The 57,505-nt window shown below is 57.2% G+C and carries 52 protein-coding genes and 5 tRNA genes (1 of these 57 running past the window's edge); 16 read left to right on the top strand and 41 right to left on the bottom strand.

Annotated features, from left to right (window positions below; all coding sequences use genetic code 11):
• Positions 1-89: 89 nt before the first annotated feature.
• The 3 genes from H2O65_RS05550 to H2O65_RS05540 all read right to left on the bottom strand — a co-directional run bounded on the left by H2O65_RS05550 (position 90) and on the right by H2O65_RS05540 (position 358).
• Positions 90-161, bottom strand: a tRNA-Val gene (locus tag H2O65_RS05550).
• Between the two features lies 1 nt (position 162).
• A tRNA-Cys gene (locus H2O65_RS05545) sits at positions 163-233 on the bottom strand.
• A 52-nt stretch (positions 234-285) separates the two neighbouring features.
• Positions 286-358: transfer RNA gene (locus tag H2O65_RS05540), tRNA-Gly, on the bottom strand.
• A 193-nt stretch (positions 359-551) separates the two neighbouring features.
• Here H2O65_RS05540 and H2O65_RS05535 point away from each other — a divergent pair.
• Complete coding sequence (locus tag H2O65_RS05535; RefSeq protein WP_182140762.1) at positions 552-1,799, top strand: carboxylate--amine ligase; 1,248 nt, start codon at positions 552-554, stop codon at positions 1,797-1,799.
• 24 nt (positions 1,800-1,823) lie between these two features.
• Here H2O65_RS05535 and H2O65_RS05530 read toward each other — a convergent pair whose 3' ends face one another.
• From H2O65_RS05530 to H2O65_RS05515, 4 genes are all read right to left on the bottom strand, one after another.
• Entirely contained in the window at positions 1,824-3,020 is a 1,197-nt protein-coding gene (locus H2O65_RS05530; RefSeq protein ID WP_182140761.1) for a cell wall-binding repeat-containing protein, read from the bottom strand.
• Positions 3,021-3,319: 299 nt separating this feature from the next.
• Positions 3,320-3,391, bottom strand: a tRNA-Val gene (locus H2O65_RS05525).
• Position 3,392: 1 nt separating this feature from the next.
• Positions 3,393-3,465: transfer RNA gene (locus H2O65_RS05520), tRNA-Gly, on the bottom strand.
• Positions 3,466-3,539: 74 nt separating this feature from the next.
• The gene (locus H2O65_RS05515) at positions 3,540-4,589 is read right to left on the bottom strand and encodes a GNAT family N-acetyltransferase (RefSeq protein WP_182140760.1); all 1,050 of its coding nucleotides are present in this window, start codon (positions 4,587-4,589) and stop codon (positions 3,540-3,542) included.
• Positions 4,590-4,682: 93 nt separating this feature from the next.
• On the opposite strand from H2O65_RS05515, the gene H2O65_RS05510 reads away from it, so the two are divergent.
• Both H2O65_RS05510 and H2O65_RS05505 read left to right on the top strand, forming a co-directional pair.
• Positions 4,683-5,246 carry a DUF3000 family protein gene (locus H2O65_RS05510; protein ID WP_182140759.1) on the top strand — a complete coding sequence of 188 codons (564 nt, stop codon included), beginning with the start codon at positions 4,683-4,685 and terminating at the stop codon, positions 5,244-5,246.
• Positions 5,239-6,552 (top strand): HRDC domain-containing protein, encoded by a 1,314-nt coding sequence (locus H2O65_RS05505; RefSeq protein ID WP_182140758.1) that lies wholly within the window; start codon positions 5,239-5,241, stop codon positions 6,550-6,552. The genes H2O65_RS05510 and H2O65_RS05505 overlap by 8 nt, the downstream gene beginning before the upstream one ends.
• A 9-nt stretch (positions 6,553-6,561) precedes the next feature.
• Here the strand turns inward: H2O65_RS05505 and pflA are convergent, their stop codons facing one another.
• From pflA to dxs, 3 genes are all read right to left on the bottom strand, one after another.
• Complete coding sequence (pflA, locus tag H2O65_RS05500) at positions 6,562-7,446, bottom strand: pyruvate formate-lyase-activating protein (RefSeq protein WP_182140757.1); 885 nt, start codon at positions 7,444-7,446, stop codon at positions 6,562-6,564.
• A 68-nt stretch (positions 7,447-7,514) separates the two neighbouring features.
• The gene (gene pflB, locus H2O65_RS05495) at positions 7,515-9,776 is read right to left on the bottom strand and encodes a formate C-acetyltransferase (protein ID WP_182140756.1); all 2,262 of its coding nucleotides are present in this window, start codon (positions 9,774-9,776) and stop codon (positions 7,515-7,517) included.
• Positions 9,777-9,902: 126 nt separating this feature from the next.
• A complete protein-coding gene (gene dxs, locus H2O65_RS05490) occupies positions 9,903-11,888 on the bottom strand; it encodes a 1-deoxy-D-xylulose-5-phosphate synthase (protein ID WP_182142680.1) in 1,986 nt (661 codons plus the stop codon).
• A 106-nt stretch (positions 11,889-11,994) separates the two neighbouring features.
• Here dxs and H2O65_RS05485 point away from each other — a divergent pair, with 106 nt between their 5' ends.
• Entirely contained in the window at positions 11,995-14,001 is a 2,007-nt protein-coding gene (locus tag H2O65_RS05485; protein WP_182140755.1) for a S9 family peptidase, read from the top strand.
• Between the two features lie 95 nt (positions 14,002-14,096).
• On the opposite strand, the gene acnA is transcribed toward H2O65_RS05485, so the two are convergent.
• Both acnA and H2O65_RS05475 read right to left on the bottom strand, forming a co-directional pair.
• Positions 14,097-16,925, bottom strand: a complete 2,829-nt coding sequence (gene acnA / locus H2O65_RS05480; protein WP_182140754.1) for an aconitate hydratase AcnA — start codon at positions 16,923-16,925, stop codon at positions 14,097-14,099.
• Between the two features lie 51 nt (positions 16,926-16,976).
• Positions 16,977-18,296 carry a class I SAM-dependent RNA methyltransferase gene (locus tag H2O65_RS05475; protein WP_182140753.1) on the bottom strand — a complete coding sequence of 440 codons (1,320 nt, stop codon included), beginning with the start codon at positions 18,294-18,296 and terminating at the stop codon, positions 16,977-16,979.
• A gap of 119 nt (positions 18,297-18,415) precedes the next feature.
• Between H2O65_RS05475 and H2O65_RS05470 the strand changes: the two genes are divergently transcribed.
• A complete protein-coding gene (locus tag H2O65_RS05470; RefSeq protein WP_182142679.1) occupies positions 18,416-19,087 on the top strand; it encodes a TrkA family potassium uptake protein in 672 nt (223 codons plus the stop codon).
• Complete coding sequence (locus H2O65_RS05465) at positions 19,084-19,746, top strand: TrkA family potassium uptake protein (RefSeq protein WP_182140752.1); 663 nt, start codon at positions 19,084-19,086, stop codon at positions 19,744-19,746. The genes H2O65_RS05470 and H2O65_RS05465 overlap by 4 nt, the downstream gene beginning before the upstream one ends.
• On the opposite strand, the gene H2O65_RS05460 is transcribed toward H2O65_RS05465, so the two are convergent.
• Genes H2O65_RS05460 through H2O65_RS05445 form a run of 4 tightly spaced genes read right to left on the bottom strand, consistent with a single transcriptional unit; the run spans position 19,743 to position 21,869 of the window.
• Positions 19,743-20,498: a DUF3159 domain-containing protein gene (locus tag H2O65_RS05460; RefSeq protein WP_182140751.1), complete on the bottom strand. Its 756-nt coding sequence runs from the start codon at positions 20,496-20,498 to the stop codon at positions 19,743-19,745. The two genes, H2O65_RS05465 and H2O65_RS05460, sit on opposite strands and share 4 nt — an antisense overlap.
• A 30-nt stretch (positions 20,499-20,528) precedes the next feature.
• Positions 20,529-20,915, bottom strand: coding sequence for an OB-fold nucleic acid binding domain-containing protein (locus tag H2O65_RS05455; RefSeq protein WP_182140750.1), 387 nt, complete (start codon positions 20,913-20,915; stop codon positions 20,529-20,531).
• On the bottom strand, positions 20,902-21,555 hold the full coding sequence (locus H2O65_RS05450) for a DUF3710 domain-containing protein (RefSeq protein WP_182140749.1): 654 nt from the start codon (positions 21,553-21,555) through the stop codon (positions 20,902-20,904). The genes H2O65_RS05455 and H2O65_RS05450 overlap by 14 nt, the downstream gene beginning before the upstream one ends.
• A gap of 11 nt (positions 21,556-21,566) precedes the next feature.
• Positions 21,567-21,869, bottom strand: coding sequence for a DUF4193 domain-containing protein (locus tag H2O65_RS05445; protein ID WP_182140748.1), 303 nt, complete (start codon positions 21,867-21,869; stop codon positions 21,567-21,569).
• 165 nt (positions 21,870-22,034) lie between these two features.
• On the opposite strand from H2O65_RS05445, the gene sepH reads away from it, so the two are divergent.
• Entirely contained in the window at positions 22,035-23,057 is a 1,023-nt protein-coding gene (gene sepH / locus H2O65_RS05440; RefSeq protein ID WP_182140747.1) for a septation protein SepH, read from the top strand.
• A gap of 6 nt (positions 23,058-23,063) precedes the next feature.
• On the opposite strand, the gene H2O65_RS05435 is transcribed toward sepH, so the two are convergent.
• Together H2O65_RS05435 and H2O65_RS05430 are read right to left on the bottom strand one after the other, a co-directional pair.
• Positions 23,064-24,239: an alkaline phosphatase family protein gene (locus H2O65_RS05435; RefSeq protein WP_182140746.1), complete on the bottom strand. Its 1,176-nt coding sequence runs from the start codon at positions 24,237-24,239 to the stop codon at positions 23,064-23,066.
• The gene (locus tag H2O65_RS05430) at positions 24,236-24,802 is read right to left on the bottom strand and encodes a DUF5998 family protein (protein WP_182140745.1); all 567 of its coding nucleotides are present in this window, start codon (positions 24,800-24,802) and stop codon (positions 24,236-24,238) included. Before H2O65_RS05430 ends, H2O65_RS05435 begins: the two co-directional genes overlap by 4 nt.
• Before the next feature lie 66 nt (positions 24,803-24,868).
• Between H2O65_RS05430 and H2O65_RS05425 the strand changes: the two genes are divergently transcribed.
• Positions 24,869-27,298, top strand: a complete 2,430-nt coding sequence (locus tag H2O65_RS05425; protein ID WP_310649220.1) for a DNA topoisomerase IV subunit A — start codon at positions 24,869-24,871, stop codon at positions 27,296-27,298.
• Between the two features lie 14 nt (positions 27,299-27,312).
• Here the strand turns inward: H2O65_RS05425 and H2O65_RS05420 are convergent, their stop codons facing one another.
• Both H2O65_RS05420 and H2O65_RS05415 read right to left on the bottom strand, forming a co-directional pair.
• Positions 27,313-28,332, bottom strand: coding sequence for a hypothetical protein (locus H2O65_RS05420; protein ID WP_182140743.1), 1,020 nt, complete (start codon positions 28,330-28,332; stop codon positions 27,313-27,315).
• A 97-nt stretch (positions 28,333-28,429) separates the two neighbouring features.
• Positions 28,430-30,547 carry a type IIA DNA topoisomerase subunit B gene (locus H2O65_RS05415; RefSeq protein ID WP_182140742.1) on the bottom strand — a complete coding sequence of 706 codons (2,118 nt, stop codon included), beginning with the start codon at positions 30,545-30,547 and terminating at the stop codon, positions 28,430-28,432.
• A 143-nt stretch (positions 30,548-30,690) separates the two neighbouring features.
• On the opposite strand from H2O65_RS05415, the gene H2O65_RS05410 reads away from it, so the two are divergent.
• Positions 30,691-30,906 (top strand): hypothetical protein, encoded by a 216-nt coding sequence (locus H2O65_RS05410; protein WP_182140741.1) that lies wholly within the window; start codon positions 30,691-30,693, stop codon positions 30,904-30,906.
• A 91-nt stretch (positions 30,907-30,997) separates the two neighbouring features.
• Here the strand turns inward: H2O65_RS05410 and H2O65_RS05405 are convergent, their stop codons facing one another.
• Complete coding sequence (locus H2O65_RS05405) at positions 30,998-32,392, bottom strand: RNA polymerase sigma factor (protein WP_398395710.1); 1,395 nt, start codon at positions 32,390-32,392, stop codon at positions 30,998-31,000.
• A 146-nt stretch (positions 32,393-32,538) separates the two neighbouring features.
• On the opposite strand from H2O65_RS05405, the gene H2O65_RS05400 reads away from it, so the two are divergent.
• Positions 32,539-33,693: a polyprenyl synthetase family protein gene (locus H2O65_RS05400; protein ID WP_182140740.1), complete on the top strand. Its 1,155-nt coding sequence runs from the start codon at positions 32,539-32,541 to the stop codon at positions 33,691-33,693.
• 17 nt (positions 33,694-33,710) lie between these two features.
• On the opposite strand, the gene H2O65_RS05395 is transcribed toward H2O65_RS05400, so the two are convergent.
• A complete protein-coding gene (locus H2O65_RS05395; protein WP_182140739.1) occupies positions 33,711-34,142 on the bottom strand; it encodes an Rv2175c family DNA-binding protein in 432 nt (143 codons plus the stop codon).
• Positions 34,143-34,221: 79 nt separating this feature from the next.
• On the opposite strand from H2O65_RS05395, the gene pknB reads away from it, so the two are divergent.
• Entirely contained in the window at positions 34,222-36,159 is a 1,938-nt protein-coding gene (gene pknB / locus H2O65_RS05390; protein ID WP_182140738.1) for a Stk1 family PASTA domain-containing Ser/Thr kinase, read from the top strand.
• Positions 36,160-36,217: 58 nt separating this feature from the next.
• Here pknB and H2O65_RS05385 read toward each other — a convergent pair whose 3' ends face one another.
• From H2O65_RS05385 to H2O65_RS05375, 3 genes are all read right to left on the bottom strand, one after another.
• Positions 36,218-37,624, bottom strand: coding sequence for a class II 3-deoxy-7-phosphoheptulonate synthase (locus H2O65_RS05385; protein ID WP_223175106.1), 1,407 nt, complete (start codon positions 37,622-37,624; stop codon positions 36,218-36,220).
• Positions 37,625-37,629: 5 nt separating this feature from the next.
• The gene (locus H2O65_RS05380) at positions 37,630-38,853 is read right to left on the bottom strand and encodes a pyrophosphate--fructose-6-phosphate 1-phosphotransferase (protein ID WP_182140736.1); all 1,224 of its coding nucleotides are present in this window, start codon (positions 38,851-38,853) and stop codon (positions 37,630-37,632) included.
• Between the two features lie 65 nt (positions 38,854-38,918).
• A complete protein-coding gene (locus tag H2O65_RS05375) occupies positions 38,919-39,668 on the bottom strand; it encodes a 1-acyl-sn-glycerol-3-phosphate acyltransferase (protein ID WP_182140735.1) in 750 nt (249 codons plus the stop codon).
• A gap of 122 nt (positions 39,669-39,790) precedes the next feature.
• Here H2O65_RS05375 and H2O65_RS05370 point away from each other — a divergent pair, with 122 nt between their 5' ends.
• Positions 39,791-40,069, top strand: coding sequence for an Lrp/AsnC family transcriptional regulator (locus H2O65_RS05370; RefSeq protein WP_182140734.1), 279 nt, complete (start codon positions 39,791-39,793; stop codon positions 40,067-40,069).
• Positions 40,070-40,085: 16 nt separating this feature from the next.
• Here the strand turns inward: H2O65_RS05370 and trpD are convergent, their stop codons facing one another.
• From trpD to H2O65_RS05345, 5 genes are all read right to left on the bottom strand, one after another.
• On the bottom strand, positions 40,086-41,168 hold the full coding sequence (gene trpD / locus H2O65_RS05365) for an anthranilate phosphoribosyltransferase (RefSeq protein WP_259349460.1): 1,083 nt from the start codon (positions 41,166-41,168) through the stop codon (positions 40,086-40,088).
• A gap of 6 nt (positions 41,169-41,174) precedes the next feature.
• Positions 41,175-41,573 (bottom strand): hypothetical protein, encoded by a 399-nt coding sequence (locus H2O65_RS05360; RefSeq protein WP_182140733.1) that lies wholly within the window; start codon positions 41,571-41,573, stop codon positions 41,175-41,177.
• Between the two features lie 119 nt (positions 41,574-41,692).
• On the bottom strand, positions 41,693-42,640 hold the full coding sequence (locus H2O65_RS05355; RefSeq protein WP_182140732.1) for an FKBP-type peptidyl-prolyl cis-trans isomerase: 948 nt from the start codon (positions 42,638-42,640) through the stop codon (positions 41,693-41,695).
• Between the two features lie 75 nt (positions 42,641-42,715).
• Positions 42,716-43,069, bottom strand: coding sequence for an iron-sulfur cluster insertion protein ErpA (erpA, locus tag H2O65_RS05350; protein WP_182140731.1), 354 nt, complete (start codon positions 43,067-43,069; stop codon positions 42,716-42,718).
• Positions 43,070-43,182: 113 nt separating this feature from the next.
• Positions 43,183-44,544 (bottom strand): M20/M25/M40 family metallo-hydrolase, encoded by a 1,362-nt coding sequence (locus H2O65_RS05345; RefSeq protein ID WP_182140730.1) that lies wholly within the window; start codon positions 44,542-44,544, stop codon positions 43,183-43,185.
• A gap of 62 nt (positions 44,545-44,606) precedes the next feature.
• Between H2O65_RS05345 and H2O65_RS05340 the strand changes: the two genes are divergently transcribed.
• On the top strand, positions 44,607-45,188 hold the full coding sequence (locus H2O65_RS05340; RefSeq protein ID WP_182140729.1) for a DUF3043 domain-containing protein: 582 nt from the start codon (positions 44,607-44,609) through the stop codon (positions 45,186-45,188).
• A gap of 4 nt (positions 45,189-45,192) precedes the next feature.
• Here H2O65_RS05340 and H2O65_RS05335 read toward each other — a convergent pair whose 3' ends face one another.
• Positions 45,193-45,990, bottom strand: coding sequence for an HAD-IIB family hydrolase (locus H2O65_RS05335; RefSeq protein ID WP_182140728.1), 798 nt, complete (start codon positions 45,988-45,990; stop codon positions 45,193-45,195).
• Between the two features lie 121 nt (positions 45,991-46,111).
• On the opposite strand from H2O65_RS05335, the gene deoD reads away from it, so the two are divergent.
• Positions 46,112-46,819, top strand: coding sequence for a purine-nucleoside phosphorylase (deoD, locus tag H2O65_RS05330; protein WP_182140727.1), 708 nt, complete (start codon positions 46,112-46,114; stop codon positions 46,817-46,819).
• Between the two features lie 51 nt (positions 46,820-46,870).
• Here the strand turns inward: deoD and H2O65_RS05325 are convergent, their stop codons facing one another.
• From H2O65_RS05325 to H2O65_RS05310, 4 genes are all read right to left on the bottom strand, one after another.
• Positions 46,871-47,611, bottom strand: a complete 741-nt coding sequence (locus H2O65_RS05325) for a tyrosine-protein phosphatase (RefSeq protein WP_182140726.1) — start codon at positions 47,609-47,611, stop codon at positions 46,871-46,873.
• A gap of 47 nt (positions 47,612-47,658) precedes the next feature.
• Positions 47,659-47,862 (bottom strand): hypothetical protein, encoded by a 204-nt coding sequence (locus H2O65_RS05320; protein WP_182140725.1) that lies wholly within the window; start codon positions 47,860-47,862, stop codon positions 47,659-47,661.
• 54 nt (positions 47,863-47,916) lie between these two features.
• Complete coding sequence (locus H2O65_RS05315; RefSeq protein ID WP_182140724.1) at positions 47,917-48,366, bottom strand: MarR family winged helix-turn-helix transcriptional regulator; 450 nt, start codon at positions 48,364-48,366, stop codon at positions 47,917-47,919.
• A 103-nt stretch (positions 48,367-48,469) separates the two neighbouring features.
• A complete protein-coding gene (locus tag H2O65_RS05310; protein WP_182140723.1) occupies positions 48,470-49,009 on the bottom strand; it encodes an NADPH-dependent FMN reductase in 540 nt (179 codons plus the stop codon).
• 213 nt (positions 49,010-49,222) lie between these two features.
• On the opposite strand from H2O65_RS05310, the gene dapA reads away from it, so the two are divergent.
• Positions 49,223-50,092 carry a 4-hydroxy-tetrahydrodipicolinate synthase gene (dapA, locus tag H2O65_RS05305; RefSeq protein WP_182140722.1) on the top strand — a complete coding sequence of 290 codons (870 nt, stop codon included), beginning with the start codon at positions 49,223-49,225 and terminating at the stop codon, positions 50,090-50,092.
• A gap of 77 nt (positions 50,093-50,169) precedes the next feature.
• The gene (locus H2O65_RS05300) at positions 50,170-51,537 is read left to right on the top strand and encodes a DUF2252 domain-containing protein (RefSeq protein ID WP_182140721.1); all 1,368 of its coding nucleotides are present in this window, start codon (positions 50,170-50,172) and stop codon (positions 51,535-51,537) included.
• A 21-nt stretch (positions 51,538-51,558) separates the two neighbouring features.
• On the opposite strand, the gene H2O65_RS05295 is transcribed toward H2O65_RS05300, so the two are convergent.
• The 6 genes from H2O65_RS05295 to H2O65_RS05270 form a co-directional block, all read right to left on the bottom strand.
• Positions 51,559-52,797: a multidrug effflux MFS transporter gene (locus H2O65_RS05295; RefSeq protein WP_182140720.1), complete on the bottom strand. Its 1,239-nt coding sequence runs from the start codon at positions 52,795-52,797 to the stop codon at positions 51,559-51,561.
• 70 nt (positions 52,798-52,867) lie between these two features.
• On the bottom strand, positions 52,868-53,893 hold the full coding sequence (locus H2O65_RS05290; protein ID WP_182140719.1) for a serine hydrolase: 1,026 nt from the start codon (positions 53,891-53,893) through the stop codon (positions 52,868-52,870).
• A gap of 32 nt (positions 53,894-53,925) precedes the next feature.
• The gene (locus H2O65_RS05285) at positions 53,926-55,569 is read right to left on the bottom strand and encodes a CYTH and CHAD domain-containing protein (RefSeq protein WP_182140718.1); all 1,644 of its coding nucleotides are present in this window, start codon (positions 55,567-55,569) and stop codon (positions 53,926-53,928) included.
• Positions 55,541-55,921, bottom strand: a complete 381-nt coding sequence (locus tag H2O65_RS05280; protein ID WP_182140717.1) for a hypothetical protein — start codon at positions 55,919-55,921, stop codon at positions 55,541-55,543. Before H2O65_RS05280 ends, H2O65_RS05285 begins: the two co-directional genes overlap by 29 nt.
• A 58-nt stretch (positions 55,922-55,979) precedes the next feature.
• Positions 55,980-56,771, bottom strand: coding sequence for an ABC transporter ATP-binding protein (locus H2O65_RS05275; RefSeq protein ID WP_182142676.1), 792 nt, complete (start codon positions 56,769-56,771; stop codon positions 55,980-55,982).
• 10 nt (positions 56,772-56,781) lie between these two features.
• Positions 56,782-57,505 carry the 3' portion of an ABC transporter permease gene (locus H2O65_RS05270; RefSeq protein WP_182140716.1) on the bottom strand. Its footprint extends 221 nt past the window's final position, so the window shows 724 of its 945 coding nt (coding positions 222-945); its start codon lies off the right edge, out of view; the stop codon is at positions 56,782-56,784.

Raw genomic sequence — 57,505 nt, 5'->3', positions numbered from 1 at the left:
AAAATGATATCCCCAAAACATCCCCATTGGCACCATTTTCACGTCTGTGTGTAAGGACTTTTCGTTGGTATCATGCAGATCCTGCTGTGTGGGCCATACTGGGATCGAACCAGTGACCTCTTCCGTGTGAAGGAAGCGCGCTACCCCTGCGCCAATGGCCCGAGGTGGGTACGGGATTCGAACCCGTGTTGACGGCTTTGCAGGCCGCTACCTATCCTCTCGGTCAACCCACCATAACACTCATCAATTTACCCGACATACCACCATACGGAGAAACCGTGAGAGAGCGGATGACGGGATTCGGACCCGCGACCCTCACCTTGGCAAGGTGATGCTCTACCAACTGAGCTACATCCGCGTTTGGCACCCGAGGCGGGCGCCAATCACGAGGCAAAACTCTACCCGCGGCTTTGACACTCTAGCAAGTCGAGGGAGGTAGACGACATTGGCGAAGGAGGCTGCGCAGCTAGAATTGAAAGCTATCCTAGGGCTGGCGGCAAATGGGACTTCTGCTTGTCGCTGCATGCACGCGAAGATTAGGCAGGCTGAAAATGGTAAGCAACTCGCACTCGACTCCTACCAAACCCATTCTCCCTGTTGTGTTTGGTGGAGATGCAGGAGCCTACGCCCTTGGGCTTGAGTGCTATGAAGCCTTTGGCGTCAGGTGCCTGTGCGTTGCCAACGAGCCTGTCGCACTTATTAAAGAGTCGGTGTTCTTTGACATTCAGCACATTGAACCGGGTGCAAGCGATGAGCAGAGGCTCGCATCCCTTACTGAGGTGGCTGAAGCAAACGGGGACAAACACCTGATTTTGCTAGCAAACTCTGACGGAGCTATCGGATTTTTCGCACGCCATCGTCATGTACTTGAAGAGCACTACCTGATACCGTCACCAACGGACGCTACAATTGCCAAGCTCTGTGACAAGGATTCCTTCGCCGAAGTATGCACAGACCTTGGGGTTGCCACACCCCAAACCATCGTCGTGAACTGCGCCGGCGCGGACGATGATTGGGAAGCACCTCTCATCGACATCCCGTTCCCAGTGGTCGCCAAAGCGTCTTCAGGCAGCGCTTACGAGAAGGTCTCCTTTCCAGGAAAAAGGAAGATCTGGTTCATATCGACTGCCACCGAGCTCAACGAGCTGTGGAGTCGCCTGCGCGAAGCGGGTTTTCGTGACAAGTTCCTGGTCCAGCAGCTCATCCCAGGTGGCGATGATCAGATGCGCTCACTGACGTTCTACGTGGACTCGTCCGGCGAAGTGAAGCTGCGGAGCTCAGCCCAGGTATTATTGCAGGATCCGTCTCCAACCATGATTGGGAACCCCGTGGCAATGATTACGGAGGCTCTTCCTGAGCTTTGGGAGTCTGCCGAGAGGATTCTGAAAGCTGGCCAGTACACGGGCTTCGCTAACTTTGATATCAAAGTCGACCCGCGGGATGACAAGCCGTACTTCCTAGAGGTCAACCCCCGCATTGGACGCAACTCCTACTACGTCGTGGCCGCGGGAGCGAACCCAATGGAAATCATGGCAAACGACCTCATCGACAAGCGCGCCCAACCTCGTGTAGATGCCGTTAGTCCGGCCCTTTACACTCTGGTTCCGGTCTCCCTTATCAAGAAGTACACCACCGATCCCATCCTGCTCCAGAAGGTGCGTTTCCTGGTGCGGGAGCACCGAGTCGTCAACCCGTTGCGCCGCCCGGTTGAGAAGAACCTGAAGAGGAAGGCAATCGCACTGGGGCAGACCTACAACTATTTCCGAAAGTTCCACCGCTATTTCGAGACAGGTATCTAGGAGCGGGATTTGCGCGCTCCAAACTTAGGGCACTTTGGCAAAGGACCAGATCACTGCACCTGAGTCATCCAGGGACGGGATTGCCAGAATCCTCCCGTTGACATACGGAATTGATATTCCTGGGGCGTCTCCAATGTTGCTGATACCGAGCCCTTCGGCGTCCCACATGAACATGGAACCGTCACCACCGTAAGTCCCGTTACCCCACACGAGGACGTCGCCACTTATCGATGTCTGCGCCCAGGCTGAAAGCGCATTAACTGCAGCTGCTAGACGCTGTTCACGCATGCTCCAGACTAGAATCCAAGCGCCCTCCCCGTTCTCATTTGTTGCCGTGACAGCAACTTGATCTCCATCGGTCGAGATTGCGCCAATCCCCCACCCTGGTGTTGAAACTTCGAGAACCGGCGCGGCCTCACCAACGAGTGTCCTTTGATTGTCGATCCACAGTGGTCCAGTCCCGGTAACAACAGGACTCGTGCCGTTAGCCACCAAAGTGACTTCGCCGGGGTTGGTATTCGCGACCCTCGCAATCACCTGAGTCCACACCCCCAGCTTTGGGGTTGCGCTTGCGGCGACGAGCGCATCCGGGAAATCTGTACCCGTAGATATCGCAACCGGTGATCCGGCTGGGAACTCCCCTGCGATTGCGCGTGCGGTGCCATATCTGTCCGTCCCAGCAAGCCTGACAATCTCGGTGGAAAGAAGCGAGAGCTGCCGCTCAACATTGGCGCCTACTGCACCCGTTCCTCCGCCGATATAGATGGTCTTTGGGGTGAGCCGCTGTATTTCATCGTGAACGACTGGTGGTAGTGACTGGGCCGATGTGAGCAACAGCGGTCCCCCGGCGTAGGCAGCAAGTGCGCCCAGGGCCAATCCGTCTGAGTACGACGTTCCAGAAGCAATGAATACCGAGTCAGCATTTCCGTTCGGAAAGAGTCGCTTAGAGATCGCCACTGCGGTTGCATACCTGTCGCCTCCGGACGCCCTCTGTGTCCCGCGAATCAGCGGCGTGGCATCTGCAAATGAGCCCTGAGGAAGGACCTGTGCGGTCAGAGCATCTTCGGCTCCGGTAGGTTGAACACCTTCTTCTGGGCCGTAACTTAGGTGCTCCAAGTCTCCGGACATGCTTTGGTCGGTGTCAACCATGGTGGCATCAGGATCCGTTAGAGTCTCTGCTTCTTCCCTGTTCTCTACTGGGTTATCGTCGGGGCCTACCACGGGTAACTCCCCCGTTTCGGAGCCACTCGTAGGAGTTTCCCCTTCTGGCTGCAATTCCACAGGACTCGGTACGGGGGACATGCCGGAAGAAAGTGCGACAGTCTAGATGCAGGCGAGCAACAAGTGGTCGCTTCGCACGTAGATCACCATCCTATGCAACTGTGTTCAATACCACCACAGCCTACAATGTGGCGAGGTTACTGACATAGGTGAAAGCTCGATGCCGCCGCGTATGGCATTGCAAAACAAATACGGGGAGTCGCTATGACTCCCCGCTTGCGTGTACCACCATTTCTGAGTGGGCCGTACTGGGATCGAACCAGTGACCTCTTCCGTGTCAGGGAAGCGCGCTACCGCTGCGCCAACGGCCCGAGCGGACAACGGGATTCGAACCCGCGACCCTCACCTTGGCAAGGTGATGCTCTACCAGCTGAGCTATGTCCGCAGTGCTTTTCCGACGTTATGCCGGACGAGCAGATGTAACTCTATCAGCGCTGGACGCACCATCCAAACTGGCACCTAGTCAGCTTTTTCACGTTGGGAAATCCGACTCTTCAGCGTGTTGAGCTTGGTCTTTCCATCTTTCAATACTTCAAGCGTCCGGTAGGCGGTTCGGTTCACTGGGATGTCATAGGCGGGAGCTACTTCGCTGATTTCCTGTGCGAAGCCCGATTTGAATGCAGTCAGAGCATTCAGTGAAGGGGCGAGGTCGGAACCCACGCCCATCAGGTCCATTGTCTTGTAACCTTCCGCCCCGAGATCGACGAGTGCCGCATAGAGCACTTGGATGGAAGCCTCGTGTTCACGACCCTCAGCGTTGGCGGCGGCATAGTAGTAGACGGCCTCGGTGCCCGACAGGGTGAAGATTGCGAACCCCACGACTCTCCCGTCCACGCGACCCGCGTACAGCCGCCCATGGTCGCGCTTGAGCGTGCGCAGCATGTTCTGGTAAACAGACTTGGACCAAGGCGTGAATCCCTGCCTCGCCGCTGTCTCCGCCATAATCTCGTAGTACTGCGTAAAGTCTTCGAGCGCCAGCTCCGTCTCATCAGCGCAGTCCACAGGAGTCTTCTTTATTGCGCCGCGAACCTTTGTCCTGGCTCGCTTCTTGAATCCCAACATCAAATCATCTGCATTGTCCTTCAAACTCACAAAGACGGTACGGTCATATGTTGTGATTTGCATGGGGGGATGCGCGCTAGGTCCGGGAAAGCGTAGATGCAGCCGTAAGAAGGCAGTGCCCTTAGCGGCCTTCTTGATCCACTTGATCATCGCCTCGACAGTCGCATTCTCCAGCTCTTCTGACTGGTCTACCAGCCAGACTGGACCGTGCTTACACCAGAGGAAGTCAAAGCCGTGATAGCGGTAGCGGGTCAGGCTGAAGATTGCGGCGGGGATCCCATCGACCTCGACCGAAAAGAAGCCAACTAGGTGTCGATCAGGAAATGTCTCTTCGAACTCCGCCCAGACCCATGTCTGCTCAATTGGCACGTTGACGTGCGCAGTAACCGCGCGTGTCCTCATTTCTTGGGCAGCAATGGGACTTATAGCAACCTGTGAAAGTGTCATTTGTCCTCCTCTTCTACAACGCTACAGCAGTTGACCTTACTCAATACGGCGTGGTTCCGTACATTTTCGACCGCGCTCCGTAGAGTTATCTGCGTGACTCGATCCGCTCCTCCGCAGGATTTCATTTCTGCACTTGGCAGCCTACGTGATGCCTGGATTGACCCGAGTCTGGTTGTTCACGAAGTCCCCGCTCCCACGAGGCTCGCCGCATGGTCTGCTGCAATTGAGATTGAGACACAAGAGAGAAACGGCGAGCAGCCAGTTGCGAAAGCAACCCTAGTCATCCTCTGTGATCCTGAACAAGAGGAAGTTTGGGGTGGACAGATTCGCCTTGTAGGTCAAGCGAGGATGAGCGTTGACGACGATCAGAGTACAGACCCGCTCCTAGGCGAAGTAATTTGGGCGACGCTTCTTCAGTCCTTGACTGATGCGGGTTCCACGCCTCTGGCCTGCGTCGGCACAGTGACCAGAGAAATCTCTCAAACCTTTGGGGGCCTTGAACTTCAAGGTTCGACTTTGAATGCAGACCTGCGCTGCTCATGGACACCGACATCAAATGACCTAAGCGCAGACCTGTCCGGTTGGGCTGAAGCACTGCGCTCAAACTCAGGGGTGCTCCCACACGGAGTGACCCGCTTAGGACACCGCATTGGCTGAAGCACCACTCTTTCGCGAACCCATAAGCCCAACGTCACCTGTGAGGGGGCCACGACCGCAGGGGGTACCTCTCACAGTCGAGTCTAAGGAAAATACTCCTTCCACAGCTGCTGACCCTGATCTTCGACTTCTTCGCTCACCCGCTGAAGGTGTTCCCGACCTAATTGACTCACCCACAGCGCTTGAAGATGCTGCGCACCGCCTTGGGAGGGACAATCAGCCGGTTGCCGTCGACACAGAACGTGCACAGGGTTACCGCTATGGAGGTGGGGCATACCTGGTTCAGCTGCGTAAGGACGAGGTCGGATCTTTCCTGATTGACTCGCGTGTGCTACCCGATTTGTCTATGTTGGCGCCCACTATGACCGGCCCATGGATTCTTCACGCAGCAGATCAAGATTTGGCATGCATGCAGATGCTGGGACTAGCCCCAGCATCGATTTTTGACACAGAAATCGCAGCACGTCTGCTCGGTTTCGAACGTTTCTCCTTAGGTGCGGTAACCGAGCACGTCCTCGGCATCACCTTGGAGAAGAGTCACCAAAATGAAGACTGGTCGCTTCGCCCACTTCCCATTGACTGGCTCCGCTATGCGGCACTCGATGTGGAACTGCTGGCCCAACTTCGGACACAGATGTCCCTACGGCTTGAGGATGCCGGGCGTATGGAGTGGGCGGAGCAGGAGTTTGTCCACGAGTTGACCCATCCGCTGATACCCCGGGATCCGTCGTGGCGGGACCTGAGGGGACTTGGGAAAGTCCGCACACCACTTGGCTTGGCTGTCGCGCGCGAACTGTGGACCGTGCGCGAAGAGCTTGGGCGGGAACTCGATGTCGCGCCCGGTCGCCTTCTAGCAACCAACGGGATAATTGCGGCAGCGCTCGCTGATCCACGTTCCAAAGGCGCGCTGACATCAATCCCAGAATTCCGCCGGACGAGGGCGCGCAAGCACACCGATACATGGTGGAGTGCCGTGGCACGGGCCCACGCACTTCCTGAGGGCGCGCTACCGGATCCGAAGACACCCCATGACCCGAAACATGTACCTGCAGCGTCCATGTGGAAGAGACTGGATCCTGTTGCGTGGGAAAGACTGCAAACCATGCGAGCACTTGCTAGTCGTGCGGCTGCTCCACTGGGAATCCAGCCGGAGGTCGTCCTCGAACCACGCGTCCAACGAGAGGTGGCATGGCGACCCCTTGCCGGTGATTTGGATGAGGCACTTCAGAGTGCAGGCGCACGCGCGTGGCAGATAGATAATCTTTCCCGAGCAATTACCGCAGACACTATCGCGTCCCTCCGTTAGCAGCACGTGTCAGTATGTGGCTATCCCTCGTCGCCTGAAAATGTCCCGGGCCTGCTCGGTCGCCTCAGCCGTGGGAGGTTTTGTCTCTTCCAGCTTGTAGTCAAACCCCAGAGCCTCCCACTTGTCGCGCCCCATCTGGTGGAACGGGAGTACCTCAACGCGCTCAAGTGAGGGAATCGATGACGCGATTTCCGCGACTCTCTCGATGTTGTCACGGTCATCGGTAAGTCCGGGAACGAGGACGAACCGCACCCACACCGGCACCTGTGCAACACCGAGGCGCTGTGCAAACTCCAGGGTTGGCCCAAGTTCCTGATTCGTTGTCCTCTTGTAGACCTCAGGGACACCCGACTTGATATCGAGTAAGACCAGGTTGAGGTTTCGCATCATCGCATCGCTGCAACGCACTCCAAGGAAACCCGAAGTGTCGATGGCTGTATGGATGTCGTTGTCGCGGGCAAACTGGAGGATCTCAGAGACCCCGCGAGGTTGCATAAGAGGTTCCCCACCAGAGATCGTGATGCCACCTCCTGTGCGGGCAAATATCCGCCGATACCTGTAGATGCGCTGGCACAACTCGTCAGTTGGAACCAGTGTCCCCCTGCGCATGTCCATAGTGTCCGGATTATGGCAGTACAGGCATGAAAGCGGACAACCTGACAGGAACGTAGTCATCCTTGTTCCCGGGCCATCTACCGCGGTGACCAACTCCCAGGAGTGAACAGACAGGAGTCGACCGGCGTGGATCATCGCCGCTTGCTCGCGGCGTTCCACATCACCTAGTGGGTCGAGGCCGTCCAGCCCACCCCCGGAGCGGCGTAAGAACGGGTGATCAGCGGGCGCGGGCGCGTACTCTCCAGACACACCATCAGACGCACGCTGCACGGCAGACATTTCTCAAGCCTTTCGGAAAGTGGAGAAAGCTTGGGCCCGACAGATCATGCCGGGCCCAAGAAGTCACATCACATGTGATCGTGGAATGTTCGGCTGATAATGTCCAGCTGTTGTTCACGTGTGAGGCGAACAAAGTTGACCGCATAGCCCGAGACACGCACGGTTAGCTGCGGGTAGTTCTCCGGGTGTTCCATGGCATCTTCCAAAGTGTCACGGTTGAGCACGTTGACATTCATGTGGTAGCCGCCCTCGCCCATGTAGGAGTCCAGCAGACCCACCAGGTTTTGCACCTGTTCGCCCTCAGTGCGGCCCAATCCTGCAGGAACGACCGTGTTGGTAAGCGAAATACCATCCTGGGACGCGTCGTAGGGAAGTTTCGCGACGGAAAGCGCTGAAGCCAACATGCCGTGGGTATCGCGGCCATTCATTGGGTTTGCACCTGGAGCAAACGGCTCGCCAGCGCGGCGGCCATCAGGTGTGTTGCCCGTGTTCTTGCCGTAGACAACATTCGATGTGATGGTCAGGACCGACTGGGTGTGTGTTGCTCCACGGTAGGTTGGGAATTGACGAATCTTGTTCATGAACGACTCAACCAGGTGAACGGCAATCTCATCGACCCGGTCATCATCATTGCCGAAATGGGGGTAGTCACCCTCAATCACGTAGTCAACAACGATGCCGTTGTCATCGCGTACTGGTGAAACCTTGGCGTACTTGATGGCGGACAGTGAGTCGGCAGCCACAGAAAGTCCGGCGATACCGCAGGCCATGGTGCGAAGGATCTCAGTGTCGTGCAGCGCCATCTCGATACGCTCGTAAGCGTACTTGTCATGCATGTAGTGGATGCAGTTGAGGGCGTCCACGTAGGTGCGGGCAAGCCAGTTCATGAGTCCGTCAAACTTCTCCAAGACGTCCTCGTACACCAGCACGTCCCCGGAAACAGCGTCCGAGGGCGGGGCAACCTGAACACCCGTGATCTCATCCTTGCCACCATTGATGGCGTAGAGGAGGGCCTTCGCCAAGTTGACGCGCGCGCCAAAGAACTGCATTTGCTTGCCGATCTCCATGGCAGAAACACAGCAGGCAATCCCAGCGTCATCGCCCCACGACTCGCGCACCAGGGAGTCCGATTCGTATTGAATCGCGGAAGTCTCGATTGAGGTCTTCGCGCAGAACTCTTTGAAGCCTTCAGGCAGCTTCTCTGACCAGAGAACCGTGAGGTTTGGCTCCGGTGCCGGACCCAAGTTGTTGAGGGTCTGCAGCATCCGGAACGAGTTCTTGGTGACCAGTGTGCGTCCGTCGTCGCCGGTGCCACCGATCGTCTCTGTAACCCAAGTGGGGTCTCCGGAGAAGAGAGCGTCGTACTCGGGGGTACGGAGGAAACGCACGATGCGCAGCTTGATGACGAAGTCATCAATAATTTCTTGCGCCTTAGTTTCAGTCAACGTGCCCTCAGCGAGGTCACGCTCAAAGTAGGCGTCCAGGAAAGTAGAGGTGCGTCCCAGCGACATTGCTGCGCCATTCTGCTCTTTGACTGCACCCAGGTACGCGAAGTAGAGCCACTGCACTGCTTCCTTTGCGTTCTTCGCAGGGCCCGAGATGTCAAAACCGTAGGACTGAGCCATTCGCTTAAGCTCTTCAAGGGCGCGAATCTGCTCCGCAATCTCTTCACGTTGCTGAATGACGCCCTCTTCTGAGAACCGTGCATTCAGGTCAGCCTTGTCAACCTTCTTGCCCTGGATCAGACGGTCAACACCGTAGAGTGCGACGCGGCGGTAGTCACCAATGATCCGGCCTCGGCCGTAAGCGTCAGGAAGACCCGTGACGATGTGCGATGAGCGTGCCTTACGCACCGAGTCAGGGTAAACATCAAAGACACCCGCATTGTGAGTCTTGCGGTAGTGAGTGAAGATTTCCTTCACGAAGGGGTCAACTTCGTAGCCGTAAGTCTGCAGCGACTTCTCAACCATGCGCCATCCGCCATTGGGGATCATGGCACGCTTGAGGGGGGCGTCAGTCTGAAGGCCGACAACCACATTGTCATCGTCGCTAATGTATCCTGCGGCGTGTCCGTCAATACGACCGGGAGTCTTCGTGTCGATATCGTAGACGCCCTTTTCACGCTCCTCAGGGAACATGCCCGACAGCGTCTCCCACACACGTTCGGTACGCTGTGTCGGTCCGGCAAGGAACGAAGCATCCCCTTCAAACGGCGTGTAGTTAAGCTGAACGAAGCCGCGCACGTCGATAAAGTCTTGCCACAAACCCGGCGTGAACCCCCGCCAGGCTTCCTGGGTAGCGGTTGAGGTGGATTCGATGGTCGTTACCATGCTGCTTTGCTCCTGGATTTTGACACTCGGCGAGGGTCTCCCGCCATGACACCAAGCTTAGGTCGGTCTGCCTCGAAAGTCCCTGAAGCCCCCCCATGCAAAGCATCACAGAGGTGGAGAATTACGCTATATTCCGCGGGAACTGTCGACTCTGACACCCAGTTTCTGCTCGGAGCTCTTGGTCACTGTGACGCGCTGCGCACCCCGCGTTGCTGCACGAACGATTCCGGCCTCATCTAGGCCGACTTCCTGGAGAATGGCAGCTCGCGTCTTGTGCGCGAGGAACACTCTTGGGATCCCCAGAATCTGAACCGGCGGCGCTCCGGCTGTGGCACAGAGCCGACCCAGCTCACTTCCCACTCCCCCGACCTCGAGCCCGTCCTCAACCGAAACCACCACGTCGAACTGCTTGGCGGCCTCAACCAGGCTTGCGCGCACTGGTAGCACCCAGCGCGGATCAACAACAGTTACGGGGTGTCCTTGTTGGACCAGGCGTTTTGCAGCAGCGATTGCTGTGGGGACCATGGAACCGACCGAGATGATCAGGACGGATGGCCCAGCCTGCGACTCCGGGATGTCGAGGGCGGAGCGCTCAAAGACGACGTCACTCCCATCGAAACTCCTCAACGCGGTGATATCCCCGGGCGGCTCGCCTTTGGGGAATCTCACTAGAGTTGGCCCGGACTGCGTTTGAACAGCCTCCGAAAGCTCCTCGCGAAGGGTGCTGGCATCCCGGGGTGCTGCGACCTTAAGGTTGGGCACCATTGCCGCGAGGGAGAGGTCCCACATGCCGTTATGCGATGCCCCATCATCTCCGGTGACACCAGCCCGGTCCAAGACAATAGTGACAGGCTCGCTGTGGAGCGATACGTCCAGGAGCAGCTGGTCAAAAGCCCTGTTCATGAATGTGGCGTAAACACACACCACTGGATGGGCGCCTTCAAAAGCCATGCCGGCTGCTGCGGTAAAACCGTGCTGCTCTGCGATTCCAACGTCGATGACTCTGTTGGGGAACCTGGTGGCCAGTGGCTGCAGACCCACTGGCGCCATCATCGCGGCTGTCACTCCCACGATCTTCGGGTCCCTTTCCGCCAGGCTCAGCAGGTGCTCAGCAAAGACTTTGGTCCAGCCAAATTGGGCTGGGGCAACAGGTAGTCCTGTCTCCGGGTGAATCTCACCGACCGCGTGAAAACGGTCAGCGATGTCCTCTTCCGCAGGGGTATAGCCACGCCCCTTCTCTGTGATCGCATGAACGATGACAGGTTCACCGAAGGATTTTGCTCGTTCTAGGGCCAACTCCATCGCGACCTCGTCGTGGCCATCAACCGGTCCGATGTACTTGATACCTGAGTCCTGGAAGACGCTTTGGGGTACAAGTACATCCTTCAGTCCCGCTTTGAGTCCGTGGAGGGCGTCATACGCGTGGTGCCCCACCCTGCCGAGTCCCAGGAGGGTTGATTTACCACGCTTTAACGTCTCCTCGTATCCCTCCGACGTGCGCAGAGCATCGAGGATCTGCGCCAAGCCACCCACTGTCGGCGCGTAGGAACGCCCATTGTCGTTGATGACGATCACGATGGGACACTTGGGGCCCTGGGCGATGTTATTGACGGCCTCCCATGCCATCCCACCGGTCAGAGCACCGTCACCGATGACGGCAACCGTCGCACCGGGTATGTGCATACGTTTCTTCTCAAGGGCGACCCCGTTGGCCCACGACAGGGCTGTCGTGGCATGGGAGTTTTCAACGACATCATGCACGGATTCCGCCCGGCTCGGATAGCCTGACAGACCTCCTTCGCGCCGCAAGTTTGAAAAGTCCTTACGCCCAGTCAGCATCTTGTGCACGTAAGCCTGATGGCCGGTGTCCCAGATGATTGTGTCCCGAGGGGATTCGAAGATGCGGTGAACAGCTAGCGCGACCTCTACGATTCCTAAGTTTGGTCCCAGATGTCCTCCGGTTTTGGCCACAGAGGCAATCAGATAGGCACGGATTTCCTGTGCAAGTCCAACCAACTCGGCTGAAGTGAGCGTGGAAAGATCACCGGGAGAGCTAATGCGCGACAGCAGCGGGTACCGCCGTAACTCGTCGCGGTCACCATTCGGAGTCATCTGGATCATTCACGCAGTCTACCGAAGCGGAGTCACGAGTAGAATGCAACACAAGGTCCAGTACATCTGGGCAACCTATCGACGCCGATCATGAAGACGAGGACGCATGTCTAAGGAAACCGCCGGCTACGGAACATGGGATTCCCCGATTACACCGGAGTCCTTCACTGAACGAACCGTGAACATCACCCAGCTAAGGGTGGACGGTCCGGACATCTATTGGGTTGAGGACAACCCACAACGGGAGGGTAGATCCGTACTGTTGCGCCGGGACGCCCTCGGACAAACAATGGAAGTGCTTCCGCTGCTGGAAGGAGCACGCCTTGTCACGGTGGCCACGTCAGTGAATGGACGCGGAGGCCGTGGGTATGCGGTACGTGACGGCGAGCTGGTTATTTCGGATGGCAATGATAATCGTGTCTATGCGTTCCGAGTCAGCGATCGCAAACGTGCGCTTGTGCCCCTGACGCCACTTTCCAAGTGCGCCTACGGCGATTTTGAGATCGACCTCGCACGGGGACTGGTTTATGCGGTTAGGGAAGACCGGCGAGGTTTGGAGCAGGGGCAGGAGCCTGAACTCTCCCTTGTTTCCATCCCGCTCGATGGCTCGGCAGCTCGACAACCCGAACTGATTCGCACCATCTTCAGTGGAACAGATTTTGTCGCGGCTCCCGGACTTTCCCATGATGGTGAAAAGCTCGTGTGGATCACTTGGAACCACCCGGAAATGCCGTGGACCCAATCACAGCTTCATGTGGGTGCACTGAGCCCGACTGGTGACTATCTTTCCGATGTCGTTCTCGTCGATCATAAGGATGTCTGTGTCTATGAGCCGCGTTGGACCTTGGATGGAGACCTCATCCACGCAGACGACTCTACGGGGTGGGCGAACTTTTACCGCACCGAAGGTTTTGAGAGCCGAGTTGGTGAACCAACGGATGCGTGGGAGACCCGTTTGAGGACGCGCGCCCTCCACCCCTCTGACCAGGCATTCTCGCAGCCTCACTGGCAACTTGGTTCTCACACCTACGACAACCTTGATCACAACCACCTGGTTTGCACGTGGTCCAAGGACGGGGAAAAACACCTGGGGACGATCCAGCTTGATAACGGATTGCTTGAAGAATGGCCTTTAGGATGGTGGCCCGTCGGCAATGTTGCTGCAGATGCTGGCCGTGTTGTCTTCCTGGGCGATTCTGCGATTGAGCCAGATTCAATCGTTGAGGTCCGCGATCGTGAGCCCGTCTTAGTCAGACCCTCCTCGGAGATGGAGGTTGCACCCGGCTACATTTCTCAAGCCGCAAATATCATTTGGAAGAATCAGGACGGCACCGCCGGGCATGGCCTTCTCTACCTCCCACGTAGTGAGGACTTTGAGGCTCCAGATGGGGAGCGTCCCCCACTGCTCGTCTCGGTTAACCCAATGCCGACGATGGCAGCACATCCGGGAATGGACTTTTCAGCGCAGTTCTGGACCAGCCGCGGCTTCGCGGTGCTGAAGCCAAACCCACGCGGTGCAACAGGTTTTGGGCGTGACTATCGCCAAGCTCTCTCCGGTCACTGGGGCGAAGTGGACGTGACTGACTGCCTTGATGGGGTCCGTCATCTCATCAATGAGGGCCTTGTGGACCCTCAGCGGGTGGGAATCCGCGGGGAGTCATTTGGGTCCGTCACTGTCCTCAGTGCCCTGGAGAAGTCGGATCTGTTCTCCGCAGGCGTTGTCTTCGCGGGTGCGGGTGACCTTCGCGATCTTGCGCGTAATGCGCACAAGTTTGAAAGGAACTACCCGGGTCGACTGGTGGGTTCGTACGAACTTGACGATCCGGCCTGGTCCCGTGTTAACCCGTTGGAACACCTTGAGGAGATCTCTGCTCCGGTGCTGTTCATGCACGGTGGCAAGGACCCTCTTACTCCCGTCGGGACTGTCCGCAAGGCCGCGGAAGAACTTCGCTCCATGGGCAAGCCCGTTGCTTTGGAGGTGTTCCCAGAAGAGGGACACAGGATTCTGCACGACCGTTCGATAAAACTGGCCTGGGACACAGAGCTTGCCTTCTACGGCGAAGTATGGGGCTTCGGGACAACATCCGAGGTCGAGGTCCCGATTTCAGACTAGTATCCGCTACGGAGCAGGGCTAGAACCCAACAAGTGGGGGTCGAACCTTTGAAGTTCGACCCCCGCCCGCTCCTTGAGCATGCAGACCCTAGATGCTAGATGGTTGCGTCTTCCTTTGCCTTCAAACCACGCAGGACATACTGCAAGATTCCGCCATTACGCAGGTAGTCACGTTCGGCTGGGGTATCAACCCTGACGCGTGCATCAAACTCAATGCGCTCACCGTCCTCGCGTATGGCCGTCACCCGGACAGTCTTGGGCGTCCTTCCCTGGTTGAACTCTTCCAAGCCGACGATGTCAAAGACCTCAGAACCGTTCAACCCCAACGTATTGCGGTCTTCACCCTCTGGGAACTCGAGCGGAAGCACACCCATGCCGATCAGGTTGGAACGGTGAATACGTTCGAACGACTCGGTGATAACTGCCTTCACTCCAAGTAGCGCGACTCCCTTGGCCGCCCAGTCTCGGGAGGACCCGGAGCCATACTCTTTCCCCGCGAGAACGACTAGGGGAATCCCCTCGGCGATGTAGCTCTGTGCCGCATCGTAGACAGCGGTGACTGGCTGATCCGGCTTGGTGAAGTCCTTGGTGAATCCGCCCTCGACCCCGGGAATCATTTCATTGCGAATACGAATATTTGCGAATGTTCCCCGCATCATCACTTCGTGGTTACCACGGCGGGAACCATAGGAGTTGAAGTCGCGGACGGCAACACCATGGTCCAGCAGGTAACGCCCCGCGGGAGAATCAGCCTTGAAGGAACCAGCCGGAGAAATGTGGTCGGTGGTGACTGAATCCCCAAGTTCCAAGAGAACCCGGGCGCCAACGATATCGTGGAGCGGCTGCGGCATTGTTGGCATGTCCTCAAAGAATGGAGCACGCCTCACATAGGTCGAGTCATCTTCCCATTTGAACGTTGCACCATCAGGAGCATCGAGTGAACGCCAGTGCTCATCACCCGCGAAAACGTCCGCGTAATCCTCCAGGAACATCTCCCGGTCAATACTGGAATCAATCGTTGCCTGCACCTCCTCAGGTGAAGGCCAAATATCGCGCAGGTAGACGTCATTTCCGTCGGGATCCTGCCCAAGTGGATCGTCCTCGAAATCGAAGTCAACTGTCCCAGCCAACGCGTACGCAATGACAAGAGGCGGGGATGCCAGGTAGTTCATCTTGACGTCCGGGTTAATGCGCCCTTCAAAGTTGCGGTTCCCAGATAGCACAGATGCGACCGAGAGGTCATGTTGGTTGACGGCGACCGATACCTCTTCAGGCAGTGGCCCCGAGTTCCCAATACACGTTGTGCAACCATACCCAACCAGGTAGAACTCCAAGGCTTCCAAGTCCGGCCACAGCCCGGCCCGCTCAAAGTAGTTCGTAACAACCTGTGAGCCTGGGGCAAGCGATGTCTTCACCCACGGCTTGACCCGAAGCCCCAACTTGTTTGCGTTGCGCGCCAAGAGGCCGGCCGCGAGCATGACCGAGGGGTTAGAGGTGTTCGTACAGGAGGTGATCGAAGCAATCACGACTTTTCCGTGATCGAGCTCAACTGTGGTCCCGTTCTCAAGGGTCACATCAACACGCCGATGCGGGCGGATGTCGGCCTCTTCGACTTCCGCTGGCTTCGTCCCATTTTTGTCGCTGCTGTCGTCGAACTCGATGGGATCTGAAGCGGGGAATGTTCCCTCAAGTGCCCTGTCCAGCTGGCTTTCCTTTACCTGCGGAGAAGCGGAGACATACGAAGGCAGAACTCCCCGGAAGGCCTCCTTGGCCTCATCAAGGGGAATCCGGTCCTGGGGCCGCTTGGGGCCGGCAATCGACGGAACAACAGTCGACAGATCCAGCTCCAAGTATTCTGAGTACTCGACCTCATCCTCTGGGTTATGCCACAGCCCCTGGGCTTTAGCATAGGCCTCAACGAGCGCAACCTGGTCCTCTGAGCGCCCCGTTAGGTAGAGGTAGTCGAGGGTGACCTGGTCGATCGGGAACATTGCCGCAGTCGACCCAAACTCGGGAGACATGTTTCCGATAGTTGCGCGGTTCGCCAGCGGTACTTCCCCGACGCCCTCGCCGTAGAACTCCACAAACTTACCTACCACACCATGACGGCGCAGCATTTCGGTGATTGTCAGAACCACGTCTGTGGCAGTTGCCCCAGCCGGAATCGCACCGGTCAGTTTGAAGCCGACAACGCGCGGGATAAGCATCGATATAGGCTGACCAAGCATTGCAGCCTCGGCTTCAATGCCACCAACACCCCATCCGAGGACGCCCATCCCGTTCACCATCGTTGTGTGAGAGTCAGTGCCAACACAGGTATCCGGGTATGCAACAGTTACGCCATCTTCATCTCGAGTGAAGATTCCCCGCGACAAGTACTCGAGGTTAACCTGGTGCACAATGCCGGTGCCCGGTGGAACGACTTTGAAGTCGGAGAAAGCTTGCTGTCCCCATTTGAGGAACTGGTAGCGCTCACCGTTCCGCTCGTACTCTCTTTCAACGTTGCGCTGCAATGCCATCGAGGATCCGAAGACATCAATCTGAACAGAGTGGTCAATAACCAGTTCGGCGGGCACCTGCGGGTTAATCTTCTCAGGGTTCCCACCCATCGTCTTGTAAGCCTCACGCATGACCGCAAGGTCCACCACACACGGAACTCCGGTGAAGTCCTGAAGAACGACTCGCGCAGGCGTGAACTGAATCTCATTCTCCGGCTGCGCCTGCGGATCCCACGCGGCAATTGAGCGCACGTGTTCGGCCGTTATATTCTCACCGTCTTCGTTGCGTAATAGGTTTTCCGCCAGTACTTTCAGGGAGTATGGAAGACGTTCCACACCCGGAACCGAGTCAAGACGAAAGTAGCGGTATTCCTTACCATCTACGGTCAATGTTGCACTTGCATTGAACGAGTCCAAACCTGCCACTGGGACCTCCTTTGGTAGTGGTTATGTTCCAACATATCGCACACCTCGCGCCTACGACCTCCGGGGGCGGGATCCGGGACGTACGAGGGCGGTGACCATCTCAAAATGATGCGTGTGCGGGAATAGATCCCAAGCACTTATTGACTCTATAACGAATCCGCCCTCGACGAAGTCGGCTAGGTCCCTCGCTCCCGAGGCCGGGTCACACGAGACGAGGACGACACGCTTAGCTGGAGATGCGCAGATGGCTTTGACAACCGCCTTCTCAGCCCCCGTGCGGGGAGGGTCGGCCAGAACCGTAGTTACCGCCCCGCGCGCCTCTGCAATCAGTTCCTCCACACCCTTACGATCTACGGTGCCCTGAAATACCTGTGCTCGACCGGCCTCAACCGCGTCGCCTAGGGTTGAGCCGGCACTGTCCACAGCATCGGAGTTACCTTCCAGCGTCAGCAGCTCTCCGTCTGGCAGTCTGTCAGCAATAAAACGGGAGAACAGTCCTGACCCCGCGTAGAGCTCCACGACAATGTCACTTGGCGCAATATCCATTGCCTCAATAACCGCTTCAACAAGCACGCTGGGTGCCTCGCGGTGGGTCTGCCAGAACGCGCCGGGACGAACTGGGAACACGTGTGTCCCGTAGCGGGTGTCGACTTCCCACTGTGATACCTCAGGTCCGGGCGTCTGAGGGTCAGAGAACGTACCGGCAGAAGTCACCACTACGGGGAGGGAACCGTTGGGAGCCTCTACCGCAATTCGCTCTCCCGGCACCCAACGCTTCTTCCACGCGGGGTCGGTCAAGACATTCAGGCTTGCAATCTCTTCAGAGGCGATCGGTAGGGACCTCAATGGAACCACGGAATGAGAACGGTACTTGCGCATCCCCGGCTTACCCTGCGCGTTGACGACAAGCTGTAGACGCGTGCGACGTCCAAGGAGCATCTCATCGGTAGAATCACCCGGCGTTGGGCGAACAGGAACTAGGACCTCACCCTCTTGCGCTCCGGTTACATCAAGCACCTGCTCTACGACCTTCTCACCTCCGATACGTTGTAGCTGCTCAGTCAGAACCTGGCCCTTCCAGTCCCGCTGGTAGGAGGGCTCCACGTGTCCAAGTTCAACACCGCCGACACCACCACCAGCGGCCTCGGGCCAGATGTGAGGGACCCGGTGACGCGACGGTTCAATCACCTCCACAACATCTGCCCAGGCAAATCTCTTATGTTCTGATGACAAGCGGACCTTCACCACCTCGCCTGGCAACCCACCCCGCACAAAAAGCGTCCTTCCATCGGCCGCGTGCGACAGACACGCTCCTCCGTGGACAGGTTTCCCCAGTGTGACCTGCTCGTACGCTGTTCTGGCAGAAGCCATGTCCTCATCCTTTGTCTGTAGGTGTTGCGATCGTGAACGTTACCTTGCGAACCCAAGCGTACAGTTCGTAGTTCTAGTGGGCTCCACGATGGTACTTTGGTACCGTGCATTTCGTGATCATGGGTTGCGGCCGAGTTGGTGCCATGTTGGCGGACGAACTAGACGCTCAGGGGCATTCAGTTGCCATCATCGACCTCCAGTCCAGCGCTTTTCAGCGTCTGGGTCCAGACTTCTCCGGGCAGCGCGTCCACGGCAACGGTTTTGACCGCGCAACACTTAAGAAGGCTCACATTCAAGAGGCCTACGCATTCGCAGCGGTATCCAATGGTGACAACTCAAACATCATCGCAACTCGTACCGTCAGTGAAGCATTTGGAATCCAAAGAGTCGTGGCACGAATTGCCGATCCTGAGCGCGCAGAGCTGTATGAGCGTTTGGGGATTCCGACGGTAGCCTCGACCCGCAGAACTGCAATGGCTGTGCTCCAACGCATGGTTCCGCCAAATGCTGAAATCGTTTGGACAGGACCGACGGGGGCTGTTGCGCTCATTGCTGCTCGACCGACTCAGGCCTGGTATGGAGTACCTCTGCAGACGGTCGAGGCAGCGACAGGCGGCAGGGTGGTCTTCGTCTCGAGGCTCTCGAAGGTCCTCGTTGCGCAATCACACATGGTGGTGCAAGAGAACGACCAGTTGTTCATTGGGGTCAACGGCACGAAGGCGGCGGAGGTCCGCGACACTCTCACTTCACCCCCGCCCACAGCTGCTCTGAAAGGGAGTGCTCAAAAGTGAGAATTCTTGTCGTAGGAGCCGGTGCCGTCGGCCGTTCGATTGCGACGCAGCTAATCACACACGGCCACGATGTTGTCATCGTTGACCATGATCCCGACTCAATCAAGGTCTCATTGGTTCCCGATGCGGACTGGGTACTCGCAGACGCATGCTCCCCAACTCAACTGGAAGAAGCGGGAGCACGCGATGCCGATGCAATCGCTGCCGTAACCGGCGACGACAAGGTGAACCTAGTGGTGTCCCTCCTCGCAAAAACAGAGTTTGGCGTTCCGCAGGTTATTGCCCGCGCCAATCACACAGCCAACGAATGGATGTACGACGAAAGCTGGGGGGTCGATGTGCTGGCCTCGACACCACGGATGCTCACCACCCTTGTAGAGGAAGCAGTGTCCGTGGGCGAGATGGTCGGGCTCTTAGCAATTGGAAGCAGTTCGACTTCCGTCTATCAAATAGAAATACCACGAGGATCTGCCATCGTTGGCGCGTCCCCATCAGTCATGCCTATGCCCGGTGGGCTCATTCTTGCTGCCATTGTCAGCAGTGGCGAACCGATCTCTCCGGCTCAAGTACAAGAGATTGCCGCCGGTGATGAGCTGATCATCATTTGTGGACGAAACTCTGACCAAGAGCTCGCTGCACTTGAAGAGCTGGTGTCCTAGCCGGAGATTTCGCCGGGATTGCTACCGGCATCTTCTCCACTCTGCTCGGATTCTCCCTGGTCAGACTTCGGCACGATCCCACGCAGAAGGATCCATGTCACCCAACCTGCAACAGCAAAAAGTGGCAAGCCCATGACCAGCTTCAGTACGCCGAGGCCGACAACATTGCCGCCAAAGTAGAGGGGTGCTTGGACTGCAAGCCGCAGGCCAAAGACTGCGACCCACACCCAGGTCGCGTAGGCACCCCGCTTGCGGAGCAGAGGTGCCCATGACGTTGACTTCCAATCGTCCGGGAGTCCGACAAGGAGCTGCATAAGCAAGGTCAGAGCAGGTCTGCGCACAATGAGCGAAACCACCATCGCGACCAAGAAGGCGGCATTCGTGATTAGGCCCCAGGCGAAGTAGTTCTCTGCTCGCCCGGAAAGAGCCGCCCAGACAACACCGATGATTACTCCGAACATCCCGGTGAATGCCTGGGTAATGGACGTTCGCTGGATGAGCCGCACGATGATGAAGATAGCTGCGATCCCGCCTGAAAGACCAAGTGGCCATGCCAGGCTGTGCGTGACCACGTAGGCCACCACAAAAACTAGTCCGGGAAGCAGCGACTCAACAGCTCCGCGCCATCCGCCTATTGACTCGGCGATGGAGAAATCCTGGTTATCAAGTTGGGCCGCCCAGCCCTTACCCGCCGTCGGGGAGCTAGTGTGCAGGACGCTCTCTTGGGGGCCGGTCGGCTCCTCAATTGCCACAACTCCACCTTCTCTCTAGTGCTTGGAAAACTACGATTTCAAGTTGGGGCTAATGATCATGTACGAGGGGTCCAGCATCTTCTTGATCCCTTTCACCTCTGTCACGGTACCGGTCAGCGCGAGAGCCGTCCCGACACCAATACCCGGAAGTTCTCTCCGACCGTGCCAGACAGCGGTCAAATTATCGCCCTGTTCATCTTCGATAGCTACTACTACCGAGGTCGAACCATCGACCTCGACCGAACTGACTTCTCTTACCAGACCAGCGACGGTGGACCTTCGGCGAGGAATGCACGAGGAGATTGGTTGCCTCTCCGGGACCAGTGTGCACGCGGCAAGAGGATCTACTTGCTCGGTCTGCACGCTCGCGGCGCTCCCCGTTGGGAAGAGCCTTCGCGCGAGACTACCGAGGTCCATCGACCGCAGCCGTATCCTTGGGCAACGTGAGTGGCAGGACCTCAAAACGGATTCTTGGAGAATCGCCACGGTGGACAATCAGTTGATCGATTAGCTGCTCACAAGCAGCCATCTGTGCCTCATCCCCTCCGGCCGCAGCCCCTGCGACATCGAGACGAGCCACCCATCGAGGACCTTCGACACCGATAATCCTCAGTGGCGAGAACCCGCGTGTTCCGTCGGGAAGGACTGCCGCCACCTTAGCGTGAAGCTCCGTGCCGTAAGGACCAACCTGTCGCTCCACCACTCCACCTGCTGAGACAATCGAAGTCTCGATCTGGTCTGAGAGCTCGCTCCAGGCGCCGCCAGACTTTGGTGCGGCAGCAACGCTAACGGTGACTCCTGACGTCCCAAGCACAAGCAGCATCCGAAAGAGAGTGGTCTTGTCGGCTTCAAATTTTCCGCGCAACTGAAGGCCAGGAAGCCTAGGAACATAGAGCGCCCCGAGGTCGACATACCCGCCCGGAACTGGGGATCCACCAGAATCCCTAGGTCCACGTGGCATAACTTCCGCGTCTACTTCCAACTCGCTATACGAGTCATCGGTGTTCGCCCCGTCGAGCCCCGCGGGTTGTTTTGCCTTACGACGAAAAAATGCCATTCGGCACCTTCTTAAGCAACGCAATCCAGGCACATCGGTGCACCCGGATCGCTTTCTGGGGAGAGCTGCGAAATATGCTTCACCAAGAAGCAAGAAACGCAGGTGAACTCATCTTCCTGTGCGGGTACAACCAGCACGGTGAGCTCCTCTTTAGAGAGGTCGGCACCAGGGAGCTCAAAACTCTCTGCCGCCTCATTCTCATCTTCGTCCACATCATTCGATCCGATATCGGAACGACGGGACTTGAGTTCTTCAATTGAGTCCTCTGAAAGATCCTCTTCAGACTTGCGAGGAGCATCGTAGTCAGTGGCCATTATTGTCCTTTCGCGACCCTGTCGTGTCTTGGTAAACCTATAGGGGCAACCGCGGGGATACTAACACCTCTGGGGCCATGTTTCCATCTGCTATCCGAACACGCCCCATAGCATCCGCAATCTTGCCCGTTAGTTTGGCACCATTGGGTTGGAAAGGTGGCCCAGATGATTGTTCTTGAGTTTGTGGGACGTGATGCTGAAAGCGACGCGCTTCTTTTTGTGGACGAGGACGGACGCAAGTATGCGGCTGCGCTAACGGAGAACCTCACCGCCGCAGTAATCCGAGGCGCGACTCTCGAGCCAGTTGAAGACGAGCCAGTGCGCCGCATTACACCCCGTGAGATCCAAGCCTTCCTCAGGGAAGGTGTCTCACCCGCACAAATCGCTGCACAAACCAACACGGACATTGAGCGCATTCGGAGGTTTGAAGGCCCGGTGCGAGCTGAGATCCTCCGGTCGATCGACCTAGCGTTGTCTTCTCCAGTTGGTTCCGATACAGACGGGCCAAGGCTTGGCGAACTCGTTGTCGATCGGCTAGCAGAACGCGGTGTCGACACCGACCAGCTCTCCTGGCAGGCCGCGAAGCGCGGTAACTCGGCGTGGGAGGTCTCGGTTGTTTTCATTGAGGATGAAGTCGAAAAGTCTGCCACTTGGACCCTCTCCGACCTCACCAATACTGCCGCAGCGGCCGATGATGCGGCCCGTAGTCTGACTGAGTCCGCACGTAAGCCAGAGCCTGTGCGCGCCCTCTTTGCGCCGGTGGCTTCTGCGACAATCGAGCCTGTCAGTGATACAGGAGATCTCCTCCTAGACCGTCAGGAACAACTCTTGAAGCGCCTCAGTGCTGCACGTGGCCGAAGGCAGCCGGTGATGATGGGCTTTGAGAATGATGAAGAACATCTCGACACGGTCCCTCTGGTGCCTGTTCTGAGACCCGATGATTCCGCTTCGCTCCCTGCCGAGACCCACGCTGAAGGGGCCACTGCCGGTGCGGCTAGTCCAGAACCCAGCCGGGATGATTCTGAGTCACTAGACTCCTCTGAGTCCCAGGAGCAGCTCGAACTCACTGCGGAACCCATCGCTGACCGAGATCTTCCCGTAGTCAAGAGTGCAGAAACCAACAAGAAGCGCGGCCGGACCCCCATGCCTTCATGGGATGAGATTGTCTTCGGCTCGCGTGGAGACTAAGGCGGCCTAAACCAGTCGCCACACGGGGATTTCCATCTCAACTTTCGTCAGGGAACCGTGTACTCCGGGCATCGCTATTGAAGACGCTGTCTGAGATCGGGAGTCGACCACGACAGCGTTTCCCTTCGGCATTACCAGGAGATCACCAATGAGGTCACATCCGGGCCCAGATCCTACAATGGCGGGGATTTCTTCTCGGTTGAAGATCCAGGCCCTGTCCTCCCAGAAGTTGCGCCAACGTTCTTCGACAGCACGCTCCTCTCCCCGCTCCGCGTGAACGTGGGCCGCGCGCCCCTCCCCCGCAAGCACCTCGACACCCCGCGACAGCTCCGCGATGCGTGCAATGTCCACGCGTAGGTCAACCTCAACCATTCCGTGGTCTGCGGTCAAGATGACCTGGGCTGTGCCATCCACTGTACTTAGGAATGCTCCAAGCTCAGCGTCGAAGTCTTCAAGGGCTTCTGCCCACTCTCGAGAGTTCGGCCCGTACTTATGCCCGACCTTATCGATCCCTGACCAGTACACATACGTGAGAGGAACGTGCTTGCGAACCTCCGCGCCAGCGCAGCGGAATCTGCTACCGAGCTCCTTCGCTCCAACGAACCTGGCACCTCGCATGGCAGCATGCGTGAGTCCCGTTCCGATGAACCTCTGGTCCGTAACGACTACGCTTTCAAACCCCTGGCTTGCCATTGCTTCAAAAACTGTCTCTTCAGGCTGCCAAGTTGCCCCGTCAACGCCCTCGGCAAACTGGAGCAGGTTCATCACTCCTGATCCATGTCTGACGGAATATCCGACCATCCTGGTTTCCCCGGGTAGTTTTCCGGTAGCCAGGGAAGTTAGGGCAGCCGCAGTTGTCGAGGGCGCACATGTCTGAGCTGCGACGGGGCGGTTTGTGAGTCCGCGTAACGTTTGAGCGTGACCCAGGTGGCCCAGAAGTTGGTTGTACCCCAAACCATCCACAAGAATGACAATCACCGGCTCTCCGGTGGTTAACCCAAAAGACTCAGCAGCACTGGAAGCACCCCCAGCACCAGCGAAGGCACCCTCGGTGCCAGCATGGGCCGCAGCACTCATGATGCTTCCGATCCACAGTGGCGGCGGTGGAACAGGCGCCTGCACCCCCGGAGGAAACCCTTCTGTGCCACCCTCAACTTGACCCGGAATGTACTGGCCGGTCATAGCGTCATGGCGGTGGATAGTGCGGCAACAAACTCCATCGCATCGTCCTCGTTGGAACTGGCAGACTGCGCCCCGAAAGTCATCACCAGGCCCTCATCTTTCCCTCCTCCGACGTACCCGTGATCGGCGGTACACGCCGGGTCATCACAGCGCAACGGCTCCAGCTCCAAGGAGCGTTGGCTGGAGGACGACACTACGACGGTCAACCCCACTTCGTGATTGTCGTCACCGGCGTCACCATGTGTGGCAGCTGGTACATCCTTATCGGCGGGCTGCAGGGGAAGCGCAACCTGTGCCACCTCAAGACCTGTGACGTGACGAACCGGGAGCAAGTTCATATACCAGCGGGCTCCGGCCGCCAGCTCGTCAATATGGATTGAAGTGAGCAGCGCACCGGACAACCCCAGGTAGTCAAAATGCCGGAAGACTGAGTCATCATCGAAGGTCGTTTCAAGCAGAAACAGGTTGTGGGAGGGTATCTGTCCCCCATTCACCTGTTTGACGAGTCTCTCAATCAAGTCCGCATGGAACCCAGATTGGCGGATCTTGTCGAATCCAATCATTGCTGTTTTGCCCTCCGTTAGCGTGGGTGGTCGGTAGAACCTCTAAAGTCCACAATAATGTCCCCCATGGCAATTAACGTGGTCGGCAAGAATGAAGAGCATTCAATTGATGAGGTAGACGTCTCCGTAGAGATGCGTGACTCTTTCTTGGAATATGCCTACTCGGTCATCTACGCAAGGGCCCTACCGGATGCGAGAGACGGCCTGAAACCAGTTCAGCGACGCATTATCTACCAGATGCAGCAGATGGGGTTGTCGCCCAGTCACGGACACGTGAAGTCGCAGAGGGTCGTCGGCGAGGTGATGGGGAAGCTGCACCCCCACGGAGATGCGCCAATCTATGATGCACTGGTCAGGCTCGCGCAAGACTTCAACCTTCGCCTCCCACTGGTCGATGGTCACGGCAACTTCGGCTCACTTGACGATGGCCCTGCCGCAGCCCGGTACACAGAAGCCCGGCTGGCGCCCTCGGCCGCACTTCTCACCAGCGGTCTGGACGAGGACGCAGTCGATTTTGTTCCCAACTACGACAACCAATTCCAACAGCCCGAAGTGTTGCCCGCCGACTTCCCATCACTTCTGGTGAATGGGGCATCAGGCATCGCGGTTGGCATGGCGACCTCAATCCCACCACACAACCCGGCTGAGACGCTGCGCGCTGCCCTCTACCTGCTCAAGAACCCCCAGGCCACGACAGAAGATCTGATGCGCTTCGTTCCCGGGCCTGACTTCCCCGGTGGCGGCATCATTCCTGGCCTTGCAGCGGTAAAAGAGTCATACGAGACTGGGCGGGGGATTTTCAAAGTACGCGCAAAGGCAACTATGGAGCGTGTATCCGCGCGGAAGATGGGCATTGTTGTCACTGAGCTGCCGTACATGGTCGGCCCCGAGCGAGTGATCGAACGCATCAAAGACAGCGTCAACTCCGGCAAAATCAAAGGCATCTCGGCAGTCACAAACCTCACTGATCGCGAGCACGGACTGCGCTTAGTCATCAACGTGAAGAACGGTTTCAACCCCGAATCTGTCTTGGCGCTACTGTACAAGTACACGCCACTTGAAGAATCATTCGCAACCAACGCGGTTGCACTTGTTGATGGCCAACCCAAGACAATGACGCTTGCCGACATGTTGCAGGTGTTCATCGCTCACCGAATTGATGTCACCCTTCGACGCACTCGTTTCTTGATCTCACGCAAGGAAGAGCGGCTTCACCTAGTCCAGGGCCTTCTGCGAGCGATTCTAGACATCGATGACGTTATCGCCATCATTCGTTCATCCGGGGACGCCGAAGAGGCTAGAGAGCGCCTGCAACTCGCCTTCGATCTCTCCGAAGTGCAGGCACGCTACATCCTTGAGTTACGTTTGCGACGGCTGACAAAGTTTTCCCGTATCGAGCTGGAGAATGAGCGGGACGAACTTGAGTCTGACTTGGACAAACTTCGCGCAATCGCATCCTCGCGCACGCTCCTAGAACAGAAGGTCGCGGATGACCTTCAAGAGACTGCGGCGGCTGTTGCATCACCGCGGCGCACTGTTCTCCTATCTGACGAGGCCGTACCCGTTGGTGCTTCCAGCAGTGGGAGCGACCTCGAGATCGCTGATGAACCCTGCATCGTCGTGCTCACGCCCTCGGGGGGAATTGCAAGGATTCCTGGAGAGCAGCCACCAGCGAACCCCGAGAGCGACGCAAGCGACTCGTGGCGGTCGTGGGGTGCTACAACGACCCGCGGGCAAGTTGTGGTGCTAACTTCGGATGGGAACGCGCACCGCATCCCAGTCGAGGTTCTACCCGCCCTCGTTCGCTCCGACCTCGGCCAGTCACTTGCGGGAACCGTTGCCCTGGCGGATATCGTCAGCGGTTCACTGGGTCGCGACGTTGAGGCAATAGCTGTCGTTTCCGATGACGCTTCGAAGGTGCTTGCCTTGGGGACGCGCAAGGGCATCGTTAAGAGGGTCAAACCAGACTGGCCAAGCAACAGAGATACCTGGCCGGTAGTAAAACTGGACGAGGACGATCGGGTGGTGGGCGCTTCAAACAGTCAGGCAACTGATTTTGGAGTTTTCTTGACCCGGTCAGCACAACTACTTAAGTTCCCCATCGACACGGTACGCCCCCAGGGATCTCCGGCTGCGGGAATGGCCGGGATCAAACTCGCTAGCAATGACGAAGCAATCTTCTTTGCGGCAGTTGAAGAAACACCCACCGCAGTTGTTGCCACGGTCACCGAGCCGAAAGATGGCCTGCCCGGAACGGTTCCAGGGACCGCAAAGCTGACTCCACTTGCAGAGTACCCCGCAAAAGGTCGGGCAACCATGGGCGTGCGCTGCCACCGATTCCTCAAGGATGAGGGCCACCTCAGGATGGCATGGGCCGGTGCGTTCCGCCCGGTGGCGACAAGTGCAGCAGGGACACCGGTGGCGCTCCCCTCCGAGTTTGGAAAACGTGATGCCTCCGGCGTGGCAGTTGCTTCAGTGATTGAGGCCCTTGGCTAACTAGCGACTTGGGGTTAGTTCTCTGCTCCAGAATCCAGAGGCTTCGAGTATGTGTGGAACCACGCAGAGACTTCGAAGCCTCTGTCCCTGTAGAACTTCATCGTCGCTTCATCCTGCGTCGGATCCAACGTCACGCTCATCTTGTCGACATCCGCCTCAAGCAGTGCTCTCACGCTCGCATCGATGAGTGCCTCAAGAACGTTGGCGCGAGTGTTGGTGTCAAGAGCCGCAACAATCTGCAGAACTCCCTCACGCCAGCCCAGCGCCTCCCAGTCCTGCTCATACCCACCAACTGAAATAAATCCACTCACCCTGGGCCTGTCGCCCTCTTTGTTGAGGGCAACGAACGACCAGTCTCTGCGAATCCCAGCATTGATCTCTGCCCAGTCGGACTTTGATGCGCGAAGCGACTGCTGGGAGATCTCCCCATTAACAAGGTTGAATGCCCGCCGCGTCCCATCATCCATCTCAGGCGTCCATGGGACTATGTCAAGAAGTGCTGGTAGTGCCTTCGGGCTGCACCAACGTTGAAGTGGGATACGGAGCTCAGTGGCGCTGCCCTCCCACACGTAGCCCAAAGACTCAAGCACCGCGAGGAACTCGGAGTTACGCTCGTGAATCGTGTGGGTAAGACGTCCTCGTCCCCCGCCAAAGTGGGATTGCACGAGTTCGGCTCCTGCCTTCGTCTGCCACTCCAACAGCGACGAACCGATCCCTATACCGCGGCTGGAAGGATCAACTCCACCTTGGCAAACTGCCTGCTCTAACCCATCTCTGCTAACTCCCACATATCCGAAGGCGAGCATTTTTCCGCTCCCGTTTCGGTCGAAACCAGCAACCCCCGACCAGTTGTCTTCGGATCTGGAGAACATATCCTCAATTTCCGCACGGGAGGTCCTGTAGGGCACTCCCTCAGACTCCTCGACGAGAGCCAAAAGTTCTACCAACTGGTCTGCATGGGTGGGCTTCAGGTGTTCCCAGACGACCCCTACGTGCTGCAGGGGTAGTTTCATGCGGTCAACGGTCACCGACACACAATATCGCATTGACGGCCATATGCAGCAGGATGGCAACTTGGAAAGCTGAAGTAGCGTGAGGCGCGGTGAAGAAACGACGTCGAGTCAGGGACTCTCAAGCGTCTATTCGATCACGAACAACCGAGCGTGCACCGTCTACAATGAACTGCTTTCGCGGTGCTACAACTGATCCCATGAGAAGTTCAAATACGCTCTCCGCTTCGCGCAGAGCTTCTTCGTCTCCAAGGGTCACCCGGCGCAGACGTCGCGAGCCTGGATCCATGGTTGTCTCAGCGAGTTGGTCGGCATCCATCTCTCCGAGCCCCTTGTAACGCTGAATTGGTTCCTTGTACTTTCTACGCTGCTGCGACAGCTTCCGCAGCTCCTCGTGCAGGCCCGCCTCAGAATAGGTGTAGATAATCTCCGGCTTCGCTCTGCCGCGGCCCGGAACATCGATCCGGTGGAGAGGCGGAACGGCCGCGAACACACGCCCGGCCTCAACAAGTGGTCGCATATAACGGAAGAACAGGGTAAGGAGCAATGTGCGAATGTGTGCTCCGTCAACATCGGCATCCGTCATGAGAATGATCTTCCCGTAGCGCGCAGCATCAATGTCGAATGTTCGACCTGAGCCAGCACCGATCACTTGGATCAAGCTTGAGCACTCCACGTTGGCCAACATGTCGGATGTGGATGCCTTCTGGACATTGAGGATCTTGCCACGTATTGGGAACAGTGCCTGAAACTCTGATGAGCGTGCAGCTTTGGCTGTCCCCAGTGCGGAGTTACCTTCAACGATAAACAGTTCGCTACGCGCAACGTCAGTCGTGCGGCAGTCTGCCAGCTTGGCCGGTAGTGAAGAAGTCTCTAGCGCATTCTTGCGTCTGGAGATTTCCTTGTGAAGCCGCGCTGAGGTGCGCGCCTTCATCTCACCGGCCAGCTTCTCAACTAGTGCCTGGTTCTCCTGTTTGTCGGCACGTCCAGACTTCGCAAGTTTGTCCTCAAGCCACTTCGAGATTACGCGTGACACGACTAGGCGAACCTGCGGTGTACCCAGAGTCTCTTTTGTCTGTCCCTCAAACTGTGGCTCAGGCAGACGAACTGTGACTACTGCAGTCAGACCCGCCATCACATCGTCCTTTTCGAGACGACCATCTTTGGCCGTTAACTTGAGGCGGCGTGACTGCTTATCGATCTGACTGCGGAATACCTTGAGTAGAGCCTGCTCAAAACCTTGAACATGTGTTCCACCTTTGGGTGTGGAAATGATGTTAACGAAAGACTTCAAGGACGTTTCGTACCCAACCCCCCACCTCAGCGCGACGTCGACCTCACAGGTGCGCTGTACTGTTGCTGGGCGAAGGTGCCCGTCGTCGCCCAGCTGCTGGACAGTCTCTTCGTACGTACCAGAGTCAGTAATTCGCCAAATATCCGTGACGGGACGATCGACTGCCAGGAACTCTACGTAATCAGAGATGCCACCTTCGTAGCAGAATTCCTCTTGGAGGTACTCGGGACCGCGTTCGTCGCGTAAGACAATGGATAACCCGGGAACCAAGAACGCCGTTTGGCGACCTCTTGAAACCAGCGCATCCCAAGAGAATGCTTCGGACTCTGGAAAGATCTGGAAGTCGTGCCAGAAGCGCACCCTGGTACCGGTGGCTCCCCTGCGAACCTTACCTACGACCTCGATGGTTTGTGCGTCCTGGAACGGTGTGAATGGAGAGTTTGGGTGAGGGTGTGGCCCATCGGAAAACTTTCCGGGTTCGCCCCTTTGGAAACTCATCTTGTGGGTCTTCCCCCCACGATCAACTTCGACGTCAAGGCGGGCCGACAGTGCGTTAACCACTGAGGCGCCTACTCCGTGCAGACCTCCGGACGATGTGTACGAAGATCCCCCAAATTTGCCGCCCGCGTGCAGCTTGGTGAAGACAACTTCCACTCCAGACAGGCCCACTCCCGGTACCGTGTCCACTGGGATCCCGCGCCCGTCGTCCATGACAGATACAGAGCGGTCAGCGTGCAGTATAACTTCGATCCGGCTGCACTCCCCCTGCAGTGCTTCATCCACCGAGTTGTCAACGATCTCCCAAACACAATGCATCAGCCCGCGCTCATCGGTTGATCCGATGTACATACCGGGGCGCTTACGCACGGCTTCGAGTCCCTCTAGTACGGACAGATGCCGTGCAGAGTACTCATTCGCTTGTGCCTTTGTCTGTTTCGAACTCACTTGAAGATCATAGAAGCAATCGAGCGTTGCTCTCGACTCCCCCGCCGTCGAACCCAATGCCTTGTGCCATCGGCGAAAGAAGTGGAACAGCACTGCGTTTTTTCGGCTGGTCGTGCTTTTATGTAGCTATGACAGTTTCAACTATGACTCCATCACTACCCGAGGTGTTCCCCTCGGCTGAACGTAGGGATCTCACCGCGCTTGATCGCTGTGACTCCTGCGGAGCTCGCGCATGGGTCCGGGCGGTCCTTCCTGCATCGGAACTCCTTTTCTGCGCTCACCACGCAAGCCGCCACATTGAGGCACTCTCTTCAGTCGCGCTGTTTGTTCAAGATGACCGTGAAATCATGGACTCTTAGGGGCTCAGTGCGAGCGGCTTGAATAAGTCGAGAACAAAGGTGGGGCCTGTTCGAGCATTTCGAACAGGCCCCACCTTTGTTCTCTCTAGTCCTAATCCAAGTAGTCCCGCAGCACCTGTGAACGTGAAGGATGACGCAACTTGCTCATTGTCTTAGACTCGATCTGTCTAATCCGCTCCCGCGTTACCCCGTAGACCTTGCCGATTTCATCCAGTGTCTTCGGCTGACCATCTCCAAGTCCAAATCGCATGGAAACAACTCCGGCCTCACGCTCTGAGAGCGTGTCAAGCACCTGATGAAGCTGTTCTTGGAGAAGAGTAAATGAGACCGCATCGGCCGGAATTACCGCCTCGGAGTCTTCGATCAGGTCACCGAACTCCGAATCCCCGTCCTCGCCCAGCGGAGTATGAAGCGAAATTGGTTCACGACCATACTTCTGCACCTCTACGACCTTCTCCGGAGTCATGTCCAACTCCAAAGCAAGTTCTTCGGGTGTGGGTTCGCGACCTAGATCCTGCATCATCTGACGCTGGACCCGAGCCAACTTGTTGATCACTTCGACCATATGAACCGGGATACGGATTGTTCTTGCCTGATCAGCCATGGCCCGCGTAATCGCCTGACGAATCCACCAGGTGGCATATGTGGAGAACTTGTATCCCTTCATGTAGTCAAACTTCTCAACTGCACGAATCAAGCCAAGGTTGCCCTCTTGGATCAGATCAAGGAACTGCATTCCCCTGCCTGTGTAACGCTTCGCCAGCGATACCACCAGTCGCAGGTTTGCCTCAAGAAGGTGGTTCTTAGCGTTCTGGCCGTCGGCAGAAAGCTGCGTCAACTCCCGCCGCTCACGCGAACTCATGAGTTCGCCGTCTTCCTTAAGCTTGAAGTCCGCATAAAGACCCGCCTCGATGCGCCGAGCCAAGTCCACTTCCTGCTCAGCATTCAAGAGCGATACCTTACCGATCTGCTTCAGGTAGTCCTTGACAGGATCCGCAGTCGCACCGGCGACAGTTACCTGCTGTACAGGCTCATCGGCTTCATCAGAGTCTGAAACTAGGAACCCTCTGATCGGCGCTGCTGGAGCCTTCGGCTTCCCTTCGTCATCGTCACTGTCATCTTCGCCCTCGTCATCTGTACCCGTCTTCTCGACCTCGTCAGACTCATCCTCTACTTCGACTTCGACGGCTTCGTCTTCATCAAGGACCAGATCCTCATCTAGCTCCTCTACGTCAGCTGGGATCTCTTCAGCCTTCTTTGCCGGAGCTGCCTTCTTAGCGGGTGCAGCCTTCTTAGCCGGGGCTGCCTTCTTAGCGGGTGCAGCCTTCTTGACGGGGGCTGCCTTCTTAGCGGGTGCAGCCTTCTTGACGGGGGCTGCCTTCTCAGCCACGGCTGCGGCCGGCTTCTTAGCCTTGCTGGCAGACGTCGTCGACTTTCGAGTAGTCTTTACAGGTGTTTTAGATTGAGCATCCGGAGCCATAGACACGCAGGAGCCTTTCTGAAGGAATTCTTGGAAGTATGCGCCTCCCCGGGAGGCAGAAGACTCGTACAATTATAGTCACACAACCTATGACAGCCTCGACAAACTATGCGCATAGCGTAGTAGAGATGCGTTAGCTAGAGCGGAAATACATGACTTCTCCAGGCTCACCTGAGATCTACACTGCCCTCGAAGGTCTGCACGCGGGTATCGAGGATGCCGTCGTCACCAGTGCAGAAGCCTTCTACCAGCAGGTTTCCCTTCCTCCCGCAGCCAGTGCTTGGGCTCCCATACTCCAGTCTGTGCGTGGGGGAAAGCACTTCCGTGCGCTCTGCGGAGCGATTGGGGCTGCATGCGCAATATCGATGCAAGCCGAGAGAGATAGTGACCCTGCAGCACTCATCACCGAGGCGGCAGGCGACCCGCGGATCGTGCCGCTAATGACCGCCCTTGAGCTCTACCAAGCATCCGCTCTCGTCCATGACGACCTCCTTGATGACGCTGACACCCGGCGTGGAAACCCCTCCCCTCACATCCAATTTGCAACGCTCCACGCGACGGAAGGACTTTGGGGTAGCGCTCGAGACTTTGGCAGGGACGGTGCGGTGCTGGCTGGCGACTTCCTCATGTCTGCAGCCCACTATGCGCTGTCCGACGCCCTCACATACTGCACATCTTCCACCGCACCTCAACTTCTGCGGCGATTCACCCTCATGACTGGCGAGGTCGCCATGGGCCAGTGGGCTGACACCAGCGTGTCCTACCGTCCCCTCGAACACACAGAAGCAAGAGAGACCATCTCTTCGGTTAGCCATGCACTTGATATTGTTCGTCGCAAATCTGCTCGCTACTCAGTGATGTATCCAGCAGTTCTTGGCGCCACTGCTGCCAACGGCTCACCGGCTCTGATGGACGTCCTTGAAGGCGTCCTGGAACCTGCGGGCATTGCCTTCCAACTTCGCGATGATGCTCTTGGTGCGTTCGGGGAACCTGATGAGACAGGCAAGCCAACGGGCGGTGACATCGCCGAGGGGAAACGGACTGTCCTCTTGGCTCTAACACTCGGTTTGGCACCACACGAAGACAGAGAACGAATCAACGCTTTGTATCACAGGGGCACCCTGAACTCTGATGAGATCAATGAGGTCCACGCCATCTTGCGTGAGCACGGCAATGACCCTCACGAAGACCTGATCGCAGACTATGTGCAAGAAGCGCTAGACGTCCTTGCTGCGGCGCCTCTTCCCGCACCCGCCAAGATGCTGCTCACCTACCTCGTGGATATGGTGACGAGCCGCTCCAAATAGGCCCAGGACCCCCGGGGTCACCACGCTTCCGTTGCCGCCACCTTGTTAACCTGTTTGTGTGCGCCGCTTCTCAGCAGGTCGATGGGACGGCCTTGCAACCACGGGTTGTCCCTCCAGATCCAGTCGACAAGTTCCTCGTAGGAGTATCCGCCGTCCTCAAGCAGCAGCGCTGTTCCCCGCAGTGCAGGCAAGGGTTCATCAGTGACTCTGATTATGCGCGGATCTTTCATGCCGGGGCGTTGAAGCTCAGCCACATGTTGGCGCTCGGGTGGCAGCTCCACCAGGGTTTCATCGAGGACGTAGCTCTGCCCGTTCACCCGCAACCCAAGAATCTGGCGTTCGCGGATCAGCTGCTTGACTCGGCTTGGCTCGACTCCAAGGCGGTCAGCAGCCTCCTTGGCTGGAATATGGGGGATGCGTTCTAGTAATTCTGATGCGGAAGTTGCCATGTGAACAGCGTAGTCCAGCGCGCCGGGTACGGTCACACCCAGCCCTGAAGTAGAATCCGAGGCGTGATAAGGACCCGGAATGACTGAGACACTTCCCTCGGAAGAGCGAGGAACCCAGATTACTGACCCGTTGATTAACATGATGATTGACGAGCGGTATCGGGTGATCTCGCGAATGGCTCGCGGTGGGATGGCAACGGTATACGTTGCACGCGACGAGCGTCTCGACCGCCTGGTTGCTCTAAAAGTCATGCACCCCCACCTTGCTGAGTCAGAACAGTTCACCGCGCGCTTCCGCAGAGAAGCGCGTTCTGCGGCCAAAGTGTCTCACCCCAGAATCGTTCCGATCTACGACCAGGGAGTTGTGCAGGGCCAAGGCTATTTGGTGATGGAACTGGTTGATGGCCCAGATCTGCGCTCATTTCTCGCTTCAGAAGGTCCTCTCACCCTTGGCAAGGCTCTTGACTTCACAGCACAAATCCTCGACGGACTGGCTGCTGCGCACCGCGCCGGAGTCGTCCACAGGGACCTGAAACCCGAAAACATCCTTGTCGATAGCAACGAGAGCCTGCGAATAGTTGATTTTGGTCTTGCTCGTGCTGCCTCAGAAGTCAGTGTCTCGACTACTGGATCGATTATGGGAACAGTCGCATATCTCGCGCCTGAGGTCGCCCTCAACGGCGTGTCAGATGCTAGGACCGACATTTTCGCCCTCGGCATCATTCTTTCCGAGATGCTCACAGGAAGACTACCCGGCGGCAATGAGAACCCCGTTAAGGTCGCCTTGTCGAGAGTTAATGAAGATATTCCTGCCCCTTCTGAGCAGACTGAGTGGCTTCCTATTGAGATCGACGAGCTGGTGTCATCGTTCTGCGCACGTTCAGCTGCTGAACGCCCAGCCAGCGCCATTGATGCCCTGGCTCTTCTTCGCCACACGAAGGAGTCGATCCCGGCAGAGATCTTGGATAGGGATTTGCCAGTTGTTGCGCAGACCGCCCCGGATGATGCCCCCCATGACATGACGATTCCCGTGGGTAAAGCCGGACGAACTTCAGTTCTGCCAGTCCAAGAACTGGTGGTCCAGACATCAGGTTCCGTCTCCGCTCCAAACTCCCGCCAACTAACAGCGAAATCTCGAACTTGGTTGATCATCACCACCATTTTGCTGCTTACTGCAGCAATCGCTCTGGGTGTGTGGTGGTGGTGGCAGCAGTACGGTCCCGGGTCCTACTTGGAGGTGCCGGACGTGGCGACGATGACAGTAGCACAGGCCGAAGCAAGCTTGGCTGACCTGAACCTTGCTTCTCACGTTTCTTACGAGAACTCCGATGATATTCCAGCCGACCTCGTCATAAGAACGAGCCCAGAGGCAGGCCAACCCATTCACAAGACCGCTGAAGTGCAGATCATCGTCTCCAAAGGCGTACTGATGCTCACCGTTCCTGAGGTTTCTGGCCTGACTCCCGAACAGGCTGAGAGCCTGTTCGCAGAGGAAGGAATCTCCCTTGGCTCAACCGCTGAGGAGTGGTCTGAGGACGTCGCCGCGGGCACTGTTATCCGCAGTGATCCTACGGCCACCACTAGCATCCGCCATGACGAGGACGTGACACTGATTGTGTCTAAAGGGCGCGAGCCGCTCCCTGTCCCGGACATTGTCAATGTACCGAGAGCTGAGGCCGAAGCAACCCTGGCTGATGCGGGCTTTGTCGCAGAAGTCTCGGAAGAATACAACAACGATATTGCCGAGGGCAACGTCGTCAGCCAAACACCGGTATCCGGCCAGACCCTACACAGGGGGGACGCGATCGCTATCGTCGTTTCAAAAGGTCCTGAGTTCGTCAGTGTGCCGGATGTCTATGGCAAGCGCGCAGATGAGGCCACTGCCCTACTTGAACAGGCTGGCTTCGTGGTTGAAGTCAACAGGATTGCCGGGTTCTTCAGTATTGTCGGATCCCAGAGCCCTGCCGCTGGAGAACAGGCACGCCGGGGGACGACAGTAACCATCACCGTCGTGTAAATACATTCTCGAAAGAGCCTGCCAAGCAACCGACAGGCCGACTCGACGTACAGTTGCCCTAGCGGGCAGCGTCAAACAGCTGCCACTCGTCCTCGTCGAATCCGCTCGCATCCGCGGGTGCATACGGCTCACTGTCGTTTGCCTCAGCAGCAAGACCAGCAACCTGAAATGCAATCTCAAGAGACTGCTGATGGTTCAGCCGAGGGTCGACGAGCGATTCGTAACGCTGCTCGAGCGAAAGATCGTCCAGGCCTTCGGCCCCGCCAATCACTTCCGTTACATCCGCACCAGTTAGCTCCACATGAATGCCAGCGGGAACCGTGCCCACAGAGGAGTGGACGTCGAAGAATGACCGCACCTCACGCATAATCGTTTCAAAATCCCGGGTCTTAAAGCCATTCGATGTCGAGATGGTGTTCCCATGCATTGGGTCCGTTATCCAAGTAACTGGACGTCCGTCCGTCTTTGCCGCCTCCAAAAGTGGCGGGAGGCTGGTCTCGATACTATCCGCACCCATGCGTGAAATGAAGGTTAGGCGACCTTCTTCCCCGTCGGGATTGAGTCGCTCAATGAGACCGAAAACCTCGTCCGGTGTGGTGGTCGGTCCCAGCTTTACACCTATTGGGTTGCGAACTCTGCTGAGCAGCTCCACATGGGCCTCATTCAGGCCACGTGTTCGTTCACCTATCCATAAGAAGTGGCCGGAAGTGTCGTAAGGAAGCCCTGTGCGTGAGTCAATCCGCGTCAGGGCAGACTCATATTCGAGGAGCAGCGCCTCATGAGAGGAGTAGAAGTCCACCTGACGCAATGTGTCAAAGTCGGCTCCTGCTGCCTCCATGAACCGTACAGCACGGTTGATCTCGGTCGCCAAATGCTCGTACCTAGCAAATACCGGGTTTGCGGCGAAGCCTCGGTTCCATTCGTGGACCCTCCTCAGGTCCGCGTATCCACCCTTGGCGAATGCGCGAATCAGGTTCAGGGACGCGGCTGACGCGTGGTAGGTATCCAGCAGCCGGCGCGGGTCATGGAAACGGGCCTCAGGCGTGAACTCAAAGGAGTTAACCGCATCCCCCAGGTACGACGGGAGCGTCGCTGTCCCCCTAGTCTCAACGGGTGACGAACGCGGCTTGGCATACTGCCCCGCGATTCTGCCAATCTTTACCACCGGCATGGAACTACCGTAGGTGAGTACGACAGCCATCTGTAGCAGCGTCTGAATCTTTAGCCGCAACTGATTCGCAGTTGATTCCGCAAAAGTTTCTGCGCAATCGCCACCGATGAGCACAAATGACTCATGGCGTCCGGCAGCGCCCAGCTCTGAGCGCAAGTCATCGACCTCCCCAGCGAAAACTAACGGTGGCTTCTGCCGCAGATTTCCAACAACTTCGCTGAGGACTTCGCGATCCTGGTAGTCAGGCTGGTGGCGCGCCTCCTTGGCGCGCCACGTATCCCATGGCCTGGTCAAAACTCCTACTGTTCCGCTGTTGCCGGCTCTAGAGGTTGGCCAATACTCGCCATCATCTCCACAAACCACGGCTGTTCGATGTCAAATGCTTTGTGACCAGCAATGCGGGAGAACTCGATAGCCTTCAGCTTGTCTCCATCTTCCTCATCGTGACCAATAACGCCGGAGACACCAGCGAGAGCCGATTCAACTGCCAAGTCAGCCATTTGGCCGATTAGCTCGAGGTCGTAAGCATTGGAACGCGCCGAACGAGAGAAGTAACCTGATTTCTGAACCATCACCTTCTCGGCTTCAAGCCTCTGCGCGAACTGCTTGCTGAACCATTGTCCAGGGTTGATTTCATCCAGACGTACGTGCCCGAATGCATCCCGGCGTACCTCTTCACCGCGCGCTTCCATCTCCTCAATGATCTCAGGAACACCCGCGCCCTCAGAAATGAAGATATTGACGTTACCACGCTCATCCATTACCTTCTTGAGGCGGTCCGCTTCCGCAACAATGTCAAGGTGCATCTCAGGCAGGTACAGTGCATCCACGTCCCAACGCTCGCGAGAAAGACCGATTGAAGGAACCCATTCTTGCTGGTCCAGCCAAGCACGGTACTTCTGAGTCCCAGCAGCCGCCAACCAACCGCAGTTTCGTCCCATAATCTCGTGAATAATCAGCGTGCGGGGTCCAACGCGGTTCTCACCAATAATGTTCTGAGCGAACTTCGAGGTTTCTTCCGCTGCAGTGTCTGCGCCCAATGACTGCCGAATCGGGACGACGTCATTGTCGATGGTTTTAGGAAGTCCCACAACAGTGAGGTCATAGTCGTTGTCATGGAGGAATGCAGCAAGATCAGCCGCCGTAGTGTTCGTGTCGTCACCACCGATTGTGTGCAACACGTCAACATTGTCAGCCTTCAGCTGGTTCGCCGCGACTGCTAGCGGATCATCTCCCTCATTGACGAGGCCACGCTTGACTAAGTCCTTCGCATTCGTTAGCTTGACGCGGGAGTTACCAATCGGAGATCCACCGAACCTCTTGAGCACATTGGCGTTTGCGCGTGCCTCATCGTCAACAACCACGTAGTTTCCAGTGAGCAAACCGTGGTAGCCATGCTGGTACGCAATCAGTTCAATACTCGGGTCAACCTTCGTGTAACGCTCAATCAAGTCACCAACAGCAGTGGACAAACAGGGGGCAAAACCTCCAGCTGTCAGGATCGCAACACGCTTTACACTCACTTCATTACCTCTTTCATCAAGAACTTTGCAGCCGAGCCAACGCCATTTTATACTGTCCGAGTTTCTTACGCCCGGCCGTCCTCTGCGTCACGATCAATCTTCGCCGAGTTTGGTACAGGCCCATCAAACTCGCCACTTGCTGCTAGTTCGGCCTTAACATCGGCGGCATACTTGTCAACGTACTCCTGACCTGACAGCAACATCAGGTTGTACATAATTTCATCTGTAATCGCGCGGAGAATGTAGCGGTCCTTTGAAAGACCACGGTATCTGGAGAAGTCCAACGGCTCGCCGACAACAACACCGATGTTCGTTCTGCTAGGAACCTTCTGGCCAATGGGTTGAGCCGCATGAGTGCCAATCATCGCCACCGGAAGCACCGGAGCACCCGACTCAAGTGCAAGGCGTGCAACACCCGTCTTCCCTCGATAGAGCCTGCCGTCCGGGCTACGCGTACCCTCGGGATAGATCCCAAACAGCTGCCCCGAACCCAAACGATCCAGTCCCGCCTGCATGGCCGCCTGAGCTGCTTTGCCACCGCTGCGGTCAATAGGGATTGTTCCAACAGCCTTCATGAAGTTCTTGGTCGCCCAGCCCTTAACACCGGTGCCGGAGAAGTAATCTGCCTTCCCCATGAAAACGACTTCCCGCTCGATCATCATGGGAAGAAAGATAGAGTCCCACACAGCATTGTGATTGGAAGCAAGTATCGCGGGACCCTCCTTGGGAATATTCTCTGCACCCTCGATCCACGGATGATATACCCCACGCAAAACAGGTGCGCCGGCACCCTTCAAGACAGAATAGAAACCCACGTGCGCTCCTGAAGTAGATCGGGTTCGTGGCAACGAATAACTATACTTCCCTACGTTACGTCATGTTGCCCGCAAAACCAGATTAGGCTTGCCACGAGAGTACAGGCAAGGAGAGGATCGCAATGATTACGGCCATCGTAATGATCAACTGTGCGGTTGAGTCCATCCCAGAGGTAGCACAGGCAATCGCGGATATCCCGGGTGTGGTGGAGGTTCACTCCGTTACCGGAGATATTGACCTAATCGCTAGGGTGAAGGTCTCGCAGTACGAGGACGTTGAGGGCGTGGTGACGGACGGCATTGCGAAAGTTCCCGGCGTGGAAACCATCTCCACTCACCTGGCCTTCAGGGCCTATTCAAGTTCTGACCTCGAAGAGGCCTTCCATTTGGGGTTGGACTAGCCCACCGTGGCGCGGACTACTGCTCCTGAGTCGCCCGTACCCAACTCTCCAGCTTGGCTTGCGTAGCCCCGCTGCTGAGGGCTTGCTTTGCAAGTTTAAACGCTTCCCTGAACCCATCCTCGAAGACTGCATTCTCAAGCCAGTTCGTTTGAGATGTCAAGGGTGACGAAGATGCAAGGCCGGCTGCCTGTCCCGCCATGATCCCAAGCGCCGCATTCATAGCCACAGCATCTGCCACAGGCCCGTCCGCGCCCTCGAAAACCTGACGAGCCACCCGGGAGTTTACGTCCGCCGTGCTTCCGCGCAGATCCTCTACGGTACAAGCGTCGAGCCCAAGTATTCCAGCTGGGTCGATCTCCATGTGGACCATCCGCCCACCATGGATTGCCCAGAGTAGGGACGGTTCTGCCGCGGTCAGTTCGTCAAGGCCATACTTGGCGCCTCTGAAGACAAAAGCACTTGTGCCGCGCTCTGCAAACACACCAGCAACCAGCGGAGCTGCATCCTCTCGTGCAACCCCCACGACAGATGCAACCGGCTGCACGGGGTTAGTCAATGGACCGAGTACATTGAATGCCGTCGGAAACCCAAGGTCGCGACGTACCCGGGCTGCGTGGCGCATACTCGGGTGGAATTTGTTCGCAAACAAGAATGCGATCCCAGCAACATCAAACGACGCAATTATCTGCGAGCTTGGCAGATTGAGGTCAACTCCGAGCGCCTCAAGCAGATCCGCGGACCCGCATGCGGACGTCGATGCCCTGTTGCCATGCTTGACGACCGGAAGACCAGTAGCGGCGATGACAAGCGCTGCCATAGTGGAGATGTTGACGGTGTTCGCCTTATCGCCACCCGTGCCGACGATGTCCACGACCTGCCCTGGAAGGTCGATGGGCTTCGCGGATGCCTGCATCTGGTCGGCGAGGCCACGGAGTTCGCGAACATTAATCCCACGCACAGCCATGATCGACAGGTAGGAAGATAGCTTGACTTCGTCCAGCTCCCCGGCCATGATCAGCGCCATCATTTCACGACTCTGGTCATATGTAAGGCTCTCCCCTTTTGCAAGGAGAGGCGCAAAGTCAGCCCATAGTGACACCGCAATCTACCTAACGGCCTTGAGGACCTCAACCATTGTCGTCTGCAGAGTCAGGGGGTCGTATGGCGCATGGACAGTGAACTCGGCTCCCGACCAGGTGGCCAGCCAATCATCCTGTGGTCGTGCCGTAAGAAGCACCAGGATCGGCTCAACATCAAGGTCCAACTCATTCTGGATATCCTGCGCCACGGCCATGCCACCGACCTTTGGAGTTTCAGCGTCAAGGACCACGATCGGGGGCTCATGCTTAATCACTCCGGCGATTGCGCCTGCAGCTGTGGCTGTCTCAATCCAGTTCAAACGTGCAGAATCTCTACCCGGACGTACACCTGTCCCCTCGATTACCGCTTGGCGTTTAGCCGAATCTGCGGAGTATATAAGTACGTCAACGACCTGCTCGCTCAAAGGTATCTCCTCAACGTCCTACCCAGCACCTGCGCCGAGTACGGATTCAAACGCTTCTAAGTGTATCGTCCATGGCGCATCACGGTGTCATGAGTGGCGCGCCAGTCCTAATCGGTTGCTCACGGAGTGTAGGCAGCAAGAATGTCGACGATCATAACCATCGCTGGCTGCTCGCCCTCGCCGGCGGGAAACACCATTGCCACACGAGACCCAACGCGCTCACCAAGAAAGAGCGACGACTGCGCCTCTATGGCCTGCGCGCCCGTATCCCAAGTGGAAACTGCCTCTTCCGTCGTGCCCCAGTATGTGCCAACGTATTGATAGATGACGGTGTCCTCAGCAGTAACGACCGGACCAGCACCTTCGGCAACTACGACTGATTCCTCAGCTGTCGGGGGCGTTGAACCTTCCTCAAAAGACACAAGAGGTGGCTCACCTAGCTCACCTTCAAGCACTAGCCCATCGGGCAACTCCGCGTCAGTGAGTGTTGCTTCCTTGAGGGCTGCGGTGTCAGAGCCGAATGCGTCAACAATGTCAACGACAAAGATCAGCGTAGACCCAGCGGGAATGTCACCCTGATCAACATCGCCGTAACCGAACTCGGCAGGAACCACCAGGAGGACGCGATCACCGATGTGCGTGCCCGCCAAGCCATACTTCCACCCTTGAATCACCGCATTGAGGGAGAACGTTGAAGGCGCTCCGCGGCCGAATGAAGAGTCAAAGGGAGTGCCGTCCCAGAGGAATCCCGCATAGTTCACGGTGACCACATCGTTGGCACCGACCTCGGCGCCATCGCCTTTTTCAAGGGTCTGCGCGGTTATGACGGTGGGTGGCTCAGCATCAACGGTTGTGATCTCTGGGATCTCTCCGAACGCACCCTTGACCGTCGGGAGGTCACCAGTCGGGTTGCGATCCACAACAGGCGCGGAGGCATCCTGGCTCTGTGAAGACTGCTCCGACTGTCCGCTAGAACTGGGAGTGTCGGCGGATGTGCACGCTCCAAGCCCCAGCGCTGCCGCCAAGAAAAGAGCCGTTGCTACCACAGTCGATCGTGACGTTCGCATGCTTGCTAGATCCTTTATTCTCTGATGCTTCCTTCTTAGCGTGACTAAGAAGGTCTTGAACTACCTGGTCCTGGTCTAGTGAAAGGACTCGCCGCACGCGCAGGTGCTGCCTGCGTTCGGATTGTCGATGGTGAAGCCCATTCGTTCAATGGTGTCGGAAAAGTCGATAGTTGCTCCGGACAGGTACGGGGTACTCATCCGGTCTACGACAACCTCGACGCCGTCAAAGTCCACAACTGCGTCCCCATCGAGCAGACGCTCATCAAAGTACAGCTGGTAGATAAGACCTGAGCAGCCACCTGGTTGAACCGCGATCCTAAGCCTAAGGTCATCCCGGCCTTCCTGTTCGAGTAGGCTCCGTACCTTGTCAGCGGCCTTTGCCGACAGTAGGACTTCATGCGTGGGAAGATCGGTTAGTAATTCAGACATCTCTACCTCCGTTGTAATTCGGGCGTACCCTCCACAGCAACCTTACGCGGCACCATTTCATGTGTCACGGTGGGGGCGCCTCACAGACAGGTGGGTTCGCTCTCAGAGCAAACTCACCTGCTACCCAGTCGCTCCAAGAGTAGCGCTTCAGCAAGCGTCGCATTCTTCAGTGTCTTGAGCGACTGCGATTCATTCTCCGAGTGGGCATTTGTGGCTGGGTCCTCAACACCTGTGACCAAAACCTCTGCGTTGGGGAAAGCCTCTTCGAACTGGGCGATGAACGGGATGGATCCACCTACACCGATGGCCACAGCGTCCTCGTCCCACGCAGTGGTGAGAGCCCATCGCAAGTCGGAAACTCCTTTCGACTCCAAATCCGCAAGATATGACGGTCCTGTTTCTTCAATGCTGGTTGTCACCCGGCAGCCGAACGGCGCATGACTTACCAGGTGTTGCTCCACAGCCTGGGCGACCTCGGCAGAATCCGTTCCCGGAACCGTACGGACACTGAGGCGGAACCTGCACCTGGGGATGATTGCGTTGGCCGAGTCGGCCACCGAGGTTGCATCAATACCGATAACTGCGATAGCTGGCATGGTCCACACTCGGGCAGCAAGGTCTGCCGTTCCAGCCAGCGAGTAGCCGTCGATAACGGAAGAGTCCCTGCGGAAATCGCCCTCGTCCCAGTCCACCTCGGCCCGAGGATTGCCTCCTAGACCTTCTACCGCGACGTTTCCGTCTTCATCATGAAGCGTGGAAATCAAACGTGAAGATAGTGTCACCGCATCCAGGATCGGTCCCCCAAACATCCCTGAGTGCACTGCGTGGCCAAGCACCTGCACTTCGACATCCAGTGTCACCACCCCCCGCAATGATGCTGTGACCGCGGGCACATCCACCGTCCAGTTGTTGGAATCCGCAACCACTATCACATCGGCTCTAAGAACGTCACGATTCTGCTGCAGGAAATTTTGGAACGAGGGCGAACCGACCTCTTCTTCTCCCTCAATGAAAACAACCACGTTGACTGGTAGCTCTGCAGAGAGCTGTTGGAGTGCACGCAATGCTCCAATGTGAACGACGATGCCCGCACCATCATCCGAGGCACCACGTCCGTAGAGTCTGTCACCGCGAACCTCTGCGGTGAAAGGATCGGAATCCCATCGGCTGGCATCAACGGGTTGCACGTCGTGGTGCGCGTAGAGAAGGACAGTGGGGCGGCCTGGGATTGTCTCCGACGTTGCTATCACTGCCGGGGCTCCAAGCACACCCGGGGAGATCTCCCCACGCTCAACACGCGCGTCAAAGCCAAGCTCCCCAAACTGTTCACAAACAAACTCCGCACTGCGTTCAAGGTCACCAGCATGCGCAGGGTCGGAACCAACGGATGGAATTGCGACAATCCTTGAGAGCAAATCGATCTGCTCGGACGTTCCCGCATCAACGTTTTGCTTGAGTTCTTCTACTGTGTTCATGCACCCAATCTACTCTGCGGGGCGGCTTAGGAATAAAAGCTCGATTCCGCTACCCTTGGGTCGTGAGCAACGAAGAGAACGCATCGGTGAGCCCTGATTCGACGAAGAAGGGGCGCCCGACGCCAACACGCAAAGAGTCCGAGGCCGCGCGCCGCAAACCACTGGTCCCGACAGACCGCAAGCTTGCGAAGCAGCAGGCGAAGCAGAAGCGTGCCGAAGCATATGAGCGGGAACGTGTTGCACTGGAGACCGGTGACGAACGGTATCTTCCCATTCGTGACAAGGGTCGCATCCGCAGGTACATCCGTAACTACGTTGATGCTCGCTGGTCTGTGGCGGAGTTCTTGCTCCCCGCCATGCTGGTGTTCCTCGGCGGAATGCTGCTCTTTTCGTTCATTCCGCTGCCTGGCGGGATTAGCGAGTACACCATTGTTGGGCTCACGGTTCTGTTCTACGGGATGCTGATTGCTGCGCTAATCGAATCGATTTTCGTTTGGCGCAAGCTCAAGAAGCTCCTCGCGGCGAGGTATCCGGGCGATGAGATCCCCAGGGGTACCTGGTTCTATCTATTCTCTCGAATGCTCATGGCACGACGGTGGCGCTCCCCTCGCCCGACGGTGAAGCGTGGGGAGTACCCGAAGTAGACTGCTACGCCTGCCTGTTCACTAGGCTTGCGGCAAGCTCCTGCACGACTTGGGCGGTCTCTTCCCAGCCTTCTACGGCTAGGGTCGCCCATCCTGCGGCTTTGACAGGGTAGTCGTTCCCGCCCTCGTCCAACCGGTCTCCGATGAAGAGCATGTCCTCTTTCGCGATTCCAGTTTGCTCGACGAGGGCTCGCATGCCATATGCCTTGTCGATGCCCCGAGCAGTAATGTCCACGGAGGTTGACCCACCTGACCGCACCTCAAGTGTTGGCAGCAGAGCCCCCACTTCCTTCGCCAGTGACGCCCTCTTTTGACCGGTCGGATCCCAGGCTCGCTTCGCATCAAGAGGTGCATTCTGCCCCAGGGCTGAGAACGTGATCTGGGAGTTGCGGTTTTCGATGATCTCCCCCCACGGGTCTTCGCACCACAACCCGAGCTTTCGTGCGGTCGTCTCCAGTGCTGACATGGCGTTCTGCGCCTCGTCTTCAGTGAGTTGGTGGTCATAAACGTCGACGAGGGCGCCCTCGTGGAAATTTGCGTAGCGAGTCCCACAGGTAGGCAGCAGGTGGAGGTTCGCCAACTGCGTTGGGCTTGCATGTAGGTTCCCAAGTAGTTGCAGCTCAAACTGTGGAAACGCTCCACCGGAGATGACCGCGACTTCACACACGTCCAAAAGGTCGCGCAATGCGCGCGCCATTTGGTCTGGAAGTGGCGACTTTGAGGGGGCCAAGGTGTCGTCTAGATCGAAGGCAACCAGCTTCCACGCAGGGCCAACCAGATCTGAAGAAGGGGTGTTAGTCATGATGGGCATTTTACCTTTGCGACCAACCTGGTTCCCAAACTGGGCTGGAAGGTCACTACAATGTCGGGACGTGCCTTTTCGGCCCGTTATCTTGCAACCCATGACTGTCACGGAGGACACAATGGCAACTCCCCACATCCGCGCTGAAAAAGGCGACATCGCACCCGCAGTTCTCATGCCAGGCGACCCTTTGCGAGCGAAGCGTATCGCTGAACTGCTCTTTGATGAGCCCCGCCTGATCAATGATGTCAGGGGCATGCTTGGATACACAGGAGAGGTGGACGGGAAGCCGCTCTCTGTGATGGGTTCGGGTATGGGACAACCTTCTGCGGCACTCTACGCTAGCGAACTGTTCAAGTTCTACGGTGTTGAGAGGATCATCCGTGTCGGCACGTGTGGCGGGATCGCACCGCACGTCAAAGTTGGCGACACCGTCATCGCTATCGGCGCTCACACGGATTCGAACTTTAACCAGTCGAGAATTCCAGAAATCTACTTTGCGGCAATGGCGTCCTTCAACCTGGCGCGCGCTGCGTATGAGGCGGTGCCTGAGGGTCAGCGCGTGCACGTTGGACCGATTGTCTCGCGAGACCACTTCTACCGCGTCGTGCCAGGCCAGGTTGAGGGCCTCGCAAAATACGGCGTGCTGGGGGTTGAGATGGAAGCAGCAGCCATGTACGGAACGGCTGCTGAGTACGGCAAAGAGGCCCTGACGGTGCTAACCGTGTCTGACCACCTTCTTGATCCCAGCGGGGACATGTCAGCAGAAGATCGAGAGTCGAAGTTCCAGACCGCCCTTGCCGTTGCAGTTGCAGCAGCGCATTCCTAGGTAACTGGGCCCCGCTCCCGCCTACCCAGACGGTGAGCTGGGCCCGGAAAACTACTGGGAGTCGACTAGGGAACCACGTAACTGGTCAACAACCCCCGCATCCATGTGGTGTTTGATCAGGTAGTTATAGGGACTCCCAAAGTGCTCATCCATATACGTCAGCGCGTCGACCATAGCTTGTGGCGGCGACTGGGACATGAGAGGTGCCAACTTATCTGCTTCTTTCTTGCCGACAATCTCGCTGACGAGCTTGATCTTCTGCTCAAGCCAAGCGCCCTCAAGGTTGTCCTGCGTCAGCGCATATGAAGAAACAATGTCATCGCGGGAAACCCCTAGGAGCTCTTGGATGAGGGCGACTGTGATGCCCGTGCGGTCTTTACCAGCGGTGCAATGAATGATGACGCTTCCCTGACCAAGTCCTTTCGCAGCGGCCGTAACAGCCTTTGCAAAAGCTCTCCCGCCCTCCTTGAGCATCTCCTGGTACATCTTCGAGACCGTCATGTCTCCCTCAATCATCGAGGCTGGGGAGCCCGCCATGATCGAGTGCTTCTCGACGGCGAACCCACCCTTTTTAAACAAGGATGGCTCCATCATGACTTCAACCTCGGTGCGAAGATCGATGATACTCCTCACGGGCAGATCCCTTAGGAAGTCCGCATCCTGACTGTCAAGAGCAGCAGGTTGGTCTGAGCGAAGCAGACGCAGGGTGCGCAGACGCCCATCAGAGGCATTGAGGCCGCCCCCATCGCGGAGATTGTAGAAACCGCTCAAGTCATATTTGATGATGGTCATCGGTCAAGCCTCTCCCTCGAGTCTCTTCGCCTCACCACGAGTTGGCGCTAGTCTTCGCGATCTGGTGAGTTGTAGGGGTTCTTTCGCAGAACCCACCCGCTCAGTAGCGCCACCACCGGCCAGGCTACCCCGTTGAGCCACATCGCAGTGCTTGTGGTGCCCTCCGCGATATCAACCCAGGTGAAGACGCCCATCACAACGGATACACACAGCACAGCCCACGTAATAGCCTGTCTAATTGCTGGGTCCACCGGCAGCCCTCCACTTCCGCACAGATACTGCTCCCAGCATACTCTGGAGCGACGCTAGTCCCCTGACGTCAACAGCTTGCGACACAGCGTCCCCAGCTGATCTACCTCCTCATCGCTAAGCCTTGAATGAAGCCTTTCGGCGACCGCTACTCCGTGCGCTCGACCGACTACGCGCTGGATCTCCCTGCCCGCTTGTGTCAGAGAGAAAAGGGAAGCTCGTCCGTCAACTCCATGTCGACATCGTGCAATCAGGCCCTGCTCTTCCATGCGCTTCAGCATGCGGGATAGAGCAGGCTGGCTCAGAACTACCTTGTCAAGGAGCTCGGACTGGGTAAGTGAATCTGCTGCTCTAGACAGCGCGTAGAGGATGTCATACTCCCGCATCGGCAAGTCACCAAAGCTACCATCCGCAATGAACTCGCGGTTTAGTCGACTGTAGACCCGTAAGAACGATTCCCACGTGTTTGAAGCGGCTCCCAACTGGTTGCGCGAGAGTTTCTCCATGATTGCCTCACCTTCTAACCCAAAGACCCGTCAGCAGATAAACCGAAGTGCAGGTGTCGAACATTCTCAGGCCCGCACCTGCACTTCACAATTGATACCTAGATTAGGCCTTGTTCTTCTCTACGTGAGCAGCAACTGCTGCGATGTATTCGGTAAGGAAATCAACGGATCCCTGAGCGATCGTCCCGTCCTCGTTCAGAACCTTGTTGATGTTCAGGTACGCTTCCGGCTGACCCATCACCTGCATGTTGAGGAATAACAGGACGTTGCGCAAAGCCTGTTGAGCTTGACTTGTACCGAGATCCCCGATGGAAGCACCAGCGATTGCCGCGGGCTTGCCGTTGAATGAGCTCTTTCCCCAGGGACGTGAACCCCAGTCGATGGCATTCTTCATGACACCGGAGAAGGAGCGGTTGTACTCAGGGGTCACGAACAGCACCCCATCGGCCTCGTCGATCTGCTGCTTCAACAGGGCTGGGCCCTCTGAGTAGGCGCCATCAAAATCGTAATTGTAGAGGGGCAGATCCACGTCGACAGTTGTGAATTCTACGCCCTCGGGCGCAACAGATTCCAGAGCATTAGCCAGCTTCTTGTTGATGGAGTTCTTACTGAGCGAGCCAACGAGCACAGCGATCTTGGTCATTTCAGGACTTCCTTCTAGTGAAAATTAGTCAGAGCAATGGAGGCATCTGCTCCAGGACTTCCGTCCCGCTCCTAAGCAACCATTATGCATCTGCATATAGTTTTACGCCAGAGCTGTCCGTCACTTTTTCTCAGGTTCTGTCGGTCGCTCTCTCCACAACAAGGTGGTTGTTAGAGTGGTTGTCGCAGCCTATCGCCGAAAGGAGCTGCCGTGATGTTTCGTGGATCAGGGACCGCGCTTGTTACCCCATTTCATGAGGGTTCAGTCGACTGGGCTTCTCTCGAAGCTCTTCTCAATGCCCAAGTCGAGGGCGGAACGGCTGCTCTCATTGCGTGTGGCACCACGGGTGAACCCTCGACGCTCACCTTTGAGGAGCAGTGCGATGTTGTCTCCTTCGTCGTCCAACACTCAGGTGGCCTTCCCGTCTACGCAGGTATAGGCGGAAACAATACCGCTCACGTCATCGACTGCGGCCGAGCAATGGCTGATCTGGGTGCGGATGGACTCCTAGGTGTCACCCCGTACTACAACAAGACCACGCAAGATGGGCTGGTCGCGCACTACAGCGCGATTGCCGACGCAGTGGACCTTCCCCTGATCATCTATAACGTCCCTTCCAGAACCGGACTGAACATAGCTCCCACCACCACCGCTCGACTTGCTTCTCACGAGCGCATCGTCGCCCTTAAAGAGGCGAATCCTTCGATGAGTCAGATTCTGGAGGATTTTCGCCTTTGCTCCGATTCGCTGGCGATCTACTCGGGTAACGATGACCTCACGTACCCATTCTTGACCCTCGGCGGGGCAGGCGTGATTTCAGTCGCCTCAAACCTTATACCTCGACCAATGCATGACATCATCCGTCTTTTTGACGAGGGCGATTGGCTTTCAAGTCTTGCCCTCGCTCAGCAGTATGCTCCGCTTATCGACCTCCTCTTTGCTCAGGTCAGCCCCCTCCCCGTCAAGGCAGCCCTGGCCCACATAGGGTTGATGAAGAATGAGTTGCGACTCCCGCTGGTTCCTCTGACCGATGAAGAGGCTCAACCCCTGTTTGCAGAGCTGCAAGGACTCGGTATCGAGTAGGTCACTGCGAGCCTGCCAGCACCTATAATCACCTCAGCACAGGTATTTTTCACACAACAGGCAAGGTTCGCACGGCTATGACAACTGAATCAGCGCAGGCGCAGCGAATTCGAGGGCGTCTGGCACGTAAAGCTATCCCCCGTAAGGCTCTGGGCGAGTTTACCGCCCTCGATCGAGATCCTGCCGCAATGATTCAGAGGCGCGATGAAGGACGTCTGGCACGCCTGGTTCCGCTTCGCCACCAACGAATGTCTGCCAGCGAGTTCGCCTTCTTCCGCGGATCTGCTGGTCTAATGGCCCACGACCTCGCGTTGCAGGCGCAGACGGATACCCAGCTGGTGATCTGCGGTGATGCCCATATCAACAACTTCGGACTCTATGCCTCACCTGAACGCCGACTCATGTTTGACCTCAATGATTTCGATGAGGCGGCACCTGGGCCATGGGAGTGGGACGTCAAGAGGCTTCTCACCTCCGCGATCCTTACGGCCAAAGAGATAGGCGCGTCCCCTGACGAGGTCTCCGATATCGCGCAGAACGGCGCCAAGACGTACCGCACCGCGATGCAAGAAATGCTTGCAAAGCCCGCCCTCGAACGCCACTATGTTTCGGTGGATTCAACCACTATCGCTGCGAGCGTTCGTGAGGGAGGCCTCCGCGGCTTCACCAAGACGACACAGAAAGCACGCAAACGCGACGCGGATCGCACAATCGCGCACCTCATGACACCCGACCGAATGGGGTTCCTCCGTTTCAAAGATGATCCTCCCATCCTCACTCACACTGGTGAAATGTCGCAGCGGGACTTTGAAGAGCTGTTCCTCCAGTACCGCGACTCGGCCCTCTCGGAGATTGGCTTCCTGCTTTCGCGCTACGAGATCACGGACGTAGCGATGCGGGTTGTCGGCGTGGGCTCGGTCGGGACTCGCTGCTACCTGGTGGCACTCACTGGCCCCGAGGGCAACGGAATGGTCCTTCAGATCAAAGAAGCGGGCGAGTCCGTCGTGACACACTTTTCCGAACCGAACATGACGACGCCGCAAACACTCACCAAAGACATGTCGGGGGGCGACCGAGTAGTCACCCACCAGCGGATTCTTCAAGCTGTTTCCGACCCGTTCTTAGGCCATATCACCCAGGGCGGGCGGAGCTATTACGTACGCCAGTACCGCGATGCGAAAGGCAGTTTCGACACGACGACCATGGACGTCGAAACCCTCAAGAACTACGTGCGCCTGTGCACAACCTTGCTCGCGCGGGCTCATTCACAAAGCCCCTACGCACACTGGGTTGGGGGCTACATAGGTGACACAGATGCCTTCGATGTCGCAATACTGTCGTGGTGCACCAAGTACTCTGAGCAGGTCTCCCGTGACTACAGACGCTATCTGGAGGCGATCGAGGACGGAAGAGTTTCCGTGGCTATGGAAGAGCCCGCCACGTAACCTCGATCTAGAAACCGCGCTTCAGTCCAGGAGACCGGGAACCGACCGAGGGCGCACCAGCGTCCAGAGGAAGATGGCTCCGAGCAGTGCTGAGATCCCCATGACTCCACCCATCGGAATCGGGCTCCCCACACCGAGCAAGCCGATTATTGGAGAGAGAATCCCAGCGGTTCCGAAGTTCATCGCGCCCAGGATTGAGGCCGCAGTACCAGCCTGATCACCATGACGCGACAGGGCAAGAACCTGCTGGGTTGGGAACGCAAAACCGCAGCACAGAACGAAGAACCACAGCGGGATCGCAGTCCCCCACATTCCGAACCCGGCAAGGCCATCAAGGATGATGATCACGGCAAGGACCATTTGTGTCGATGTCGTCCCAACAAGAATCCACTGCGGGCCGACCCCAAAGCGGTCCATGAGCCGAGAACTGGTCTGAACCCCGATGATCACTGCAACCGAGTTAATTGCGAAGAGCATTCCAAACTGACGTGCATCGAAGCCGTAAACCTGTTGGAAAAGGAACGGCGCAGTCGACAGATATGCAAAGAGGCCCGTGAACGTCATTGCGGCAATCAGAACCGCACCAACATAGATTCGATCGCGGAACAGGATCGCATAACGCTGGCGCAGTGTCTTCTGGTTTCGGGAGCGGCGCTCTTTTGGAAGCGTTTCAACCACAAAGAACGCCACCGCTATCACTACAAGGACGCCATAGGAGCCCAGTACCCAGAAGATTCCCCGCCAGGAGGTCACGGTGAGTAGCCAGGACCCCAAAATCGGTGCAATAACGGGAGCCAGCCCGTTGACAAGGGCCATTCGGCTCAGCATGCGTACCAATGCGCGTCCCGCAAACAAGTCCCTGACGGTTGCCATTGCGACGACACCACCAGCAGCCGCACCGAACCCCTGAAGCACACGGAGGATTCCAACAATGGCAATCGAAGGCGCAAGCGCAATGCCAACCGATGCAAGAACATGTATGCATGTACCCAATACCAAGGGATATCGGCGTCCCACTCTGTCCGACAGCGGTCCGACGAACAATTGACCGACCGCAAACCCCACCATTGTGCCCGTGAGGGTTAGCTGCACGACGGTAGCGTCCACTGCAAAGTCAGCTTCTAACACCGGGAATGCTGGAAGATACATATCCACGGTAAACGGGCCCAATGCCGTCAAGGCACCTAGGACAAGGATGTAGGCCAGTCTTCTGCGGGAAGAAAGAGAATCACCGAGGTTAGGGACATTAGGCCCTGACATTTTGTTAGCCTTTCAGGCGTAGTAGTATCGCCCAAAAACCGGTTTGAGGGCGCCCATGAGGGCCCCGCTCCTAGTAGGAGTCGTAAACGGCGTAGGCAGCCTCCGCTATCGTCTCCCAAGAACCTCCTGCGGTCAAAATCACCAGGATCATCTCGCCTTTGTCGGACTTCACAACGGCGGCGTCGTGCAGGTACTGGTCTAGGAAGCCAACCTTGTCCCAGACAACAGCGGAACCAACTCCCGCCGGGATTCCCTCGCGGAATTCCTGCTGCTCCATCGCGTCCCCAAGGCGGGCGAGGTCGTTTCCATTCAGAGCATCGCCGACGACAACCTCACTAAGGAAGTGAGCCAGATCGCTAGCCGTTGTCCGCATGGCGGACCACTCGACATTTGTGTCAGTGAGGCCAAGCTGCGTCATCTGCTTCTGCACTGTCGCGGGTCCAACGAGTTCCAGCCACCGCTCAGAACACTCGTTGTCTGACTCGATGATCATGTCGTCAAAGCACTGGCCAAGGGTGCGGGATCCTAAGAGTCTGTCCTCCCAGTCCCATTCCCCTCCGTTCACCGCTTCAAACATTGAGTATGCAACAAAGAGTTTGTAGGTACTTGCCGAGGCGAACTGCTGGTCTTCATTAAGCTCCACAAGCACCTTTTCGCCCGTCACATCGTACGCAACTACTGCAATGGAGGCGGGTTCCGCGAGTTTTTCGATCTTCTCCCCCAACTCCCGACGGCGGAACTCGTTGTCATGTTCCTGCTTGATGATGGCGGCTAGATCACGGGCGGTAGCCAAGACTTCGCCTCGCTTGGGGAACGGAGCCATCTGTAGCTCTCGAGCCGATATCAGTGCTGCTTCAAGGTCTCTGGACACAGCAGTGGGGAACCTATTGGCTTCCGCGCTCTCCACCAGCATCTGCGCCTCCGCTGTGAGCTCTTGGAGGTCCTGAAAATCCTGTACTGAAGGCGGCATCTGCACCGCCCGCTCTTCAGCGACAGCGGTGCCGAGCAGATCCCCGTCTTGTCCACTAGCATCCGGAGTCGGCGGTGTCAGCGTCATGATGAGCGATGTGTAGATGCCGAAAAGCAGCGTCGCCACGACAAACGATCGCCACCTAGTTCGGCCCCTCCCTACGGGCACGAAGTGCCCACCGACTGGGAAAGTGCTTGCTGCAGTGCAAGTTCGGAACTTGCGATTTGGGTTGAGAGCCTTCCGTACTGAACCTCCATGAGCCCTGCGATGGCGTTGCTGACGCTCGAATCATCTCCGTCCGTGACACGCGATGGTACCTGCTCTCTGAGACTCCCCAGAGTGTTGATGGCAAATACCGAATCCTGCAGGTCTCCCAGAGTTGACGTCACTTGCCGCCACACAGAAGTACGTTGCGCATCCTCACCGAGAAGCGCCTCATATGCATAACGCACGGACTTTGCTGCTTTGCGAACCGTGTGCCACTGCATGCCCTGAGCGAGAAGGTCGGGGTTGTCCCCTTCCTCTAATGCACGCAACATCCTTGAGCACGTACGTCCAATCGGCCGCGCCCAACCTGTTCCGAGCAGTACCTCCACCAGGTCACCAGGCATAGCTGGGCCGGCCTTCCGCCGACGTGGATCTACTAGCAGAACAAGGAGGTCGTGCAGCAGTTCGAATCGTGGACTAGCCAGCTCCTCCCTGGCGACTTCCACAGCAACGGCCTCGTCCTCGTCCAGCCAGTTGAAGACGACATCGACTCCTTGACCTGCGATGCCCCCCTCGGACTCAAGGGAAAGCTTCTCTTGCAGAACCTGTGTATCCCGCAGCTCTGACAACACTCCCCCGTACCATCTGAGCTCAGAAGTGAGGTGGGACCGAAGGGACTCAGGAAATAGTATGGGGAACGTCCCCAGGGTGCTGCGAAGCCTGCGAGCTGCAACCCTGGACCTGTGGACGGCATCTTCTTCGCCAGAGCGAACCCCGTCTTCAAGCGCTTGGAGAAGCCCAACTTGACGACACACATAGCCCTGAACCGCGAGGGTGCTTGTGGGGGTTTTCTGCTCGTTCCAAACGGACCGCGGCCACTTCTCCAACGCCCGTGAAATCTTTGAACCATAAGGGGCGGCAAGCAAACCGGAGCTGAGCAGCACTCTCGACAGGTGAGTCAAAACTCGCCGGTCACCCATGCCAAGTTCCACCTCAACCTCATGCCACGTCGCAAACGGCCGCTCGCTCTCTCCACTTGCGGCCTCGAGCGAAGTGTCTGCGCGGACCTCATCATCACACAGCGTTGCGAGTACTGCTCCTCGTGGTGAAAGGAGAGGCGTTTCAACTCTGCGCGTCTCTAGGCGTGCAACAGGCAAGAGGGGGCTCATGCGGACAGATTCTGGAAGAGCATTACGAAGCGACATTGGCGGTCGTGCCCCTGTGATCGGTGCGTGAACCTCGATCTTCTCCCCGTCGGCCTCGCTCTTCATTTTGAGGTGCCAACCCGCATCTGTGCCACCGGAGCGACGTCGAAGCGCCACACCGAGAGTCAGCAGTTGCAGTTCCGGTGTGTCAAAGTAGAGGGCGTTGAGGTTACTCACCGCTATTGGCCCAAGTGGGGCAACTTGAGAGAGATCCGGCAGTGCACTGTCACGGCCGAAGATAAACTTTGCCTCAACCTCAATCTCTTCAGAGACGTCGGCTGACATTGCAGAGCTTTTCCCGGGCGTTTTCACCTCAACGTCGGCGTCGGCCTCAAAAAGCGGCAGTAGCCCCTGTGACCCGCTACTGAGTTCGGGCAAAAGTGACCACACTCCCACTGTCTTCCATGGTGAGAGCATCACCGCTAACCCCCACCGGAATCTCCTCCCCCGCAAACTCCAGAACGCAACCCGAAGACGTTGCGCGCCAAGTTCCGGTTTCTGCCTCCCCGAGGAAGAGAAGTTCCGCTGCACCGTCTGCCTTCATCGACAACTCAATTGTCAGGCCTAGAGACTCCAACTGAGCCATCTCCTCTTCACCGACGATGTCACCGCTCATGGACATCTGCGCCAGGCCCCACTCCCCCTCACACGCTGCTTCGGTGGAGGGCGACCCACAGGCAGTAAGTCCAGCTCCAACCAAGAGGGGCAACGCGACTGCTAACGCGGACAGCTTATGATTCATCTGCGGGCTTTCGTACGGGGCCGAGTTGAAGTTCAACTCACGGGTGTAGACGAGAGTATCACTGCAACAGCGAACGATCCGAGAGCTGCGCACCCTTGATCTTCTCAAATTGGTCAAGCAGGTCAAGGACGGTCATTTCACGCTTGACGTCCCCTTCAACATCGAAGATTATCTCTCCCTGGTGCATCATGATCAGCCTGTTACCCAGACACAGAGCCTGCTCCATGTTGTGTGTCACCATCAACGTTGTCAGCCTATGCTCGGCAACGAGACGTCCTGTCAGTTCCGTGACAATTTCGGCCCTTTGGGGGTCCAGTGCGGCCGTATGCTCGTCAAGAAGCAGAATCTTCGGGCTGGTGAAAGTCGCCATGAGAAGGGATAGAGATTGCCGCTGTCCTCCCGAGAGCAAACCCACCCAGTCCCTGAGGCGAGTCTCCAACCCCTGATCCAAGGTCCGAAGCTGCCGGACGTATTCAGCCTTCTTCTTCTTTGTTATACCAAGACCCAATGTACGGCGCTCGCCGCGGTTCGACGCAATCGAGAGGTTCTCCTCAATCGTCATGTGGGGCGCGGTTCCAAGAGACGGATTCTGGAAGACCCTGCCCATGTACTTGGCACGTTGAAAATCCTTGAGACGGGAGACATCGGTTCCGTCGATCGTCACCCTTCCAACGTCCGGTTTGATGGACCCCGCGATGACATTGAGCAGCGTGGACTTCCCCGCACCGTTGGAACCAATCACCGTGACGAACTCGCCGTCCTCAAGGCTGAGGTTGATGTTTGAGAGGGCACGTCGTTCGTTGACTGTTCCGGGAAGGAATGTCTTAGAGACGGCTTCTAACTCCAGCATGGTCGCCATGTCAGTTGTCCTCTTCCAAAGCAGCATTTTCACGAACCAGGCGATCCGTCATCCTGTCGTCTGGGCTACGCCGCCCCAAACCAAACAGCCGGTGCAAACGAGCCGGAATTTTCCACTGTGGAACCAACAGCGCGAACACAACAATTACCGCGGAGATCAGCTTCATATCGTTGGGGTTAAAGCCAAGGATCAAAGCAAGCTGGATTACCACCCGGTAGATCACCGCGCCCACAACCACTGCCGTTGCCGCACGCCAAATTGTTGTGCGCCCCAGGATGGCTTGGCCAATGATGACAGAAGCCAGCCCGGCAACGATGATGCCGATTCCCATCCCCACATCCGCAAAGCCCTGATACTGCGCAACCAGCGACCCCGAAATCGCAACCAGGCCATTAGACAGAGACAAGCCCAGGATCTTCTGAGTGTCCGTAGAGACCCCGAATGAACGCACCATTTCTGGTGAATCCCCGGATGCGCGCAACCCAAGTCCCACATTGGTGTGAAGGAACCAAATCAGCCCCGCCAAAACAACCAGAACAAATGGGGTCATTACCAGCGGTCCGTACCACGTTCCCAGCAACCCACCATCGCGCAGAGGGGTGAAAATGGTGGTTGCCCGAAGAAGCCCCAGGTTCGAAGTCCCCATAATCCGCAGGTTGATCGAATAGAGCGCGATCTGGGTGAGAATACCGGCCAGGAGTCCGTCGATGTTCCCCTTGGTGTTG

It is taken from the genome of Schaalia sp. JY-X169 (assembly GCF_014069575.1).
In the GTDB taxonomy this organism is placed as follows: domain Bacteria; phylum Actinomycetota; class Actinomycetes; order Actinomycetales; family Actinomycetaceae; genus Scrofimicrobium.
The sequence above is the reverse complement of the archived record's forward strand: the minus strand, read 5'-3'. Positions and strand labels throughout refer to the sequence as shown.

What these genes read in the sequence shown, in the direction of transcription:
- H2O65_RS05535 (WP_182140762.1), top strand. Translation starts at nt 552, where the DNA reads ATGGTAAGCAACTCGCACTCGACTCCTACCAAACCCATTCTCCCTGTT.
- H2O65_RS05515 (WP_182140760.1), bottom strand. Translation starts at nt 4,589, where the DNA reads ATGACACTTTCACAGGTTGCTATAAGTCCCATTGCTGCCCAAGAAATG.
- pflA (WP_182140757.1), bottom strand. Translation starts at nt 7,446, where the DNA reads ATGTCTGCCGTGCAGCGTGCGTCTGATGGTGTGTCTGGAGAGTACGCG.
- pflB (WP_182140756.1), bottom strand. Translation starts at nt 9,776, where the DNA reads ATGGTAACGACCATCGAATCCACCTCAACCGCTACCCAGGAAGCCTGG.
- dxs (WP_182142680.1), bottom strand. Translation starts at nt 11,888, where the DNA reads ATGACTCCGAATGGTGACCGCGACGAGTTACGGCGGTACCCGCTGCTG.
- H2O65_RS05485 (WP_182140755.1), top strand. Translation starts at nt 11,995, where the DNA reads ATGTCTAAGGAAACCGCCGGCTACGGAACATGGGATTCCCCGATTACA.
- H2O65_RS05475 (WP_182140753.1), bottom strand. Translation starts at nt 18,296, where the DNA reads ATGGCTTCTGCCAGAACAGCGTACGAGCAGGTCACACTGGGGAAACCT.
- H2O65_RS05470 (WP_182142679.1), top strand. Translation starts at nt 18,416, where the DNA reads ATGGGTTGCGGCCGAGTTGGTGCCATGTTGGCGGACGAACTAGACGCT.
- H2O65_RS05455 (WP_182140750.1), bottom strand. Translation starts at nt 20,915, where the DNA reads ATGGACCTCGGTAGTCTCGCGCGAAGGCTCTTCCCAACGGGGAGCGCC.
- H2O65_RS05450 (WP_182140749.1), bottom strand. Translation starts at nt 21,555, where the DNA reads ATGGCATTTTTTCGTCGTAAGGCAAAACAACCCGCGGGGCTCGACGGG.
- H2O65_RS05445 (WP_182140748.1), bottom strand. Translation starts at nt 21,869, where the DNA reads ATGGCCACTGACTACGATGCTCCTCGCAAGTCTGAAGAGGATCTTTCA.
- sepH (WP_182140747.1), top strand. Translation starts at nt 22,035, where the DNA reads ATGATTGTTCTTGAGTTTGTGGGACGTGATGCTGAAAGCGACGCGCTT.
- H2O65_RS05435 (WP_182140746.1), bottom strand. Translation starts at nt 24,239, where the DNA reads ATGACCGGCCAGTACATTCCGGGTCAAGTTGAGGGTGGCACAGAAGGG.
- H2O65_RS05430 (WP_182140745.1), bottom strand. Translation starts at nt 24,802, where the DNA reads ATGATTGGATTCGACAAGATCCGCCAATCTGGGTTCCATGCGGACTTG.
- H2O65_RS05425 (WP_310649220.1), top strand. Translation starts at nt 24,869, where the DNA reads ATGGCAATTAACGTGGTCGGCAAGAATGAAGAGCATTCAATTGATGAG.
- H2O65_RS05410 (WP_182140741.1), top strand. Translation starts at nt 30,691, where the DNA reads ATGACTCCATCACTACCCGAGGTGTTCCCCTCGGCTGAACGTAGGGAT.
- H2O65_RS05400 (WP_182140740.1), top strand. Translation starts at nt 32,539, where the DNA reads ATGACTTCTCCAGGCTCACCTGAGATCTACACTGCCCTCGAAGGTCTG.
- H2O65_RS05395 (WP_182140739.1), bottom strand. Translation starts at nt 34,142, where the DNA reads ATGGCAACTTCCGCATCAGAATTACTAGAACGCATCCCCCATATTCCA.
- pknB (WP_182140738.1), top strand. Translation starts at nt 34,222, where the DNA reads ATGACTGAGACACTTCCCTCGGAAGAGCGAGGAACCCAGATTACTGAC.
- H2O65_RS05370 (WP_182140734.1), top strand. Translation starts at nt 39,791, where the DNA reads ATGATTACGGCCATCGTAATGATCAACTGTGCGGTTGAGTCCATCCCA.
- H2O65_RS05355 (WP_182140732.1), bottom strand. Translation starts at nt 42,640, where the DNA reads ATGCGAACGTCACGATCGACTGTGGTAGCAACGGCTCTTTTCTTGGCG.
- erpA (WP_182140731.1), bottom strand. Translation starts at nt 43,069, where the DNA reads ATGTCTGAATTACTAACCGATCTTCCCACGCATGAAGTCCTACTGTCG.
- H2O65_RS05345 (WP_182140730.1), bottom strand. Translation starts at nt 44,544, where the DNA reads ATGAACACAGTAGAAGAACTCAAGCAAAACGTTGATGCGGGAACGTCC.
- H2O65_RS05335 (WP_182140728.1), bottom strand. Translation starts at nt 45,990, where the DNA reads ATGACTAACACCCCTTCTTCAGATCTGGTTGGCCCTGCGTGGAAGCTG.
- deoD (WP_182140727.1), top strand. Translation starts at nt 46,112, where the DNA reads ATGGCAACTCCCCACATCCGCGCTGAAAAAGGCGACATCGCACCCGCA.
- H2O65_RS05325 (WP_182140726.1), bottom strand. Translation starts at nt 47,611, where the DNA reads ATGACCATCATCAAATATGACTTGAGCGGTTTCTACAATCTCCGCGAT.
- H2O65_RS05315 (WP_182140724.1), bottom strand. Translation starts at nt 48,366, where the DNA reads ATGGAGAAACTCTCGCGCAACCAGTTGGGAGCCGCTTCAAACACGTGG.
- H2O65_RS05310 (WP_182140723.1), bottom strand. Translation starts at nt 49,009, where the DNA reads ATGACCAAGATCGCTGTGCTCGTTGGCTCGCTCAGTAAGAACTCCATC.
- dapA (WP_182140722.1), top strand. Translation starts at nt 49,223, where the DNA reads ATGTTTCGTGGATCAGGGACCGCGCTTGTTACCCCATTTCATGAGGGT.
- H2O65_RS05300 (WP_182140721.1), top strand. Translation starts at nt 50,170, where the DNA reads ATGACAACTGAATCAGCGCAGGCGCAGCGAATTCGAGGGCGTCTGGCA.
- H2O65_RS05295 (WP_182140720.1), bottom strand. Translation starts at nt 52,797, where the DNA reads ATGTCAGGGCCTAATGTCCCTAACCTCGGTGATTCTCTTTCTTCCCGC.
- H2O65_RS05280 (WP_182140717.1), bottom strand. Translation starts at nt 55,921, where the DNA reads ATGAATCATAAGCTGTCCGCGTTAGCAGTCGCGTTGCCCCTCTTGGTT.
- H2O65_RS05275 (WP_182142676.1), bottom strand. Translation starts at nt 56,771, where the DNA reads ATGCTGGAGTTAGAAGCCGTCTCTAAGACATTCCTTCCCGGAACAGTC.